This is a genomic window from uncultured Sphingosinicella sp. (assembly GCF_963974575.1).
In the GTDB taxonomy this organism is placed as follows: domain Bacteria; phylum Pseudomonadota; class Alphaproteobacteria; order Sphingomonadales; family Sphingomonadaceae; genus Sphingosinicella.
In genome coordinates this window covers 1-57,671 of the sequence record NZ_CAXBBQ010000010.1, presented here as the reverse complement: position 1 = coordinate 57,671, position 57,671 = coordinate 1, and the positions used below count along the sequence as shown (strand labels likewise).

Annotated in this window: 42 protein-coding genes; 18 read left to right on the top strand and 24 right to left on the bottom strand. The window is 63.6% G+C overall.

What is annotated here, in order from left to right:
* The first annotated feature begins 39 nt into the window (after positions 1 to 39).
* Positions 40 to 1,665, top strand: a complete 1,626-nt coding sequence (locus AAC014_RS16120) for an NAD(P)/FAD-dependent oxidoreductase (RefSeq protein WP_339710483.1) — start codon at positions 40 to 42, stop codon at positions 1,663 to 1,665.
* On the top strand, positions 1,655 to 2,833 hold the full coding sequence (locus tag AAC014_RS16115; protein ID WP_339710480.1) for an NAD(P)/FAD-dependent oxidoreductase: 1,179 nt from the start codon (positions 1,655 to 1,657) through the stop codon (positions 2,831 to 2,833). Before AAC014_RS16120 ends, AAC014_RS16115 begins: the two co-directional genes overlap by 11 nt.
* 100 nt (positions 2,834 to 2,933) lie before the next feature.
* Here AAC014_RS16115 and AAC014_RS16110 read toward each other — a convergent pair whose 3' ends face one another.
* Entirely contained in the window at positions 2,934 to 5,066 is a 2,133-nt protein-coding gene (locus AAC014_RS16110; protein ID WP_339710477.1) for a PQQ-dependent dehydrogenase, methanol/ethanol family, read from the bottom strand.
* Positions 5,067 to 5,094: 28 nt separating this feature from the next.
* Positions 5,095 to 7,413, bottom strand: a complete 2,319-nt coding sequence (locus tag AAC014_RS16105; protein WP_339710474.1) for a TonB-dependent receptor — start codon at positions 7,411 to 7,413, stop codon at positions 5,095 to 5,097.
* Positions 7,414 to 7,657: 244 nt separating this feature from the next.
* Between AAC014_RS16105 and AAC014_RS16100 the strand changes: the two genes are divergently transcribed.
* The 6 genes from AAC014_RS16100 (at position 7,658) to AAC014_RS16075 (ending at position 15,118) form a co-directional block, all read left to right on the top strand.
* Positions 7,658 to 9,145: an aldehyde dehydrogenase family protein gene (locus AAC014_RS16100; protein ID WP_339710472.1), complete on the top strand. Its 1,488-nt coding sequence runs from the start codon at positions 7,658 to 7,660 to the stop codon at positions 9,143 to 9,145.
* Positions 9,145 to 10,251 (top strand): AraC family transcriptional regulator, encoded by a 1,107-nt coding sequence (locus tag AAC014_RS16095; RefSeq protein WP_339710469.1) that lies wholly within the window; start codon positions 9,145 to 9,147, stop codon positions 10,249 to 10,251. Before AAC014_RS16100 ends, AAC014_RS16095 begins: the two co-directional genes overlap by 1 nt.
* Positions 10,251 to 11,339: a M14 family metallopeptidase gene (locus AAC014_RS16090; RefSeq protein ID WP_339710467.1), complete on the top strand. Its 1,089-nt coding sequence runs from the start codon at positions 10,251 to 10,253 to the stop codon at positions 11,337 to 11,339. Before AAC014_RS16095 ends, AAC014_RS16090 begins: the two co-directional genes overlap by 1 nt.
* A gap of 71 nt (positions 11,340 to 11,410) precedes the next feature.
* Positions 11,411 to 13,456 carry a carbon starvation CstA family protein gene (locus AAC014_RS16085; protein WP_339710465.1) on the top strand — a complete coding sequence of 682 codons (2,046 nt, stop codon included), beginning with the start codon at positions 11,411 to 11,413 and terminating at the stop codon, positions 13,454 to 13,456.
* Positions 13,453 to 13,638 (top strand): YbdD/YjiX family protein, encoded by a 186-nt coding sequence (locus AAC014_RS16080; protein ID WP_339710463.1) that lies wholly within the window; start codon positions 13,453 to 13,455, stop codon positions 13,636 to 13,638. The genes AAC014_RS16085 and AAC014_RS16080 overlap by 4 nt, the downstream gene beginning before the upstream one ends.
* Before the next feature lie 19 nt (positions 13,639 to 13,657).
* Positions 13,658 to 15,118 carry a TetR/AcrR family transcriptional regulator gene (locus AAC014_RS16075; protein WP_339710460.1) on the top strand — a complete coding sequence of 487 codons (1,461 nt, stop codon included), beginning with the start codon at positions 13,658 to 13,660 and terminating at the stop codon, positions 15,116 to 15,118.
* On the opposite strand, the gene AAC014_RS16070 is transcribed toward AAC014_RS16075, so the two are convergent.
* From AAC014_RS16070 to AAC014_RS16035, 8 genes are read right to left on the bottom strand one after another with little or no spacing between them, the layout of a single operon-like run.
* Complete coding sequence (locus tag AAC014_RS16070; protein ID WP_339710457.1) at positions 15,113 to 15,904, bottom strand: enoyl-CoA hydratase-related protein; 792 nt, start codon at positions 15,902 to 15,904, stop codon at positions 15,113 to 15,115. The genes AAC014_RS16075 and AAC014_RS16070 overlap by 6 nt on opposite strands.
* Positions 15,905 to 15,916: 12 nt before the next feature.
* On the bottom strand, positions 15,917 to 17,485 hold the full coding sequence (locus tag AAC014_RS16065; protein ID WP_339710454.1) for a serine hydrolase domain-containing protein: 1,569 nt from the start codon (positions 17,483 to 17,485) through the stop codon (positions 15,917 to 15,919).
* Between the two features lie 39 nt (positions 17,486 to 17,524).
* Positions 17,525 to 19,672 carry a TonB-dependent receptor gene (locus AAC014_RS16060; protein WP_339710451.1) on the bottom strand — a complete coding sequence of 716 codons (2,148 nt, stop codon included), beginning with the start codon at positions 19,670 to 19,672 and terminating at the stop codon, positions 17,525 to 17,527.
* A 34-nt stretch (positions 19,673 to 19,706) separates the two neighbouring features.
* On the bottom strand, positions 19,707 to 20,885 hold the full coding sequence (locus AAC014_RS16055; RefSeq protein ID WP_339710449.1) for a beta-ketoacyl synthase N-terminal-like domain-containing protein: 1,179 nt from the start codon (positions 20,883 to 20,885) through the stop codon (positions 19,707 to 19,709).
* A 24-nt stretch (positions 20,886 to 20,909) separates the two neighbouring features.
* The gene (locus AAC014_RS16050; RefSeq protein ID WP_339710447.1) at positions 20,910 to 22,730 is read right to left on the bottom strand and encodes a CocE/NonD family hydrolase; all 1,821 of its coding nucleotides are present in this window, start codon (positions 22,728 to 22,730) and stop codon (positions 20,910 to 20,912) included.
* Between the two features lies 1 nt (position 22,731).
* Complete coding sequence (locus tag AAC014_RS16045; protein ID WP_339710444.1) at positions 22,732 to 24,294, bottom strand: AMP-binding protein; 1,563 nt, start codon at positions 24,292 to 24,294, stop codon at positions 22,732 to 22,734.
* Entirely contained in the window at positions 24,291 to 25,640 is a 1,350-nt protein-coding gene (locus AAC014_RS16040; protein ID WP_339710441.1) for an aminotransferase class III-fold pyridoxal phosphate-dependent enzyme, read from the bottom strand. Before AAC014_RS16040 ends, AAC014_RS16045 begins: the two co-directional genes overlap by 4 nt.
* Positions 25,640 to 26,551 (bottom strand): bile acid:sodium symporter family protein, encoded by a 912-nt coding sequence (locus AAC014_RS16035; RefSeq protein ID WP_339710439.1) that lies wholly within the window; start codon positions 26,549 to 26,551, stop codon positions 25,640 to 25,642. Before AAC014_RS16035 ends, AAC014_RS16040 begins: the two co-directional genes overlap by 1 nt.
* Before the next feature lie 466 nt (positions 26,552 to 27,017).
* Between AAC014_RS16035 and AAC014_RS16030 the strand changes: the two genes are divergently transcribed.
* The 6 genes from AAC014_RS16030 to AAC014_RS16005 all read left to right on the top strand — a co-directional run bounded on the left by AAC014_RS16030 (position 27,018) and on the right by AAC014_RS16005 (position 35,963).
* Positions 27,018 to 29,297, top strand: coding sequence for a TonB-dependent receptor (locus tag AAC014_RS16030; RefSeq protein WP_339710437.1), 2,280 nt, complete (start codon positions 27,018 to 27,020; stop codon positions 29,295 to 29,297).
* A 26-nt stretch (positions 29,298 to 29,323) separates the two neighbouring features.
* Positions 29,324 to 30,952 carry a carboxylesterase family protein gene (locus AAC014_RS16025; protein WP_339710435.1) on the top strand — a complete coding sequence of 543 codons (1,629 nt, stop codon included), beginning with the start codon at positions 29,324 to 29,326 and terminating at the stop codon, positions 30,950 to 30,952.
* Complete coding sequence (locus AAC014_RS16020) at positions 30,949 to 32,514, top strand: AMP-binding protein (protein ID WP_339710433.1); 1,566 nt, start codon at positions 30,949 to 30,951, stop codon at positions 32,512 to 32,514. The genes AAC014_RS16025 and AAC014_RS16020 overlap by 4 nt, the downstream gene beginning before the upstream one ends.
* A gap of 48 nt (positions 32,515 to 32,562) precedes the next feature.
* Complete coding sequence (locus tag AAC014_RS16015) at positions 32,563 to 33,258, top strand: TetR/AcrR family transcriptional regulator (RefSeq protein WP_339710431.1); 696 nt, start codon at positions 32,563 to 32,565, stop codon at positions 33,256 to 33,258.
* A gap of 83 nt (positions 33,259 to 33,341) precedes the next feature.
* Entirely contained in the window at positions 33,342 to 34,235 is an 894-nt protein-coding gene (locus AAC014_RS16010; RefSeq protein ID WP_339710429.1) for an SDR family NAD(P)-dependent oxidoreductase, read from the top strand.
* 60 nt (positions 34,236 to 34,295) lie between these two features.
* A complete protein-coding gene (locus tag AAC014_RS16005) occupies positions 34,296 to 35,963 on the top strand; it encodes an MFS transporter (RefSeq protein WP_339710427.1) in 1,668 nt (555 codons plus the stop codon).
* 5 nt (positions 35,964 to 35,968) lie between these two features.
* Here the strand turns inward: AAC014_RS16005 and AAC014_RS16000 are convergent, their stop codons facing one another.
* Positions 35,969 to 36,451, bottom strand: coding sequence for a hypothetical protein (locus AAC014_RS16000; RefSeq protein WP_339710425.1), 483 nt, complete (start codon positions 36,449 to 36,451; stop codon positions 35,969 to 35,971).
* Here AAC014_RS16000 and AAC014_RS15995 point away from each other — a divergent pair.
* From AAC014_RS15995 to AAC014_RS15985, 3 genes are all read left to right on the top strand, one after another.
* Positions 36,428 to 37,096 carry an IclR family transcriptional regulator C-terminal domain-containing protein gene (locus AAC014_RS15995; protein ID WP_339710423.1) on the top strand — a complete coding sequence of 223 codons (669 nt, stop codon included), beginning with the start codon at positions 36,428 to 36,430 and terminating at the stop codon, positions 37,094 to 37,096. The two genes, AAC014_RS16000 and AAC014_RS15995, sit on opposite strands and share 24 nt — an antisense overlap.
* Positions 37,097 to 37,370: 274 nt before the next feature.
* Complete coding sequence (locus tag AAC014_RS15990; RefSeq protein ID WP_339710421.1) at positions 37,371 to 38,684, top strand: aspartate aminotransferase family protein; 1,314 nt, start codon at positions 37,371 to 37,373, stop codon at positions 38,682 to 38,684.
* Between the two features lie 50 nt (positions 38,685 to 38,734).
* Positions 38,735 to 39,490 carry an enoyl-CoA hydratase/isomerase family protein gene (locus AAC014_RS15985; RefSeq protein ID WP_339710419.1) on the top strand — a complete coding sequence of 252 codons (756 nt, stop codon included), beginning with the start codon at positions 38,735 to 38,737 and terminating at the stop codon, positions 39,488 to 39,490.
* Positions 39,491 to 39,635: 145 nt separating this feature from the next.
* Here the strand turns inward: AAC014_RS15985 and AAC014_RS15980 are convergent, their stop codons facing one another.
* From AAC014_RS15980 to AAC014_RS15940, 9 genes are all read right to left on the bottom strand, one after another.
* Positions 39,636 to 40,817 (bottom strand): CoA transferase, encoded by a 1,182-nt coding sequence (locus tag AAC014_RS15980; protein ID WP_339710417.1) that lies wholly within the window; start codon positions 40,815 to 40,817, stop codon positions 39,636 to 39,638.
* 75 nt (positions 40,818 to 40,892) lie between these two features.
* Positions 40,893 to 43,427, bottom strand: coding sequence for a TonB-dependent receptor (locus AAC014_RS15975; RefSeq protein WP_339710415.1), 2,535 nt, complete (start codon positions 43,425 to 43,427; stop codon positions 40,893 to 40,895).
* A 74-nt stretch (positions 43,428 to 43,501) separates the two neighbouring features.
* The gene (locus AAC014_RS15970; protein ID WP_339710413.1) at positions 43,502 to 44,674 is read right to left on the bottom strand and encodes an acyl-CoA dehydrogenase family protein; all 1,173 of its coding nucleotides are present in this window, start codon (positions 44,672 to 44,674) and stop codon (positions 43,502 to 43,504) included.
* Between the two features lie 10 nt (positions 44,675 to 44,684).
* Entirely contained in the window at positions 44,685 to 45,194 is a 510-nt protein-coding gene (locus AAC014_RS15965; protein ID WP_339710411.1) for a MaoC family dehydratase, read from the bottom strand.
* Entirely contained in the window at positions 45,187 to 46,002 is an 816-nt protein-coding gene (locus AAC014_RS15960) for a CoA ester lyase (protein WP_339710409.1), read from the bottom strand. Before AAC014_RS15960 ends, AAC014_RS15965 begins: the two co-directional genes overlap by 8 nt.
* A 3-nt stretch (positions 46,003 to 46,005) precedes the next feature.
* Entirely contained in the window at positions 46,006 to 46,812 is an 807-nt protein-coding gene (locus AAC014_RS15955; protein WP_339710407.1) for an alpha/beta hydrolase, read from the bottom strand.
* Positions 46,805 to 47,431, bottom strand: coding sequence for an isochorismatase family protein (locus AAC014_RS15950; RefSeq protein ID WP_339710404.1), 627 nt, complete (start codon positions 47,429 to 47,431; stop codon positions 46,805 to 46,807). Before AAC014_RS15950 ends, AAC014_RS15955 begins: the two co-directional genes overlap by 8 nt.
* A gap of 3 nt (positions 47,432 to 47,434) precedes the next feature.
* A complete protein-coding gene (locus tag AAC014_RS15945) occupies positions 47,435 to 49,357 on the bottom strand; it encodes a hydantoinase B/oxoprolinase family protein (RefSeq protein ID WP_339710402.1) in 1,923 nt (640 codons plus the stop codon).
* A gap of 16 nt (positions 49,358 to 49,373) precedes the next feature.
* Positions 49,374 to 51,431, bottom strand: a complete 2,058-nt coding sequence (locus tag AAC014_RS15940) for a hydantoinase/oxoprolinase family protein (RefSeq protein WP_339710400.1) — start codon at positions 51,429 to 51,431, stop codon at positions 49,374 to 49,376.
* 225 nt (positions 51,432 to 51,656) lie between these two features.
* Here AAC014_RS15940 and AAC014_RS15935 point away from each other — a divergent pair, with 225 nt between their 5' ends.
* Positions 51,657 to 52,394: a GntR family transcriptional regulator gene (locus tag AAC014_RS15935; RefSeq protein ID WP_339710398.1), complete on the top strand. Its 738-nt coding sequence runs from the start codon at positions 51,657 to 51,659 to the stop codon at positions 52,392 to 52,394.
* A gap of 3 nt (positions 52,395 to 52,397) precedes the next feature.
* Here AAC014_RS15935 and AAC014_RS15930 read toward each other — a convergent pair whose 3' ends face one another.
* From AAC014_RS15930 to AAC014_RS15915, 4 genes are all read right to left on the bottom strand, one after another.
* Positions 52,398 to 53,522, bottom strand: a complete 1,125-nt coding sequence (locus AAC014_RS15930; protein ID WP_339710396.1) for a CoA transferase — start codon at positions 53,520 to 53,522, stop codon at positions 52,398 to 52,400.
* 11 nt (positions 53,523 to 53,533) lie between these two features.
* Positions 53,534 to 54,688: a CoA transferase gene (locus AAC014_RS15925; RefSeq protein WP_339710393.1), complete on the bottom strand. Its 1,155-nt coding sequence runs from the start codon at positions 54,686 to 54,688 to the stop codon at positions 53,534 to 53,536.
* 70 nt (positions 54,689 to 54,758) lie between these two features.
* Positions 54,759 to 56,084, bottom strand: a complete 1,326-nt coding sequence (locus AAC014_RS15920; RefSeq protein WP_339710391.1) for an amidase — start codon at positions 56,082 to 56,084, stop codon at positions 54,759 to 54,761.
* Positions 56,081 to 57,397 (bottom strand): MFS transporter, encoded by a 1,317-nt coding sequence (locus tag AAC014_RS15915; protein WP_339710389.1) that lies wholly within the window; start codon positions 57,395 to 57,397, stop codon positions 56,081 to 56,083. Before AAC014_RS15915 ends, AAC014_RS15920 begins: the two co-directional genes overlap by 4 nt.
* Positions 57,398 to 57,671: the final 274 nt, after the last annotated feature.

Here is a 57,671-nt window from a genome sequence, read left to right as displayed (position 1 = left end):
GCTTGGCGCACGGCCGGCTTGCCGCTAAAGGCCTCGTCCATGCTACGCCTTTCCGGTCTCAACCTGCCGCTCGATCATGCGGACGACGCGATGGCGCCCGCGATCTGTGCACGGCTCGGCATAGCGCCTGAGCGGTTGCGCGGGTTCACGGTGTTTCGTCGCGGTAATGACGCGCGGCGCAAGAGTGCGATCCTCCTCGTCTACACGGTCGATGTGGACATCACGGACCAAGACGAGGTTCTGGCGCGCTTTCCCAAGGACCATGACATCCGGGCCACGCCGGATATGGACTACCGCTTTCCCGTGCGCGCGCCGGAGGGTTGGCGCGGGTTGCGGCCGGTCGTCATCGGCGCGGGGCCTTGCGGATTGTTTGCGGGGCTGATCCTTGCGCAGATGGGTTTCCGGCCGATCATCATCGATCGCGGCAAGATCGTGCGCGAGCGCACCAAGGATACGTGGGGTCTGTGGCGGCGATCGGAGTTGAACCCGGAATCAAACGTACAGTTCGGCGAAGGCGGGGCGGGCACGTTCTCGGATGGAAAACTCTACTGCCGCGTGAAAGACCCGCGCTTCCTTGGCCGCAAGGTGCTTGAGGAGTTCGTGAAAGCGGGCGCGCCCAACGACATATTGTTCGAGGCACACCCGCATATCGGTACGTTCCGGCTCGTCACCATGGTCGAAAGCCTGCGCGAGACCATCGAGGCGCTTGGCGGTGAATACCGCTGGCAGACGCGGGTGGAAGACCTGGAACTGGAGCGCGCGGCGGACGGCGACTTCGCGGTGCGCGGGCTTCATCTCCACAATGGCGATTTCCTCGAAGCCGATCACGTCGTCCTTGCTGTCGGACACAGCGCGCGCTCCACGTTCGAGATGCTGCACCGGCGCGGCGTGCATATCGAGGCGAAGCCGTTTTCGATCGGCGTACGCATCGAGCATCCGCAGGCATGGATCGACGAGGCACGCTACGGCATGTTCGCGCGGCATCCGATCCTCGGCGCGGCGGCCTACAGCCTCGCACACCACTGCGCGAACGAGCGCACGGTCTACAGCTTCTGCATGTGCCCTGGCGGGCGGGTGGTCGCCGCGACATCGGAAGAAGGCCGCGTCGTCACCAACGGCATGAGCCAGTATTCGCGTGCCGAGTTCAACGCCAACTCCGGCCTCGTCGTCGCCATCGATCCGGCGCGCGATTACCCGGACGGGCCGCTCGCAGGGATCGATTTTCAGCGCCGCTGGGAATCGCTCGCCTATGCCGCGGGCGGATCGAACTACAACGCGCCGGGTCAGACCGTGGGGGATTTTCTGGCCGGGCGGGCATCCACACAGCTCGGCGAGATCATTCCGTCTTACAAGCCGGGCGTCACCCCGACGGACCTCTCCACCTGCCTTCCCGAATTCGCGCTGGAAGCCATGCGCGAGGCGCTGCCCGTGTTCGGGCGCCAGCTCGCGCGCTACGACCACCCGGACGTGGTGATGACGGGCGTCGAGACACGCACCTCCTCGCCCGTGCGGATCACGCGCGGGAAGGACTTCCAGAGCCTGAATACGGCGCGGCTGTTCCCGGCCGGCGAAGGCGCAGGCTATGCGGGCGGCATTCTTTCCGCCGCGATCGACGGGATCAAGGCCGCCGAGGCGGTTGCGGCCAGCATCACCCGTGAACGCTGAAGGCTTCGACGCGATCATCCTCGGCGCGGGTGCCGCGGGGATGATGTGCGCGGCGACAGCGGGCGCACGCGGCAGGCGCGTGCTGCTCGCGGACCACGCCGATGAACCGGGCAAGAAGATCCTGATCTCCGGCGGCGGGCGCTGCAATTTCACGAACATTCATACAGTCGCTGATCGCTATCTTTCGGGCAATCCGCATTTCGCCAAGTCGGCGCTCGGGCGCTACACGCCGCAGGATTTTCTGGGGCTCGTCGAGCGCTACGGTATCGCGTGGCACGAGAAGACGCTTGGCCAGCTCTTCTGCGACGGGTCGGCACGGCAGATCGTCGACATGCTGATGGAGGAATGCGTAAAGGCAAGTGTGACGACGATTCTGGGTCACGCGGCAACCGAGATCGCACACCGCGACGGGCAGTTCGTTGTGTCGATCGGCGGGCGCGAATACACGGCGCCCGCGCTGGTGCTCGCCACCGGCGGCCCGTCGATCCCGAAGCTCGGCGCGACCGGCTTTGCCTATGATATCGCGCGGCAGTTCGGGCTTTCGGTCGTGCATCCGCGCCCGGCGCTGGTGCCGTTCACGCTGGGGGGCGATGAAGCGCTGTTCCGCTCCTTGTCCGGCGTCTCGGCGGAGGTCGAGGTGCGGTGGGAGAAGGTGCGCTTCCGCGAGGCTGCCCTGTTCACGCATCGCGGGCTTTCCGGCCCAGCCATGCTGCAAATTTCCTCGTATTGGCAACACCGGACGCCGATCGGCGTGAACTTTCTCCCCGATGCAGGCCCGGATTGGCTGATCCGCCAGAAGCAGGCGCAGCCGCGCGCCTTTCTGAAACGCGTTCTCGCCGCCCGGCTCCCTGCCCGTCTCGCAGACGCGCTTGCCGAGCGGCTCGGGCTTGAGGGCGACCTTGGCAACGTTTCGGACAAGGCGCTCCGCGCGGCCGAGGCGCGGCTTACGGACTGGAGCTTCATGCCGAGCGGCACCGAAGGCTTTGCGAAGGCCGAGGTGACGGCGGGCGGGATTTCCACGGAGGGACTTTCATCCCGCACGATGATGGCGACCCGCGTGCCCGGCCTCTACGCGATCGGTGAGGCCGTGGACGTTACCGGATGGCTCGGCGGCTACAACTTCCAGTGGGCGTGGGCGAGCGGCAGGGCTGCGGGAGAAGCGATTTAGAGCGCGCTGCGTGAAATCCGACGCAGGACGCGCGCTCTATCTCTTTGTTGTCGCATCGTTTCAGGCCGGAAAACCGGTTCCCACTTTTCCGCACGATGCTCTAGTGCAGCCCTGAGTGCTTCGACTGAGACGGTGCGGGCTCGGCAAGGAAGGCGTGGATGTCGCGGGCGTCCGCCTTGCTGAGGATGTCCGCGAAGCCTGCCATGCCTGCATCGACAAACGCACCTTCGAGGACGATCGCATCGAACGCGTCGTGCGTTTCGGGGGCCATTTTCCAGAGGTTCGGATAGCCGCCCATCCCGTCCTTGCCGCCGTGGCAGCGGCCGCAGTAGGCGCCGTAGAGAGCGCCGCCACGCTTCACGGCTTCGGCATCGCCGCGATACTGTGCAGGCGCCTCAGTGAAGGCGATCGTCTCGCGCAGCGGCGGCAATTCGGGCGGCTTGCCGCCGACCTTGAAGACGATCAGGCGCTCGCGGTTCTCGCGCTCGGCGGCCACCGCGCCGGGCGGATAGGCGACGTTGAGCGCGCCGCCGAAGCCCGCATTGACGGCGACGTACTGCTCGCCGTCGATCTCGTAGGACATGGGCGCGGCCATGATGCCCGTGCCGACGTTGATGCGGTGCAAGACCTTGCCGGAAACGCCGTCGTAGACGGTGAGATAGCCGTCCGCCGATCCCTGCATGACGAGGCCCGACGCCGTCGCCATCACGCCGCCGCTCCAGAACGGCAGCTCGCTGCTTGTCCACGCGATCTTGCCGGTTTTCGGGTTCCATGCGGTGAGCACCGCATCGAAGCGCGGTTTCGGCTGGCCGGGAAAGGCGTCCTCCGAATTGGCGCCGCCCTTACCGAACGCGCCGAACGCCGGGAACGAGGCGATCGAGCCCTGAATGCCGCTATAGGGCTTGTAGGGCTGTTCATACATCTGGAAGGTCATCGGCGCCTGCAGCACCGGAATGTAAACAAGGCCGGTCTTCTCGCTGTACGCCATCGGCGGCCAGTTGTGCCCGCCCGCTTCGGACGGCCAGACAAGCTTGGTTTCCTTCGAATAATCGGACTGCGCGGTGATGACCGGGCGTCCCGTCTTGAGGTCGACGCGTTCCGCCCATGTGACGGTCGTGAACTTTTCCGCCGAGAGCAGCTCGCCCGTCACGCGGTCGAGCACGTAGAAGAAGCCGTTCTTCGGCGCCTGCATGATGACCTTGCGCGGCTTCCCACCGAATTCGATGTCGGCGAGGATCATGTTCTGCGTCGCTGTATAGTCCCAGCTGTCTTCGGGCGTCGTCTGATAGTGCCAGACCTTGCGGCCGGTATCGGCATTCACCGCGACGATCGACGAGAGATACAGATTGTCGCCGCCGCCGGGGCTGCGTGACCAGAGCGGATGCGGCATCCCGTTGCCGGTGCCGAGATAGACGATGTTCGTGTCGGGATCGTAGACGATCGAATCCCACACCGTGCCGCCGCCGCCGAGATCCCAGCGCGATTTCGGGCTCCACGTCTTGCGCGCTTCGGTGACTTCAGGGTGCTCATCCGGCCCCGCGCCCGGCACGGTGAAGAAGCGCCACACGAGCTTACCGGTCTTGCGGTCGTAAGCGCTCGCATAGCCGCGCACGCCCATCTCCGCGCCGCCGTTGCCGATGACCACGGTCTTCCCCGAGACACGCGGCGCGCCGGTGATCGCATAGCTGCGCGTGCGGTCGGTGATCGTGTCTGTCTTCCAGAGTTCCTTGCCGCTCGCCGCATCGACAGCGGCGAGATAGCCGTCGAGCGTGGCGACATAGACGACGCCGTCCGCGACATCGACACCCCGGTTCACGGCATCGCAGCAGGTCCGCCGCGCGAACTGGCCGTCGACCTCTGGATCATACTGCCACTTCTGCGCGCCGGTCTTCGCATCGAGCGCGTAAACGACGCTCCAAGGCCCCGTGAAATACATGGTGCCGTCCACGACGATCGGCGTCGATTCGACGCCGCGATGCGTGCGCCCGCGCACGACGAAATCGTTGAACTCCCATGCGACACCAAGCTGGGCGGCGTTTTCGGCAGTGATCTTCGTGCCCGTGTAATAATAGGCCGTCGCGCGCTTCCAATCTGGCGCCGAAGCTTCGCCGCCCGATTTCTGGGAACCGCACGCAGCAGCGAGGGACAGGGCGGCGATCGCTGCTATCCGGACGACGGACCTCATCATCCCGGCCGAACGGAACCATGCGGACCCGGCACTCGTGGCAATCATCACCCTGTCCCCCCTCATACGCTCAACCTTAGAACTTCTGACGGACCTCAACCCCGATCGTACGCGGACGCAGGGTCGTTGCATAGTCATTACCCGCTCCGAGCTCCATATCGATGAGGGGCTGAACGTCGAAGAGGTTGTTGACGTAAAGCCGCAGCACCGTCGGGCCGTTGTCGGCGGAGAGTGACGCGTTCACGACCTGGTAGCTTTCACGGAATTCCGCGCGGTTGGGCACGAGGCCCACCACTGCGTCGGCGTAGGTAACCGCCTGCACGCGATCGAACATCTGGCGCGCCTTGCTCTGGTACTGATACTCGGCGCGGAGCTGCGCCCGCCAGTCGCTGCCGACGTCGAAGCCGTAGCTTGCGAACGCGCTCGCCATCCATTTCGGCACGGCAAGCACCTGGTCGTCGTCCTGCACGGCGGTGCCTGCCGCGGCATTGGTGATCTTCGCGCTGGTATAGGTCGCATTGCCGCCGATCTGGAAGCCGCCCGTTACATTGACGCGCCCTTCGATCTCGGCGCCCTTCACCTCGGCGCTGCCGGCGTTGCCGGTGAAGGCGAAGCCGCAGTTGATGAGGTTGAGCTGCTGCTGGATCTTCTTCCAGTCGGTGAAGAACAGCGCGCCATTCAGCGTCACGCGGCCGTCCGCGAACTGGTTCTTCGAGCCGAGCTCGTAGCTCCAGAGGTTATCGGAATCGAAGCTGTCGGGCGCGGCTGTGAGGCCGAGACGGTCAAGATCGGCCGCGCAGAGCACGGGGTTGATCTGGAAGCGGTTCGGGCCGCCGGGCCGGAAGCCCTTCGCCGCCGAGGCGAAGATCATGTTGTCCGGCGTCGCCTTGTAGGAAATGCCGACCTTGGGATTGACGCCCTTCTCGTTGCTCTTGCGCCCCTCGACGAGCGTCAGTCCGCCGTTGAAGGGGCCGTCGCCCAGGATATCGACGTCCTGCTTGATCTGGAACAGACGGACACCCGCAGTGACATCAAGCTGATCGGTGATCGAGAAGGTCGCTTCGCCGAACGCCGCGTACTGCTTCGTCGTCGTCGTTGTGTCGCCGACGTAGCCGGTGACGGTGCCGATGAACGGCTCCGCGCCGGGCGTGTTCACGATCTGGTACAGGTTATCGTCCTGCCAGGAATAATAGAGACCTGCGAGCCACTTCAGACGGTCGCCGGGGCCACCGGAGGACAGGCGCGCTTCCTGGCTGAACTGCTTGGTGCGGCTGGCGGAAAGATTGTGGCTGGTCAGCGGGAACATCGGGGGCACGAGCCCGCCGATGAAGAAGCTGTAATCACGCTCCCAGTTCAGCTTCCGGTCGAAATAGGAGGTCAGCGAGGTGAACCGCACGTTGCCGAGCGATTTTTCGACATTGAGGCTGTAGATGCCCGCCTTGTCCACCGTTCGCTGCGGCAAGCGGAACGACGAGGTGAGCTTCTCCGTATCCCCAAGGAAGAACTGCGCCGGGTTCTTCTGCTCGTAGCGCTGATAGAAGAGCGCGGGGCGGATCGACCAGGTCGCATCCGGCTCCCACTGGAACGACAGGCGGCCGACGAAGCTGTCCGCCTTATTGTGATCCGACACGCTGCGGCTCGTCAGCGCATCCTGCGCGAGCGGCGTGTAAATCGGCGAGGGCGCGCTCGAATAATTCGAGTTCTGCACGAGGCCAGGCGCGTTATCGATGTAGCCGCCGTCGCGGCGGTAGAGGAAGCCGGTGCGCATCGCGAGCGTATCGGCCACCAGCGGCAGGTTGAGCACGCCTTCCACGTTGTAGGACGGATCGCCGTGCGCCGTGGTAGCGGCGCCGACGGCGGCGCTTCCGGAAATCGCCGACGTATCCGGACGCGCGCTCACGTACTTGATGGCGCCGCCCATGGAGCTGCCGCCGTAAAGCGTGCCCTGGGGACCCTTCAGGATTTCGAGGCGCTCCATGTCGAAGAAGATCGGGTCGAAGGCGCCGCTGAAGGTGGTCGCAATCGTGACCAGCGAGATGTCGTCGAGATAGATGCCGACGGTGGGCGCAGAGGCGACGGTGCTGACGCCGCGGATGTTGTAGTTGCCAAGGCCGCGCTCGACGCCCGCGAACGACAGGCCCGACACATTGCGCATGACGTCCTTCACGTCGACGGCGCCATTCTCGCGCAGTTGGTCGCCGCTCAGCGCGCTCACCGAGATCGGCACATCCTGAAGACGCTCGCTGGTTTTGCGCGCGGTCACCACGATTTCACCGGCGTCGAGCACGGGCGCCGTTTCGGCCTCCTGCGCCTGGGCGGTGCCGAGCGCGATCGACGAGACGCCGAGTGCCAGCAGGCTGCGGCTGAAAGTGACGGAAAATGCGTTTTTCTTCATGTGTTTCCCCTCTTTTATCGTTCGCCGCCGGGCTTTCGCCTCTGGATAGCGGGCTGAGTTCGCACCATGCGGCGCGCGGGCAGCAACGTCTTTTCCATTCTCCCGAACTTTGTTTGCGCTGCCCCGAACCGGACAGGCACCGCAGATTTGGAGCCCGCTCATAGATTTTTCGCGGCGGCGCAAAAGCGCGTCGCGGCAACATCTTCCACCCTTCCGGAAACCCGCTTTCCAAAAGAGCCCGCTTATGACCACACCCATCGACTGGCACGCCCGCGCCGCCGCGCTCGCGCTCCCCACACGCCCGTTCATCGACGGCCGCTTCACCGACTCTGCGAGCGTCGAAGGCTTCGATTCGATCAATCCGGCCACAAACAGGCCCGTTTGCACGCTCCCCGTGGGTGCCGACGACGACGTGGACCGCGCCGTTGCCGCCGCCCGCCGTGCGTTCGAGGATGGCCGCTGGTCGAAGGCGCCGCCGCTTCACCGCAAGGCCGTGCTGCTGCGCATCGCCGAGCTGATCGAAGCAAACGCGGACGATCTCGCGCTGATGGACGCGCTGGAAATGGGCAAGGCGATCTCCGCCGCGCGCGGAGAAATCGCCTTCGCGACCGGTTTCTTCCGTTATTATGGCGAGGCGGTGGACAAGCTTTACGGCTCCGTCGCGCCTTCAGACAGCATCACGCTGTCGCTCGGGCTTCTGGAACCGCGCGGGGTTGTGGGTGCCATCGTGCCGTGGAACTTCCCGCTGATCAACGCGGCGCTGAAGGCCGCGCCCGCGCTTGCGGCGGGCAACAGCGTCGTCCTGAAACCCTCCGAAATCGCCTCAACCTCGGCGCTGAGGCTTGCCGAGATCGCTTCGGAGGCGGGGCTGCCGGACGGCGTGCTCAACGTGGTGCCGGGGCTTGGCCCGACGGTCGGGCAGGCGATGGGACGCCACGGCGACATCGATCTCATCAGCTTCACCGGCTCCACCACGACTGGCCGGCTGTTCATGGCTTACGCCGGGCAATCGAACGGCAAGCCGCTACTCCTCGAATGCGGGGGCAAGTCGCCGCAGGTGGTGTGCGCGGACATGGCGGACGACCTTGAAGCGGTCGCGGCGCGGGTGGCGCACGACGCCTTCTGGAACCAGGGCCAGTGGTGCGCGGCGAAAACGCGCCTGATCGTGGAAGACAGCTTCCACGACAGGCTCGTCGAGGCGGTGATCAAGGCGGCTGAGGCACGCGTGCCCGGCGATCCGCTCGACCCGGCAACCGGTTTCGGCACGATCGCGACGCGCGGCCAGCTCGAGAAAATCCGCGGCTTCATCAATCATGCCCGCACCGAGGGCGCGAGCGTGGCGTTCGACGGCGGCACGTGGGGCGAAACCTCGACTGCGCCCGCCGTGCTCACCGACGTGCGCCCCGACATGACCGTCGCGTGCGAAGAGGTGTTCGGCCCGGTGCTCTCAGTCCTGCGCTTCCGTGATTTTGACGAAGCGCTCGCCATCGCCAACGACACCGCCTACGGCCTTGCCGCCAGCCTCTGGACGCGCGACGCGCGGCGCACGCAGGCAGCGGCGCGCGGCCTCCGCGCTGGGCGCATCACGGTGCGCGCAAGCGCCGCGGCGGGCGAACACAGCGGCTTCGCGATGGGCGCGGAGCCGTGGGGTGCCTCTGGCTTCGGCATCGAAGGCGGCATGGACGGGCTGCGCTCCTACTGCCGGATCAAAGCCGTGGAGCTTGTCAACTGATGCTTGCCGAACACGCCTTGACGGAAACGGGCGGCTCTCTGGACACGCCGCAGGGCGAACCTATAGTCGGCGCGCTGCACTTTTCAGGGACGCGCGCGTTGGACAACCGCCTCGACATCGCTGAAGCCCTTTTCGATCCCACGCTCCAGTCCGTGGTCGATGCCCTGAAAGTGAGCATCGGAAGCCGCCCCGGCCCTGTCGGCAACGCCTTCCTCCTGCGGCCCCAGAGCGAGATCGTGAGCGGCTGGTACAACGGCGTGACGATCCGCCCGGGCTTCTCGCTGGTGCTTTCGGACCTCCGCTACGCCGAGGAATGCGTGTACCGACACGTCTGCGGCGAATATCTGAAGCTGCATTTCAAGCTGGACGGCACCAGCGTCATCGGCAGCGATCAGGAAGAAAACGTTCCGGTTCCCGCCGGGCTGATGTCGTTCCTAGTCCAGCCCACGCACAGCGTGAAGTACGAACGCATCGTGGGCGAAAGCCGCGAACGCTCGATCACGATGATCTGCAGCAAGGATTTCGTATCGGGGCTGCTTTCGCCCAACATGCCGGACCTGCCGGTTTCGATCGCGGACTTCCTGCGCGCCCGCGCCTCGCACTTTTCATACGACAGCCTGCCGATGCACCCGCAGATGCGGCCGATCGTCGAGGATTTGCTGAGCCCCCCGGATGCGGGCGCGCTCGGCAACTTGATGATCGAGGCGAAGGCTCTCGAACTGCTGTGCTTCGCGATCAAGCATATTCTCGGCAGCTCGCGGACGGCCGAAACGGTGCGTCCGCGCGACCGCCGAAAAGTCGAGGAGCTCTGCCAGATCCTCGACGAGGACACGCAGGCGGCGTTTTCCATCGCCGAGCTCTGCCGCCATCTCGCGTGGAACGAAACGCAGATGATGGAGTGCTTCAAGCAGGTGACGGGCACGACGATTTCGAACTACCGCCAGCGCGTGCGCATGGACCATGCGCTGCGTCAGCTCTGCGATACCGACGCCTCGATCACCGAAGTGGCGTTCAACGCCGGGTACGAGCACCCCAGCAACTTCGCCACGGCCTTCAAGCGTACCTTCGGCTTCTCGCCACGCCTCGCACGCACGCGCCTCAACTGATGAATTCCGCCGACAGCTTCAGCGCCGACTATCGCGGCGCGCGAACCAAATTCCGTGAAGAGGCCGCAGCCGCGGGTGCGGCACTCGAAACCGTCCAGCACCCCGAGCGCGGGCCGGACGGTGGCGAACTCTTCACCGATGTCGCCGCGTTCGGCGTGGAAGGCGCCGCGCGCGTGCTGGTGCTGATCTCGGGCACGCACGGCGTCGAAGGCTTCTGCGGTTCAGGCGCGCAGGTCGATCTGCTGCGGCGTGGCGAGATCGCGCGGCGGCCCGAAGGCGTCGGCATCCTGATGATCCACGCGGTCAACCCCTACGGCTTCGCGTGGCTGCGCCGCGTGACGCACGAGAACATCGACCTCAACCGCAACTGGATCGATTTTTCGCGGCCTCTGCCCGAAAACCCCGGCTATGACGTCCTGCATCCCGCGATCTGCCCGCCGGTGTGGGATGAGGCCGCACAGGCCGCGTCCGCAGCGGCCGCTTCTCGCTACGCTGAGGAAAACGGCGCGCTCGCCATGCGCGCGGCGATGATGGGCGGGCAATACAGCCATGCCGACGGGCTGTTCTATGGCGGCACGGCGCCGAGCTGGTCGCGCACTACGCAGAGCGCGATTCTGACGCATTATCTCTCGGGCGTCGGCAAGGTCGGCATCATCGATTACCACACCGGCCTCGGCCCGTGGGGCTTTGCCGAGCAGATCATCGTCTCCTCGCGGGAAAGCGAGGGCTTCCGCCGTGCCGCACGCTGGTACGGCGCGGCGCTCGCGTCCGTGGCGGATGGCCAGTCGGCCTCGGTGCGTATCGAAGGAGACGGGCTCAGCGCCGCCCCCGCGCAGCTGCCGAAGGCCGAGATCACCGGCATGGCGATCGAGGTCGGCACGCACCCCACCGATCACATCCTTGCAGCGCTCCAGGCGGATTGCTGGCTCCACGCGCACGGCGATCCCACCGCCCCCGCCGCGAAGCCGATCAAGGACACCATTCGGGGCGCATTCTACGGCGACGCGGACGACTGGAAGGGCATGGTCGCGGGCCAGTCGCTGCTCGCCGTGCGACAGGCACTCGCCGGGCTTTCCGAAGGACTCTGAGCCTTCCCCCTCTGGCGCGACGCGTGCAAAGATGAGATGCACGCGGAAACAGAACGTTGCGGGGAGGTAAGATGCGTCATTTGCCGTGGATCGTGTTTGCGGTGGTGGGCGCGTTCGCGCTTTCGGTGATTGCGACCCAGCGCGGCGAACCGATCAATGCATTGTGGATCGTGACGGCAGCGGTCTGCGTCTTCCTCGTCGCATACCGCTACTACGCACTCTACATCGCCAAGCACGTCATGCGGCTGGACCCCAGCCGACCGACGCCCGCACTGCGGCGCGCCGACGGGCTCGACTATGTGGCGACCGAAAAGACCGTTTTGTTCGGCCACCACTTCGCCGCGATTGCGGGCGCAGGACCACTCGTGGGGCCGGTGCTCGCCGCGCAGATGGGCTATCTTCCCGGCACGCTGTGGATTCTCGCGGGCGTCGTCGTCGCGGGCGCAGTGCAGGACTTCATGGTGCTGTTCATCTCGATGCGCCGCGACGGGCGCTCGCTCGGCGAACTCGTGCGCATGGAAATGGGCGCTGTTGCGGGAACGATCGCGCTGTTCGGCACGCTGATGATCATGATCATCCTGCTCGCCGTGCTGGCGCTGATCGTCGTGAAGGCGCTCGCCGAAAGCCCCTGGGGCATGTTCACCGTCGCCGCCACCGTACCGCTCGCGATGGCGATGGGCGCCTACGCGCGCTGGATACGACCGGGCAAGGTCGGCGAGGTGTCGCTGATCGGCTTCGTCGGGCTCATCCTCGCGATCATCTACGGCCAGCAAATCGCTGCTTCGCCCGTATGGGGCCCGATCTTCACCTTCACGCCGGTGCAGCTCTGCTGGCTGCTGATCGGCTACGGCGCGGTCGCCTCCGTGCTGCCGGTGTGGCTGCTGCTCGCGCCGCGCGACTATCTTTCCACCTTCCTCAAGATCGGCGCGATCGCCGCGCTCGCGCTCTGCATCGTCATCATGGCGCCGCCGCTCCGTATGCCCGCGCTCACGCAGTTCGTGGACGGCAGCGGGCCGGTGTGGGCGGGCACATTGTTCCCATTCCTGTTCATCACCATCGCGTGCGGCGCGGTTTCGGGCTTCCACGCGCTGATCGCGAGCGGCACGACGCCGAAGCTGATCGCCAGCGAAGCGCACGCACCGTTCATCGGCTATGGCGCGATGCTGATGGAGGCGTTCGTGGCCGTGATGGCGCTGGTCGGCGCCTCCATCCTCGATCCCGGCATCTATTTCGCGATGAATAGCCCCGCCGCCGTGCTGGGCCCGGACGCGGCAAGCGCCGCCGCCGCCGTAACGAACATGGGCTTCCCGATCACGGCGGACGCGCTGACGCAGGCCGCGAAGGACGTGGGCGAGGCAACGATCATCTCGCGCACCGGCGGCGCGCCGACGCTCGCCGTCGCGATGGCGGAAATCTTCAGCCACGTGATCGGCGGGCCGGGCATGAAAGCCTTCTGGTATCACTTCGCGATCCTGTTCGAGGCGCTGTTCATCCTCACCGCCGTCGATGCCGGAACGCGCGCCGGGCGCTTCATGCTGCAGGATCTGATCGGACTTGCCGCACCGCGATTCCGCGATACGAACGCGCTGGCCCCCGGCCTTGTCGCCACCGGGCTCTGCGTAGCCGGCTGGGGCTTCTTCCTCTATCAGGGCGTCACCGATCCGCTCGGCGGGGTCAACACGCTGTGGCCGGTGTTCGGCATTTCCAACCAGATGCTGGCGGCGATGGCGTTGATGTTCTGCACCGCCGTGCTGTTCCGCATGAAGCGGGAGCGCTATGCGTGGGTGACGGCGATCCCAACCGCATGGTTGCTGATCTGCACGGTGAGCGCGGGTTGGCTGAAGCTGTTCTCGCCCGACCCGAAGATCGGTTTTCTCTCACACGCGGCGAAGTTCTCCGAAGCCGCTGCGCGCGGCGAGGTGCTCGCGCCCGCGAAGTCGATGGCGGAGATGGACCGGATCATCTTCAACGACCGCATCGACGCCGCGCTTTGCGCAGTGTTCCTCGCGGTCGTGCTTTCGCTGCTGTTCTTCGCGGTGAAGACCTGCATTGCGGCACGGCGTAGCAGCGAGCCCACGGCGCGCGAAATTCCTGCCTCGGCGGTTCCGGCCGAATGAGCGGCTTCCTCGCCCGTCTGCGCGAAACCGCGCACCTGATGGTGGGCCTGCCCAGCTACGCCGCCTATCTGCGGCACATGGCCGAGCGGCATCCGGAGCGCACGCCGATGAGCGAGCCGGAATTCTTCCGCGACCGCCAGGAAGCGCGCTATGGTGGCAGGAACGGCGGACGCTGCTGCTAGGGCCGGGAAGAGACCACGAATGCAAACCCGCCGCACTGCCGGTGACCCGAACGGGAAATCCATCTCTGCCGACGCTTCAAAGCGCCTGCCCCGCACGCAAAAGGGCTGGCGCACGCGCGAGCGGCTGATCACGGCCGCCGCCACCGTGATCAATGCCGAGGGCTATCAATCCTCCACCGTGGAGAACATCGCGCGCGAGGCCGAAGTGCCGATCGGGCTCTATTACCGCTACTTCAAGGACAAGGCAGACATCGCCTTCGCGGTGCTGGGGAAAGCCGCCGAGGACTTTCGCGGGAGCCTCCTGTCTCTGGCAGCGCAGCGTTCGCTGTTTGGCCGCGAAATGGCGGTGCATGAGCTGCTGTACGAAACGCTGCGTGACAATTTTCGTGTGGTCAGCAGCTATTTCTCGGCGCGCAAGGAAGACGGCAAACTGGTCGCTTTCTTCCAGGACCAAACCACGCAGTTCATGGAGGACTTCTATGTCTTCCTCACAGAGCTGAATGTCGTTCCGCCGATCACGCGGCGAGACTTTGAAGTGCTGGGGCGTGCGCTCATCGGCTTTTCCGAAAACACGCTGCACCGCAATTTCGCCGGGCTGGATGCGGGCGTGGCGGTGCCGACGGAAGACCGCTCCATGATGGTGTGCATCATGTCGGAACTGCGCTACCGCGCGCTCACGTGCGAGGATCCGGCCGCCGCCGGATATACGCCGGTGTGGACCATGCGGCTGCGGCGCGGCAAACGACCCGCGTTCGCGCCGCGCGTGCTGGACAGGGCGTTCGACATTCCGATGGAAGCCGCATCAAGCGTGGCGCAGCCCTCTCCCCAGCGCGCCGACGCGCGCGCCACGTTCGCGCAGATCGAGGCGGGCACACTGGACGGCCTCAACATCCATGGCTCGGCAGCGCTGAAGCTGAGCGATATCGAAGCGGAATCGGGCATCACGCGCGGCGCGATCTATTATCACTTCAAGAACAAGGATGCGCTGGTTCGCAAAGTGTTGGTGGATTGGCTTAGCCCGCTTGAGGGCGATCTGGACGACGCCCACGACAGCGCCGACGCCCCGCCCTACGAACGCCTGCACGCCACGGTGAAGACCTTTGTAGAGGCGTTCTGCAACGCGCCCGGCGCGCTCCGCGCGATTCACGAGCTTGAGCCTGTGGACCCCACCGTCGCCGAGGCGTACCAGCGCTGCCGCTCCGTGTTCGCGCGCCGGCTCGCCAAGATCATACTGGATTGCGGCGAGGGGCCGGAGCCCACGGCCGAAGCGCTGGGCTTCGTCGTGCACGCCATGATCGCCATGATCGAGCGCCTCGCGCGCGACCGCTTCATCTTACCCGATGCCGCGTTGCAGGAAGCCCTGCCCGGTGCCGACGAGATGATCGCCGCGCTCGCCGCCATCCTGCATCGCATGGCCTGGAGCGTGGACCCGGCGGGCGAGCATGGCCTCCCCGCGCCGATTACCGCGAAGCCTCTATAACCCCTTGAACGCGGGCTTGCGCCGTTCCTGAAACGCGGCAACGCCTTCTCGCACATCCTCGGTCATTATCGCTTCCATCTGCAGGCGGCGTTCGAACACCAGATGTTCGCGCAGATCGTGTGCGAACGCGCTGCGCATTGCCCGCTTGGTGAGCGCCAGCACCTTGGTGGCCTTGCGCGCCAACGTCGCTGCGAGCGCTTCAGCCTCGGAATCCAGCGCATCCCGCGGCACGACGTTCCACACAAGGCCCCATGCTTCGGCCTGCCGCGCGGAGATCGGCTCATCGAGCATCGCAAGCGCCAGCGCGCGCCGCTCTCCGAGCAAACGCGGCAGGTGAAAGCTCACCCCGGAATCGGGCGCGAGCCCAAGCCGCGAGAACGCGCACATGAAGGTCGCGTTCTCGGCCGCAAAGATGTAGTCGCACGCCAGCGCGAGCCCGAATCCCGCGCCTGCCGCCACGCCATTCACTGCGCACACGGTCGGGAACGGTGCATCGGCCAACGCCTCAATAAGCGGATTGAGGCCCTCCGCGATGGGTGCCGTCAGCGCCTCGGCCGAGCGACCATCGAATTCGAAGCCCTCCCCGAGATCCTGCCCCGCGCAGAACCCGGCCCCCTCGGCGCGCAGGAGCACGGCACGCACGGCGGGATCGCCGGCGGCCTGCTCCAATGCTTCGCGCAGCGCGGCCTGCAGCACGGCGTCAAGGGCATTGCGTTGCCGGGGTCGATTGAGCGTCAGGCGCAAATAGCCATCGACCCGTTCGACCTGCAAGGACGGCTCGGACATCATGCGCTAACCTTAGCGCTTGTCGTGCTGGCGCGTGAAGACGGGATCGATGGCAAACCAGGGGGTGCTGTCGAAACCGATGCCGCGCAATCCGCCGATCGATCCGTCCGCCGCGAGTTCGATGTCGAAGGCCCAAACGGGTAGCGCAGGGTTGTCCCACATCACGGCATAACGCCCGCCGGAGAGATGGGTGAGCGCGCCCTCATAGCCGGTACGATCAAGACGTACGCGCGCGCCTTCAGTGACGTGAAACGCGCCCAACCGATTGGCATACGCGCCCACGAGCGCCGAGGCTGGCGCGATCGCGGGCAGGCGCTCGCTCACCTGCGGCAGAGAGGGCCCGGCGGTCAGGGCTTTGCGTAGAGGTTCCACGCGCGCCAGAATATCCGCATCCGGCAGCCCGATCAGCGGTCGGACCGCTTTGAACATCATCGCGGCGGGCACCGCGATGTTGCCGGCATTGGTGAGGGCGACAAAACCGATATCGTCTTCGGGCGACCACGCCATCCACGACGTCATGCCGTCGATAGCGCCCCCGTGGAGCGTGTAGATCGCGCCGTCATAGGTCATGCTTGCAAGGCCGAGGCCGTATCCGAGATTGGTGACGCGCCCGGGGTCTTCCAGCGCGCCGACCAGCTGGCGTATGTCCATCATCTCATCGTCGACGAACACATGGCGCAACTGCTGTAGCCGCGCGGTCGTTTCCGGGCGCAGAATTTGTGCGCCGTCCAGCGCGCCGCCATTCATCATCATGCGCACATAGCGGGCCATGTCGCGCGCAGTGGAGTTGATCGAACCGGCGGCCGATGCGCCCAGCACAGGATGGTACGGCACCGGCGTCGGCACACCGGCGACGTACGCGTGCGGCGTGGCGACGTTGCCGCGCGCCGTGATATCGAGCGTTGAGCTGGAGCGCGTCATCCGCAGCGGCTGCAGCACTTTCGTGCGTACCAGCTCTTCATACGACAGACCCGTCGTTGCCGAGGCGGCGGCGGCGGCCACGGCAAACATCGTGTTGTTGTAGGCGAAACCGGCACGGAATGTCCGTGCCGGCGGCATGTGTGCGACAGAAGCCACGAGTTCGTCCGCATTCGCGCCGAACATGTACCAAGCCGCCAACCCCGATTGCGTGGCGAGGCCGCTTCGATGACCGAGCGCATCCTCGAACGTCACATTGTCGTTTGCGTAAGCGTCCTGCATCCGAAAGCGCGGAAGAGTATTCACGATCGGACTGCGCAGGTCGATCGCGCCGCTGTCTTCGAGCGCCCCGAGCGTCACCGATGTGAAGCTCTTGCCGTTCGAGCCGATGGCGAACACCGTATCGGCATCGACAGCGCCGCCCTTGCCCTCCTCGCGCACGCCGTAGCCGCGCAAATGCAGCACGCGGTCGCGCCGCACGATGGCGATCGCCATGCCCGGCACGCGCCAGGTCCGCATCGCCTGTTCGACATAGGCATCGAACGCAGCGAAGCTGGGCGCTTCCTGTGCCGCGGGTTCCCCGGCATACGCGACCGGCGCAGCAAGCCCCAAGAGCAACGGCAATCCGGCAAGGAGCAGTACCAAAGTCTTTCTATGAACCACAATTCGCCTCCGTTACCGCGCGATCCTGTTTACGCATGATCAAAATGAAAAGCCCAGTTCGACACCAAGCGTTCTGGGAGCGACCAACATCGTGTAGTCCGTGCCGAGAAAATCGAACGACAATTCCGACGCGTCGTTGTCGAAGATGTTCTTGCCCCAGAATGTGAGCCGCCAGCGCCCTTTCGCGCCCTCGATGCCGACCTGTGCATTCACGATCGTGCGCTTTTCGTGAAGATAGTTCGGATTGTTGAGCGAGGAAACATAGGCACCGTCCCGATAGGAGATGTCGCCGCCAAGGAAGCCGGTCAGATTGTCGCTGATCGGCTGCTCGTAGCGACCGGCAAGGCTCACGGTCCAGCGCGGGGCGTTCTGCAACCGGTTTCCCGAACAGGCCACCGGATCGCCCTCCCCATCGACGCTGCACCCGAGGTAGGTTCCGTATTTCGCATCGGTATAGCCGATGCCGCCCATGATCGTGAGGTGATCAGTCGGCGCCGCGAACAGTTCGATTTCGAAGCCGTCGCTATCTGCCGACGCCGCGTTGTTCACGATGAAGGTCGTGCCGACGAGGCTCTGCTCCTGCTTGTCGGCATAATCGATGTGGAACGCCGCGATGTTGAGACGCACGCGGTCGTTCATCCACGAAGTCTTGAGGCCGATTTCGTAGCTGTCGACGAACTCGGCGGCGAACGATAGATCAGACGGCGTGGTGCCGATGACCGTGGCATTGAAGCCCCCGGCCTTGTAACCACGCGAATAGCTCGCATAGGCGAGGATATCCTCGGTTGGCTTGTAATTTATGTATGCGTTGCCAGACCATTCGCCCTCGTCGGTCGAATTCCTGAGCGCCGGGACTTCAATGGCGATGCCGAGCAGAGGCAACAGGAATGCGCCGGGCGAAAGCGTCTGCGCAAAGTCGAGATCCTTGTTTTCCGCCGTGTAGCGCAGCCCGCCGCCGATCGCGAGGCGTTCGCTGATATCCATCTCGACGTTGCCGAAGAGCGCCCATGAGTCGGAATTGACGTCCGCCGTCGTGAAGGCTGTTTCCGGCGAGCCTAGCACATCGGCGCCAAGGTTGGCGGTGGTGATCGAATCCAGCTCCTCGTGGAAATAATAGGCGCCCACAACGTAGGTGAATGATGCGCTGGCCGGGGATTGCAGGCGGATTTCCTGGCTGAACTGCTCCTGCTTTTCGGTACGCCCGGTGAAGGAGATATCAGCCACGCTGAAATCCTGGTCGAGCAGCCCCCTGGTTTCATGCCTGCGCAGCGCCGAGATCGACACGAGATTCGTCCATCCAAGGTCGGCATCCACGCGTACCATGCCGCCAAGCGATTCGCGGCTGCCGAACGATTTGAAATTGGTGCCGATACGGCGCTTCGATACCGGATACGGATCCGCCGCCGCGAGCGCGCCGCCGCGAATGTCCATCATGGAATCGGCATTGTCGTCTTCGTAGTAATCCACGGCCGCGCGAATGCGCACCGTTTCGCTGGGCTCGAAAACGAAACTGGCGCGGGTGTTGAGGGATGACTGGCCGTTATAGTCCGCACCCGTGGCGAAATCCTTCAGAAAGCCGTCGCGCTCCCTGATTTGGGCAGACAGGCTCGCCCGAAAGCCGTTCCCGCCGATCGGGCCGCTCAGCCGAAAACCGCCTTCGATCAGATCATATTCGCCTGCCGACACCTGCGCGGACGCCTCGAACGTATCGCTAGGCGCAAGCGTGGTCAGACTGATCGCGCCGCCGATCGTATTGCGGCCGAACAGCGTTCCTTGCGGACCGCGAAGCACTTCGATCCGCTGCAGATCGAAGATCGGAGTCACGAACGCGAACTGACGGCCGATGTAAACCTCATCGATATACATACCGATGCCGGTTTCAAATCCGGGATTGTTCGACGTGGTCGAAAGGCCGCGGATCGCGAACGTATCACCGCCCTGGCCGCCGCCGGAATTCACGACGTTGGGCAGGATGCCGGCAATGTCATCGACATTGGCGAGCTTCATGTCCTTGATCTGCTGCGCGCCGATCACGGAGATTGCGATCGGAACGTCCTGCACGCTTTCCTCGCGCTTGCGCGCGGTGACGACGATTTCTTCCGAAACGGTCTGCGCCACGGCCGGCAAGGACACAGTTGCTCCAGTGCAGCTTGCAGCGAGCAGACAGACTTTGAGTGTACGTGACATAAGGTTTCCCTCCCTTTTTCGCGAACCCGCGTTGCTATATCGCCGCGTACGCCGTGACGACGCAGGCGCCCCCCAAACCGAGATTGTGTTGAATCGCGCGCCTGGCGCCATCGACCTGACGCCCCTCTGCATTGCCTCGCAATTGCTCGACGAGTTCGAAGCATTGCGCGAGTCCTGTTGCACCCAGCGGGTGGCCCTTCGACAGGAGCCCGCCCGAAGGGTTCATCACCCAGGCGCCGCCATAGGTATTGTCTTCATCGCGCACGAGCTTTTCGGCTTCGCCTTCGCGCGCGAAACCAAGCGCCTCGTACATCACGAGTTCGTTGACGGTGAAGCAGTCGTGAAGCTCCACCACCTGCGCATCGCGCGGACCCCAACCGGCCTGTTCATAAGCCTTCTTTGCGGCGGCAGCGGCCATCTTCGGGCCGATGAGCGCCAGCATACTCCCCGTATCGAACACATCGTCATGATCGGTTTCGAGCGCCTGCCCGACGATCTCTACACGGGGCGTGAGCCCATGCCTGCGCGCGAACGCTTCCGTGCACAGCACCGCCGCCGCGCCGCCGCAGGTAGGCGGGCACGCCTGCAAGCGCGTGATCGGCGGACTGAGCGGCGGTGCGGCCATCACCTCTTCCAAGGTGATCGGCGTGCGGAACAGCGCCTTGGGATTGTGCGCCGCATGGCGGCGTGCCTTCACCGCGATCTGCGCGAACGTTTCGGGCGCCGCGCCGTAACGCTTCTGGTATTCCTTGCCCGCGTAGCCGTAGAATTCGGGCAGATACGCGCCGTCCGTCTGGCCGCCCGCAGCAGCGAGCTTTTCGAGATGCCGCCCGAGCGGCGCCGGGCGGTCGCCATAGGCCATCAGGATCGGCCCCGGTGCCATCTGATCGAACCCCACCGCCAGCGCGCATTCGGCCTGGCCCGAAAGGATCGCCTGCCGCGCCAGAAAAAGCGCGGTCGAACCCGTGGCGCAGGAATTGGTGACGTTGAAGATCGGCACGCCGGTGAGGCCAAGCGGATAGATCGCGCGCTGGCCCGCGACGGAGTCGCCGAACACGTAACCGGCATAGACGTGCTCGATATCCCGGTAGCCGATCCCGGCATCTGTGATCGCGGCAAGCGCGGCGTCTCTGCCGAGTTCGGTGTAATCGGGGCTCTTGCCGGGCTTGTAGAAGTCCGTCATGCCCACACCGGCGACCAACACTTTCATCATAACGGATCTCCCTCCTCGCCCCTTTCAGAGGCCTTGTGTTTCGCCCGCCGCCCCGCTTGACCAGGGGCGCAGTGGAATATCGATGAAACTTGCGTCGGCGCCGCCGACATCGACGCTCCAGATCGGGTCGCCCGTGGTCGGATAGCGCGCGAACGTGTCCCGATCCGCGCCGGCGAGCAGCAGCACCAGCCGATCCCCGGCAGCGATGCGCGCCGCGACCGGGAATGCATCGAAGACGATGCGCGCCATTTCGCCGGGCACCACCGGCTGGACATCCGCGCGCCGGAACGAGCGCTCCAGAGCGCCACCCTCTTCGCGCACGCGCCGATGCAGCACCCGGAGCATCCCTTCCGTGAGATAGACCAGGCGACCATCGGGACGCTGAACGGCGAGATAGGCGAACACCGCGCCATCTTCGTGCGTTGAACTGAGCGTCAAGGCGATGCGCGGCGCACCCGCGAGTTCGAAATCCTGCGTGAACGGCGCGGAGGTGAAACGTACCAGCGATGCATTCCGATCGGGCCAACCCGCGTAGTCGGGAATGACGCCGGTGTTGGCGGTCCAGCGATTGGCCGCACCCGTCGTCGCATTGAAATCGACCTTGTATGAGACCGTGATCTCCGATGCGCCGGCTTTGTCGCGCAGATCGTTTTCGCCGAGATAGAATCGACGCGGTTCGATGCCGACCGGCGGCCACACCAGGGTTTGCCGCCACACATCGGTGCCGAGGATCGCGTATCGGATCGTGCGTGTCGCCGCACTGGCCAGCGCCCGGTCGGCGAAATCCGCGAGCAGATCGAACTGACGCTGCACGGAAGGAACCGGCGGCTGCGGTTGCGGCTTGAACGGGTCGGCACCGGCGTAAGCGCCATGCGACGCGGCGGTGATGCGCACCTCCACCGGCACGCCTTTGGAGAGCGCGAACCTCTCCAGCGCCGATTGCGCGGTGCCCGCGTCGAGCCAACTGCCCCACACCTGTGCCGGCACGCGGGCATTGCGCACGGCGTCGGCGCGCGCGACCGTCCCCATGCCTGCGATGGAAAAATTTCGTCCGGGCAGCGGATCGTCGGCGTACGTGACGCCGAGCAGATCGATATCGAGCCGTGCATTGGCGAGGTGATCGCGCAGCGCCGTGCGCGCCTCAGCGTAGCTCTCATCGCCATCGACCGGTCCGATATGGATCATGCCCGCGCAGGCCGCCGCGTCGGCGATGCACGCCACGCTGCGATCCTTGCCCGCGACGGCCGCACCCCACAGATCGCGCATCATCGCGTTGGCGACCCCGCCCGGGAAGAACAGGTGGCGATAAGGATCGCTTTCGGCCGAGCGCACGATCGCCGCGCGGATCGCAGGTTCGCCCAGCGTCGCGCCGAGATCTGCGGCGTCGGCGCTGTACGAAAGCCCCATCAGCACGACCGCGCCATTGCTCCAGCGTTGCGAAGCGGCCCAGCGGCTGATCGCACCGACATCCGCGATCTCGGTGTCGCTGAGTTCCGCCTCGCGCATGCCGCTCGACACGCCGCTGCCGACGGAATCGAACACCACGAGCGCATAGCCGCGCTGCGTCCATTCATTGGCGAAGTGCATCTTCACTTCGCCGCGGCGGCCATAGCGGCTGCTCACCACCAGCGTCGGCACGCGTTCGTTCGCGGCGTGCCGGGGAAGATAGAGATCGACCGCAAGGCGGTCGCCGCCGGAGCCCTTGACGTATAGCGATTGCGCGCGCTGAGGCAGGTCAGCCGATGGATCATCGGCATGTCGAGCGACCGGCGCACACGCCGATATCGCAGCCAGAACGAGCACGCTGGCCACCATGCGCGCTGAAAGGAAGCGGGCGCCGCGCATCTCAGTTCACCGCGCGTTCGGCGCTGGCCCAATAGCGGGCGCGGAGCGCTTTCTTGTCAGGCTTGCCGAGCGGCGTCAGCGGCAATTCGGTGACGAATTCCACGCGCTTGGGCGCACACAGCGCGCCCTTGGCATCGCGCACGCACGCGATCAGAGCGGCCGCGTCGGCAAAGTCCCCGCGCTGCGGCACGACGACCGCCAACACCGCCTCGCCCCACTTCTCGTCAGGCGTCGCCACCACGGCTGCAATCGACACTTCGGGGTGGCGATTGAGAACCTCTTCGATGTCGCGCGGGATCACGTTGAAGCCGCCGGAGATGATCAGGTCTTTCTTGCGATCCTCGATAAAGAGGTAGCCGTTCTCGTCCATCCGCCCCATGTCGCCGGTGCGTAGCCAGCCCCCGCCCATCGCCTCTTCGGTTGCGTCGGGGCGGTTCCAATAGCCTTCCATCACCAGCGGACCGCGCGCGCAGATCTCCCCGATTTCGCCCGGCGGCACGGGATCGAGATTGTCGTCCATCAGCGCCACCGACGTTGCGGCGCTCGGAAACCCGCACGACATCAGCATGTGCGGGCGCGTGAGATCATGATCGGCCTTGCCGAGCACGCTGATGATGTTGGGGCACTCGATCTGCCCGTACACCTGCACGAAGATCTGACCGAAAGCCTCGATGGCCTTGGCGAGCTTCGCGGGCGACATCGGCGAGGCGCCGTAGACCAGCGTCTGCAGCGGCCCCGCGCCGCGCTCCCAGATCTCCGGCCGGTCGAGGAGCACATAGATCATCGTCGGCACGAGGAAGGTCGCCGTGATGCGATGCGTGTGCAGCTCGTCCACAAATCGCGCGGGATCGAATTTGGCGCGGAGCACGAGTTCGCCGCCGCGCAGCAGGGTGGGAAGAATGAACAGGAACGAGGCATGGCTGATCGGCGTCACCGCCAGAAAGCGCATCTCCTGCGGCAATTCGCATTCGCTCGTCTGAAGCAGCAGATTGGTCACCAGCGAGCGGTTCTTGTGCACGACGCCTTTCGGCCGGCCGGTGGTGCCGCCGGTGTAGACGACGAACGCGGGCGTATCGCCGCCTGTCACCGCCTGCAGCGGTGCAGGTTCAGCCGCTTCAGCCGCCGCTTCGATGCTCGGCGCGTAATCGAGGCCGCCGAACGACATCGTACGCATACCGGGGCACTGCGCCGCCACATCGCGGCCGTGCTGCGCGAAATGGCGATCATCGACGATGAAAAGATCGATGTTCGCGTCCTGCAGCGCGAACGCATGGTCTTCCACATTGGCCTTGGGATGGAGCGGCGTGTAGCGCAGGCCGAGCATCAGCCCGGCCGCGAGCGCGACAACCGCTTCAACGCGATTGGCGGAGAGCAGGGAAAACGCGCTGCCTTGTTTCATCCCCGCCGCGAGATAGGCACCGGCGTAGCGACGCATGTGCTCGCCCATCTCGCGATAGGTCATGGAACCGTGATCGTCGCTGAGGGCAACCCGATCGCCGAAGCGGCGCGCAGCGCGCACGAACAGCTCGCCGAGCGTGCTGGAGAGATGGATGTCGTCGTTCATGATATCTTGCCGTCGATGCTGCGTTCGAATGCGCCAAGGGCATCGTCGATAATCTCGACGAGCCTATCGATATCCGCGCGCGTCGAGATCAGCGGCGGGCATACCATAAACCACTCGCCGAACTGCCCCCCGCCCGTGCGCCGGTGCAACATGGCGAGCCCGCGCTCCATCATCAGATGCTCGATCCGCGCGGGTGCATTGAGTTCAAACGGATAAGACTCTCTGGTTTCCTGATCGGCGACGATCTCGATCGCGAGCTGCAGACCGCGCCCGCGAATATCGCCCAGCGAGCGCCGCCGCTTCTGCACGGTCCTCAGCTGGTCTTCGAGATAGGCGCCGGTCTCCGCGCTCTGCGCCACGAGATTGCTTTGCACCAGCTCATCCAGAACCGCGCAGCCGATCGCGCATCCCATCGGGTTTGCGACATAGGTGTGGCCGTGCGCGAAGCCGCCGACGGCGCGCAGTTCATCCACCAACGCCGAAGAGGTCACCAGCGCGCTGATCGGCGCATAGCCGGACCCCAGGCCCTTGCCCAAAGTGAGGATGTCCGGCGCTGCGCCCGGGACATAATGCGACGCGAGGAATTTGCCGCATCGCCCCGCACCGCTCATGATCTCGTCGTGGATGAGCAACACGCCGTGGCGATCGCAAATCTCGCGGATACGCCGATAGTAGCGATCCGGCGAAACCAGCGCACCGGTGGATGTGCCCCCGACGAGCTCGACGATGAAGGCGAGAACTGTCTCCGGCCCTTCGCGCCTGATCGCCTCGTCGAGCGCCTCCGCGCAATAATCGACATAGGCGTCCGCATCGAAGCCTTCCGGCGTGCGATAGGTGATCGGCGCCGGGATTTTCGGCATCGGCACCATCATCGCTCCGAACAATTGCTCCATCACCGGATCGCCGGTGACGCTGAGCGCGCCAAGCGTTGCACCGTGATAGGATGGCATCCGGCTGATCACCTTGTGGCGGCTCGCCTGCCCGCGCGCGAGGGCGAGCTGGCGCGCGAACTTCAGCGCCGCTTCGGTCGCTTCCGATCCGCCATTCAGGAAGTAGGCTGAATCGAAATTGCCTCCACACAGTTCGGCCAATCGGCCTACCAGTTCCTCATCGGGCCGGCTTTCCCAGATGCGGGCATACGCGAAGGTGATCTTTTCCATCTGCGCGCGCATGGCGGCGAGCACGCGGGGATGGCTGTGGCCAAGGCCGGTCACCACCGCGCCGGACGACCCATCGAGATAGAATTTGCCGTCCTTGTCGAAGATGTAAACGCCTTCGCCGCGCACTGCGATGGGGAATGAAGGCGCGCCCGGCGGCGAAATGAATCCTTGTGCCGACAGGCGCATCAGTTCGGTCCCTTGAATGAAGAAAGTTGAGCCTGGGGCTGGCGCACGGCACGGCGCGCCCAAAAGCGCTCGATACCGATGTAGGCCATGCCGACGGCAAAGCCCGTGGCGGAGTTGAGGATCAGCGGCAGCGCCATCGCAGGCTGCGCCAGCAACGAAGTGACGATGAAGATCGCCAGGCCTTCCTGCCGGATGGCATGTTCGCACACGATGGCGGTGCGTTCAGCCCGCGCCACCGAAAAGAGGCGCGCGAACAGGAAGCCAGTGCCGACCATCAGCAGATTGAGTGCCAGCACCGCGGGCCAAACGCGCGCCACGGCCTCTACGAAGGTCTCGCGCTGCTGCCACATCAGCAGCAGAAAGATCGCGATGATAACAACCGCCGCGACATGGCGCAGCGGCGCCTCGATCGCGTCGCGCACGCGGGGCAGATATGCCCGCACCAGCATACCGAGCGCCACCGGCAGCAGCGAGATGCGCGCCACAGGGACGATCGCCTCCAGCGGCGAAATGGAAACGCGTTCGATGCCGCCCATGAAAATGGCGTAGCCGATGGTGAGCCACAGCGGCGCGAGCACGCTGTAGGCGACCGACCCCGCCGCCGTCATCGAAACCGAGAGTGCGAGATCGCCGCGCCCCCAGAAGGTCAGCAGGTTCGAAAGCGTGCCGCCGGGGCAGGTCGCGACAAGATATATGCCGACTGCGAGCGCAGGCGCCGCACCACTCAGGTGCGCCACACCGACACCGAGCGCGGGCACGATCACCAGCAGACACGGCAGCGCCACCAACAGCGCCTTGGGATGGCGCACGATACGCGCGAAGTCGTCCAGCCTGAGCGCCAGCCCGAGCGAGAACATCATGATCGCCAGAGCAATCGGCAGAACGAAGTCGTAGACCATTAGCGAGAGCACCAAGCCATCACAGCGACCGCCAGGGGCCTGCGCCCTGCCCCGCCCGCCTCGGCAAACGCAAGGAAAGCGGCGGAAAACGTCGACCTATGCTGCCCATCGCCCCAATGCCCCCCCTTTGTGCATTTGTTATACCCATACCTCATCCTCACATTTATGCAAATGATATAAAGTGAGCGCTGGTTGGTCGGCGGGGATCAACCAAGCGCGCCGGATAGTAGGAGTCGGAGCGTACCCTACGCCGCTGCTGACAGGGACGACGCACCCAGAGGTCCACCAGCACTACCCGGCGCTTGCGGATGCGGGGCGCCTTCCCATGATCGCGGTCGAGATGGGGCGCACCGCATTTGCCATCATGGACGAAACTTTCATTCACACACTTCATAGTGAATATTGACTCGATCGTGAGTATTGCGGATAAATGACCTCAGATCGGCGATAACAAGCGCCGACGGGGAGGAGAGGTCTTATGAAAGCTGGACTTTTTGCGTCCGTCTCGGCGGCCGCGCTTTTTGCATCATCCGTAACGGCCATGGCCCAATCGACCGGCGCTGGAGCCTCGGCGGAGAGCACGGCAGCACGAGATGTCAGGCGCGACGAGGATATCATCGTCACAGCGACCCGCCGAACGGAAAGACTCCAGGATGTCCCGCTCAGCGTCACAGCGTTCGGACAGGAGGATCTCGACGATCTCGGCATCGTCGGGTATGAGGGCATTGCCCAGAATACGCCCGGCATCGTCGTCAATCGGCCGACTCAGAATTTCAACAATTTCACGAGCCGCGGCATCAACACCAATGGTTACAGTGCCGGACTGCAGAGCGCGGTGGCCATCTATGTTGACGAGCTGCCGATTTCCGCGAACGGAAACTCAACGATCCTCGACCCCAACCTTTACGATGTAGAGCGGGTCGAATTCCTGCGCGGCCCACAGGGCACGCTGTTTGGCTCGAATTCGCTCGCGGGCGCCATGCGTATTCTGACGCGTAGCCCCGATCTCGACGAATTCCAGGCGTCCGCCAGCGTCGACCTTGGCCTGACCGGATCGAGTTCGGTGCGCCAGCGCTACAACGCAATGCTCAATGTCCCGCTCATGACCGACCAGCTGGGCCTGCGTGTCACTGGCTACTATCGCAACGAGGACGGCTGGATCGACAACGTCGGCACGGGCATCAAGGATTCGAACAGCCTCGAAGCCTATGGCGGGCGCGCGATCCTGCTGATGCAGCCGAGCGATCGCATGAAGGTGAAGCTGCTCGTATCCTACGAGAACAGCAAACCGGCGGATTCGGCGCTGACCAACCCTACGCTTGGCCGTTTCACGCGGCGGTCCGACCGCCCCGATCTGTTTCAGGGCAAGCTCACGAACTACAATGTCACGGTCAATTACGAGTTCGATTTCGCCGAGCTGATCAGCTCGACGACGTTGTCGGATTATGACGCGTCCTTCTACGTCGATCTCGCCGGAACATTCGCGCAATCGATTCCCTTCGCGCTCGACGCTTATGGTTATGACGATCTGTTCGTCCAGGAAACCCGGCTGGTTTCGCGTACATCCGGGCCCATCCAATGGGTCGCGGGTTTCTTTTATTACGACAAGCGGCGCACAGTCGATTTCGCCTATCGCTCGACGCAGGAGTTTCTCGATGCGCGCGGCCTGACCGGCCTGCCCGACGAATATTATCAGCGTTTCAACAGCTATACGGATCAGACGGAGATGGCCGGATTCGGCGAAGCCTCCGTCCACTTTACCGACAATTTCTGGATTACGGGCGGGCTGCGCTACGGGCGAACCGAGGTCCAGTCCTTCACTCGCGGCGGCGGTTACAACAGCAATTACCTGACCTACGCCCTTTTCGGCGTTACCAACAGTCCGCTCACGGTAACACCCGTCAACGCCGCGACGGGATTGAAGGTCAGCGACGATCGCGTTTCCTACAAAGCAAGCGTTTCGTGGAAACCGATGCCTGACCTTACCACCTACGCGACAATTTCGACGGGATTCCGCACGCCGGTCGTGAACGCCCGCGCGGGCCTCGTCAGTGTGATCAATCCGAGCGACATCGTCATTCCCGACGGTGCGAAATCGGATGGCGTGACAAATTACGAGGTCGGCATCAAAGGCCGCTGGCTGGGCGGCGATCTTACCACCAACTTGGCAGCCTATTACATTGATTGGAAGGACATTCAGGTTCAAGCGAACCGCGTGTCGGATTCGATCCAGTTCGCGACCAACATCGGCGGCGCGGAAAGCTACGGCCTCGAGTTCGAGGTTGTTGCAAAGCCGGTCCAGGGCTTGAGCCTGGCCTTCAACGGCTCCTTCAACAGAGCCAAGGTAACCGAATTGTCGGCGATTGAAGCCGCGATTTCTGGTGCGGAGCCCGGTGTCCGACTTGCCTCGCCGCGCTTTCAGGGTTCGAGCACGCTGCGCTACGATTTCTCGATCGGCAATGACAGGAACGCGTTCGCATCAGTCAACGTCTCTCACACGGGCGCGTTTCCGAACCAGTTCCCCAACGTGCCGGGCAATCCCAACGCGGCAAGTCCCACTTACGATTACACCGAGGCGTGGACGAACGTGAATTTGTATGCGGGCGCGAAACTCGGGAGCCTCGATCTCACGGCGTATGTCGAGAACCTCTTTGACGACAGTTCGATCACTTATGTTCACCCCGAGGCTTTTCTCGATGGTCGCTATGCCCGGCTGCGGCCGCGTACGGTTGGTGTCCGCGCCAACTACCGCTTCTGATGCACCCGGAGCGGAGGAAAGGTTCGATGATCCGCCTGCACGTCGCGCTCATACTGACGGCTCTGGCCGCCGGTCCGGTCGTTGCCGCCGAACCGGTGGTGGACGCTCCGGCAGGCGTGCTTCAAGGGGCAAGTGATCGCGGCGTGCGGGTCTTTCGCGGGGTTCCATATGCGCAGCCGCCGCTGGGTGAACGCCGTTGGCGTCCGCCCGGCGCGCTGCCGCGTTGGGACGGCGTTCGCGATGCGTCGAAATTCGGCGCCGCGTGCATGCAGCCCAAACCGCGCGCCGCCAGCATCTACGCCTGGGCTCTGCCTGCGATGAGCGAGGACTGTCTGTCGCTCAGCATATGGGCACCGGATACGGCAAAGCAGGCCCCGGTCTTCGTATGGATTCACGGGGGCGCACTTACGACCGGGTCCGGAAGCGATCCGATTTACGACGGCACGGCGCTTGCGAAACGCGGATTGGTGGTGGTGTCGATCAACTACCGGCTCGGCGTGCTTGGTTATCTCGCGCTTCCGCAGCTCAGTGCGGAATCCCCGGACAGTGTTTCAGGCAACTATGGCCTGCTCGATCAGGTGGCGGCGCTCGAATGGGTGAAGCGCAACATTTCGGCCTTCGGCGGCGACCCTGCCAATGTCACGGTCGCAGGAGAATCCGCAGGCGCGCTTAGCGTCATGGCGCTCATGGCCGCCCCCGCCGCGCGTGGGTTGTTCCACAAGGCGATTGCACAAAGCGCCTATATGGTGTCCGCCCCCGCCCTGCGCGACCCGCTGAACGGCATGGTCCCCGCCGAGGACCAGGGCAGCAGCCTTGCTGTAAAACTCGGCTCAACCGATCCGGCCGCGTTGCGCGCAATGGATGCGACGACCCTGACCGAAAACGCAGCAGGCACCGGGTATTTTCCGTTCATCACGATCGACGGCAAAGTCCTGCCGCGCCAACTGGTCGATACGTTCGACCGGAACGAGCAGGCGCCGGTCCCGATCCTCGCAGGCTTCAACAGTGGCGAAATCCGCTCACTGCGTTTCCTCTTGCCGAAGCCGCCTGCGAATGCAGCCGCCTACGAGGCCGCGATCCGTGCGGGCTACGGCGATCTCGCCGACCTGTTCCTCGCCCGTTATCCGGCGAAGACGATCGAGGAAAGTATGCTCGCCGCAACACGTGACGCCATGTACGGCTGGACCGCCGAACGCCTCGTTTCAAACCAGGCGGCGCTCGGGCAAGGCGCATACTTCTATCTCTTCGATCACGCCTATCCCGCGACGCAGGAATGGAATCTCCACGCCTTCCATGCCGCGGAACTGCCTTATATTTTCGATACGGCCGGCAAGACGCCACCGCTCTGGCCAAAAATTCCGTCAAGCCTTTCGGAACGCAAGCTGAGCGATGCGATGGGAGACTATTGGGCAAGTTTCGCCGCGACCGGCAAACCGCGGGCGAAGGGCTGGCCGGATTGGCCATCCTATGCCGAAAATCGGGGTTTCCTGCATTTCGCGGATGTACCCCGCGCGGGCAACCATTTGTTTCCCGGCGTCTCGGCTCTGCACGAGGCGGTCGTGTGCCGCCGTCGCGCGGCGGGAGATATCGCGTGGAACTGGAATGTCGGGGTTGCAGCGCCACCCTTGCCGCCGAAAGCCAAGGGGTGCCAATGAACGACGGTTCGATGCAATATTATGGTCTGACGCTCGACAAGTTCCTCTCCCACGCCGCGAAATGGCATCCCAACGCTGAAGTGGTGTCGGCGGGACCGAATGGTGTCCGGCGCATTTCCTATAGGGCGCTGCACACGGGTGCGCGCCGCGTTTCGGGCGCATTGCACGCGCTGGGCATCCGCGCCGGCGATCGCGTGGCAACCCTCGCGTGGAACACGCAGGGGCATCTCGAGGCCTGGTACGGCATCATGGGCATGGGCGCGATCTGCCACACGCTCAACCCGCGTCTCACCGCGACACAACTCGGCGGGATGCTCGCCCAGTCGCAGGCCGCGCTGCTGCTCGTGAATGCCGATCTTCTGCCTCTGGCACGGGAGGCGGCCCGTAATCTGCCCGCGCTGCGCCGTATCCTTCTGATCGATACGGATGAGGGCGCGGAGGATGCCGATGCGCTCGCGCCGCTCGTCGCCGAGGCGCCGCACGATATCCCGTGGGGCGATTTTTCGGAGACGGCGCCGTCGGGGCTCTGCTTCACTTCGGGCAGCACCGGCGCGCCCAAGGGCGTCACCTATACGCACCGCGGCTGCTACCTGCACACGATGCGGCAGTTGCAGGCCGATGTGCTTGGCCCGACCTCGCGCGATGCGATCCTCGCCGTCGTGCCGATGTTTCATGCCAATGCGTGGGGGTTGCCGTTCGCGGCGCCTGCGGTGGGGGCAAAGCTGGTGCTTCCGGGACGCCACAGCGACGGCGCGCACCTGGCGCGACTCATTCGCGAAGAGGGCGTGACAGCCGCAGCGGGGGTGCCCACCGTCTGGCTCGGCCTTGTCGAGCATCTGGAGGCGGAAGGCGGAGATGTGCCGACGCTTGAACGCATCCTGGTGGGCGGGTCTCCCATGCCGTCGGCGCTCATGGAGCGTATCGAGCGCCGCCTGGGCGTCGAGATCCAAACGAGTTGGGGGATGACCGAGCTGTCTCCACTCGGGACGGCAGCGCTACCGGGCGATCCGCGTCGCCGCGCCTCGCTGTCGGGCCGCCCCGCGATCGGCATCGATCTGCTCATCACCGATGCCGAAGGATGCCCGCTTCCCGAACAGCGCGGAACGGAAGGCCATTTGCGCGTGCGCGGCGGCACGGTCGTAGAGCGCTATTTCGGGCAAGATGCGCCCGCCACCGATGCCGACGGCTGGTTCGACACGGGCGACCTCGCACGTATCGACGAAAGCGGAAATCTCACCATCACCGGCAGATCCAAGGATCTTATCAAGTCCGGCGGCGAGTGGATCAATCCCGCCGAGATCGAAGCCCTGGTCAGCGCGCTGCCGCGCGTGTCGCTCGCCGCCGTCATCGGGCGCTCCGATCCTAAGTGGGGTGAGCGGCCGATCCTTCTCGTCGAGACATGCGGCGATTCGATCAGCGACGAAGAATTGCTTGCGCCGCTGGCCGGGCGTATCGCGTCCTGGTGGGTTCCCGATGCAGTCATCCGCCTTGATGCAATGCCGCTCGCACCGACAGGCAAGATCGATAAGATGCAGTTGCGGGCCGAATATGGTCAGGCCTAGATTCGAACGGCAGCTACGCGACGTGACGATTTCGAAAGGGAAGTGATTTTGGCGTCCAAGGTAAAGCCTCAGACGAAACGGCCATCAAAGGCGGAGCAGCGCGCCGAAACGATGGAACAAATTCTCGACACTGCCGAACAACTGTTTTCCAAGCACGGCTTTTATGGCGTGACGCTGAAGGATGTGGCAAAGCGCGTGGGCGTTCATCATACGCTCCTCAACTATTATTTCGACGACAAGAAAACGCTATTCGATGCAGTATTCGCCCGCCGTGCTGTCGTTACGATTGAAAAGCGCACGAAGGCGCTCGACGACTACGAAAAAGCTGCGGCCGGAAAGCCGACTGTCGAGGGCGCGCTCCATGCGTTTCTCGATATCGACCTCGATCTCTACATCCAGGGCGGCGAAGGCTGGAAAAACTATGGCGCCTTCTGCGCTCAGGCGTCGAACAGCCCCGAAGGCGCCGAATTCATGGACAAGTATTTCGATCCTGTCGTGCTGCGGCTGATCGAAATCCTGAAAAAGGCGCTGCCCGACGCCGCCGAGGAAGACATCTTCTGGGGCTATCATTTCGTCACCGGGGCACTGATGCTTACGCTTGCGCGCACGGGGCGTATCGACAAGCTCTCGCACGGACTTTGCCACTCCAACGACTATGAAGCCGTCAAGCAGCGTATGGCGCGCTTCATGGCGGCTGGTTTTCGCGAAATATGCGATCAGCTAAAGGCCGAGCGGACAGGCTGAACGGCTAGGTCCCATGCCGGAACTGTCATGTCTTTTTGATTAACTCACGTGTGAGTTATTATATGATGAGCAAGGAGGAGAGCATGAATCTGGCCGGGCGGGTGGCGATCGTAACAGGTTCTGGCGGAGGGCTCGGCCGTGCACATGCACTGCTGCTCGCGCGCGCAGGTGCCCGCGTCGTCGTCAACGATGTTAACGAGGCTGCGGCGGAAAGTGTCGCTGCAGAGATCGTGTCCGCCGGCGGGAAGGCGCTGTCCGCACCGGCCTCTGTCACGGATGAGGCCGAAGTCGCGGCGATGGTAGACGCCGCCACCAATGCCTGGGGCGGCGTCGACATCCTGATCAACAATGCAGGCATCCTGCGCGACAAGAGTTTTGCGAAGATGGACATCGCCGATTTCCGGCTGGTCGTCGACGTGCACCTGATTGGCGCCGCGATCTGTTCGAAAGCGGTGTGGGAGCAGATGCGCGCGCGTCGTTATGGCCGGATTGTCATGACGACGTCCTCGTCGGGCCTCTATGGCAATTTCGGTCAGGCCAACTACGGCGCAGCGAAGATGGCACTTGTCGGGCTGATGCAGACGTTGGCGCTTGAAGGCGAGCCCTATGGCATCTGCGTCAATTGCCTCGCGCCCACGGCGGCAACACAGATGACCGGTGGTGTGCTCGCTCCCGAGGCACTCGCGCGGCTGGCTCCGGAGGCCGTAAGCCCCGGCGTGCTCGCGCTGGTGAGCGAGGATGCGCCGACGCGTGCAATTCTTTGCGCGGGCGCGGGACATTTTGCGCGCGCCAACATCACGCTCACCGAGGGCGTTTTCATTGGAACCGGGGATGACGCAGCAGAGCGCGTCGCCGCACAATGGGAGCAACTCTCGGATCGGCGCGGTGAGATCGTACCCGCCTACGGCTTCATGCAGGCGGAACGCGAACTGGAAAATGCCGGCTACACCGAACAGACGGTGTCCGTCGCGCGCTGATAACGAGCACGGCGGAGGGGCCGAGAAGAGCCCAGAGCCGATTTTGATGGGAGGAAGAATATGGCAACCGAGAGCGAAGCCTTGCCCGCCGAGGCGAAAGGTCAGAGCGACAAGCTCGTCATCACTGCGTCATCGCTGGGAACGGTGTTCGAATGGTATGATTTCTATCTCTACGGACTGCTCGCCACCGCCCTCTCCCGGCATTTTTTCTCGGGCGTCAATGAAACCACCGGTTTCATCCTCGCGCTGATGGCCTTCGCTGCAGGCTTTGCGGTGCGCCCCTTCGGCGCGCTGGTATTCGGCCGGGTCGGGGATGTCGTCGGACGCAAGAACACCTTCCTCGTCACCATGGCGATCATGGGCCTGTCGACGTTTGCGGTCGGCTTCCTGCCGGGTTACGACGCCATCGGAATTGCCGCCCCGATCATCCTGATGACACTCCGATTGCTTCAGGGTCTCGCGATCGGCGGCGAATACGGCGGTGCCGCTGTCTATATCGCCGAGCATGCGCCGCCGGGAAAGCGCGGTTTTTATACGAGCTTTATCCAGACGACGGCAATGATCGGCCTGATCCTCGCCTCCACATTCGTGGTCGGCCTGCGCAATTTCATGGATGCGGAAACCTTCAACGACTGGGGCTGGCGCCTCCCCTTCATCTTCTCGATCGTGCTGCTTGGCATCACCCTCTGGATACGGCTGCAGCTTGAAGAGAGCCCGGTGTTTCAACGGATGAAGAAAGCGGGAGCGACGTCGAAGGCGCCGCTCCGCGAAGCGTTCGGGGAATGGCGCAACCTCAGGCTCGTTCTCATCGCGCTGTTCGGCGCGGTCGCTGGTCAGGCGGTCATAGGTTTTGCCGCACATCTCTATCCGCTCTTCTATCTCGAAAAGATCGCGAGGGTGGACGGCGCCACCGCCAACTTCCTGGTCGCGACCGCGCTCCTGATGATTATCCCAAGCTTCGTCTTCTTCGGCTGGCTGAGCGACCGCATCGGACGCAAACCGATCATGATGACAGCGTGCGTGATTGCCGTTTTCTCGTATTTCCCGCTCTACAAGGCTCTGGTTACGGCAGCCAATCCGGCAATGGCGGCGGCTGTCGAAAGCGCACCCGTGCAGGTCGTCGCCGACGCAGACGAATGCTCGTTCCAGTTCGATCCGATCGGACGGAACAGTTTCGACACGACAAGCTGCGACATCGTGAAGACCTATCTCGCACGCGGCGGTATCAACTATTCAAACGTCAACGCCTCTCCCGGCACGATCGCGACGGTCCGGATCGGCGATGAAGCCTTTACCGCACCGAACCCTGCCTTGCTGAAGGGTGAAGCGAAAACCGCCGCCGTCGCAGCGTTTCAGACTGACGTGCAGGCTGCGTTGTCACGAGCAGGCTATCCGGATTCCGCCGACCCCGCCTCGGTCGACAAGCTGAAGGTCATCGGCATCCTCTGTATCTTCGGTGTCCTTGCCACGATGGTGTATGGTCCGCTCGCGGCGCTGCTGGTCGAACTCTTCCCGGCGCGCATCCGATACAGTTCGCTTTCCCTGCCCTACCATATCGGCAACGGCTGGATCGGCGGTTTCATGCCGACGATCGGCTTCGCGATGGTTGCGGCCACGGGCAACATCTATCAGGGTCTCTGGTATGCTGTTGTCATCGCGGCGATCACAGCGGTTGTCGGCATCCTGTTCCTGCCCGAAACCTACAAGCGCGATATCGAAGCCGATTGATCGCGTCAGGCCCTCGCCGCCGCCGCCAGAAATTGGCGGAAGGCGGCGATCGTTGTCGCAATCTCTCCGGGATCGATGCAGCGCGCGTCGTCGTCCTCGACATGATGAAAGCGGTGCAACCCGAAAACGCCGGCGACCGACGGATAGCCCGCAGCGACGATCGCCGCGAGTTCGCCCGCCGAAAGCGCGGCGGCGGAATAAGGACTTTCGAGGCCTGCAAGACCCGCGAAAATGCAGCGGGCAAGCGGCAGGTGCTGGGGGCTGACGGCAAGATAGCGCTGCGAGTCCGTGCCCGCCAGCGGCGCGAGTCCGAACAGCCCTTCGTGCCAGTCCCGCGCCGCGAGATTGGCGCCGAGGTGCAGCCAGAAATCTGTATCCTCGGGCTTTGGCGCCACCGCCTTCAGCGCTTCTTCCGCGCCCAGATTTTCATACTCGTGCCCGCTGTTGCAGAGGAACGCGAGATTATGATCGGGCAGCGCAGCGGGCATCCGGCGCGCGAGGTCGAGCCATGCCGCGATGCCACCCCCACGCTCAAGCGCAGCCGCACTTACCTGCCGACGATGAGGATTGCATTGCTTGGCAGCTGGGTCGCGACCGATCTTTTCGGCGGGCTGAACATCCTGCGTGTGATGGAAGATCTCCGCGACGCGACAGGCGAAACGGTCGTCCTTGCCGCCCGGAGCGACCTTCAAGTGCAATATGTTCATGTGGTCCATTCCAACGAAGCGCTGCAGTTCGCCGTTGCGCCCGGCACGCTGCGGCCGCTGGCCACCTCGGGATTCGGGCGACTACTGTTGAGCGCGGAGAAGACTGCGGACATCGAAGCGACCATCCGACGAATAGATGCGCGCCGGGCATCCCATGAAGCGAAAATAAATCAACGGGAGCTGATGGCTGACCTTGAGGCCGTGCGCGACCAAGGATTTGCAACGTCCGACAGTCGCGTCACACCCGGCGTCTGCACGATGGGCGTTCTGCTTCTGCCTACGCCTTTCGGCCGCAGGTTCGCCCTTGGCGTGGGAGGCCCTTCGGCCCGCATCAGCTCCAAAAGCATCGCCATCCTGGGTTTCCTGCGCGAGGCGGCGAAGATCTTCGAGACGGCCGTTAAGAAGGCGCGCACAACCGGCGCCTGATATCGTGTGCCCAGCGGCTACGCCCCAATTCTTTTTATAGGTGTGGATTTGCCTTCCACGCACAAGCTCAGACGCGATTAGAAAATCCTGTTCACCAGTCAGCGAGAGGTATTTGCGTTTAATCTCGCGAAGTTTGGCCGCTACATCTGCACTCGAAAAGGCAGGGGCAGGCATCGTGACAACTTCCACATCGATGTATCTGGTGCATGAGACTGCCTTCTGGATTTGCGACGAGGCAATCACCTCGAGCTCAAACGCAGCGGGATAACCGGCAATGGATAAGATGCTGAACAACTCGGAAGCCGATATCTGGCAAAAAGCGGATCGCCATCTGCTGAAATACATGGGAACAGGTGGAACGTTCACCTCATTCATTCCCACCCGGGCCGAGGGATCGTGGCTCTACGACGCCACGGGGCGCAAGGTGCTTGATTTCACCTCCGGGCAGATGAGCTCCGTGATCGGGCACGCTCATCCGGACCTCGTTGAGGCTGTGCAACAAGCCGCTGGTACGTTGGACCATCTGTTCAGCATGATGATCTCCAAGCCAGTCGTGGACTTGGCTGCCGCCTTGGCGGAACTGGTACCCGCTCTTCCGCGCGCGATGTTTCTGTCTACCGGCGGGGAGTCGGTCGAAGCAGCGATCCGGCTCGCGAAGGTGGTTACGGGCAAATGGGAAATCGTCGGCTTCGCCCAATCGTACCATGGATCGACCGGGGCTGCGGCGTCGGCAACGTATTCCCTGGGGCGAGGCGGCCAAGGGCCGCTCATGCCGGGATCTTTCGCCATCCCCGCGCCAAACCCCTATCGGCCACGTTTTGCCGGGGTGACGTGGCAGCAGGAACTCGACGACAGCTTCGACCTTCTGGATCGTCAGTCCACCGGCAATCTCGCCGCCTTCATTGCGGAGCCGGTTCTCAGTACAGGCGGTATCATCGACCTGCCGCTCGGGTATCTGGCGGCACTGAAGAAACATTGCGAACGACGGGGCATGCTCCTCATCCTCGACGAGGCGCAGACAAGCCTTGGTCGCACCGGAGAAATGTTTGCCTTCGAGCGCGACAACGTCGTGCCGGACGTGCTTCTGCTTTCGAAGACGCTCGGCGCCGGTATGGCCATGTCATCGGTTCAGACGTCGGATGCGCTCGCGGAAGAGGCCGAACGGCGCGGGTTCTTTTTCGTCACCACGCACGGCAATGACCCGCTTCCCGCCGCTGTCGCCTTGAAGGTTCTGGAGATTGTTAAGCGCGACCAGCTTGTCGAAAGATCGCGGGTTCTCGGAAGCCGTCTCCGACAAGGATTGCAGAGCCTGATGCAACGGCACCAATGCATCGGTGACGTTCGAGGCAGGGGTCTGTTGCTTGGGATGGAGTTCGTTCCGTTCAAGGGAAAAAGCGCGACTGACCTTGCCCGGGAAGTTACTGAGGTTGCGCTGGAGCGCGGTCTGTTTGCAAACATCACCGGTGCATATTCAGCAGGCATTCTCCGGTTTGCTCCACCAATCAACTCGACGGACGAAGAGATTGATTTCGGCGTGAGCGTTCTGGACGCTTCCATTTCCCAAGTCGCGGAGTCTGCGGGCAAATAAGCTCAGGGACAAAAAACGACATTGGGCGTACAAGGGGTCAGGAGACCTGCATGCACGAATATGCGGACGTAGGATTTGAGGTCGTCGGGAACGTTGCCGTTGTCGAGATGAGGCGACCGCCGCACAACTTCTTCGACCTCGAGCTGATGAACGCGCTCGCTCAGCTTTTCGAAGACATAGATGAAGACGCTTCACTTCGCGCGATCGTTCTGACGGCGCAGGGGACCGCGTTCTGCGCCGGCGCAGACTTCAGCACTCCGGGCGGCCCGTCCCGAGATATCTACCCCGCCGCCGCACGAATGTTTGCAACACGCAAGCCCATCGTTGCTGCAATACAGGGGCCTGCCGTCGGGGGCGGCTTCGGACTGGCACTCGTTGCGGATTTCAGGGTTGCAGCGCCGGAAGCACGATTTTCCGCGAACTTCGTGAAGCTTGGCATTCACCCGGGCTTTGGCCTGACGCATACCCTTCCCCGTTTAATCGGCGTGCAGAAAGCATCGCTCCTCATGTACACGGGTCGGCGTCTGAATGGGGAACAGGCGCTGGCTTGGGGGCTTGTCGATGAACTGGTTGATCAGTCGGAACTGCGCGAGGCTGCGCTGAAGCTGGCAGGCGAAATCGCCGAGGCCGCACCGCTCGCCGTCATCTCGACACGTGCAACGCTGCGCCAGGGTCTCGTCGATGCGTATCGCACGCAGGTTCAGCACGAAAGCGACGAGCAGACCAAGTTATTAGCCACCGCGGATGCTCGCGAAGGGATGGTCGCAGTCGCTGAACGGAGACCTGGTCGCTTCATCGGCGCCTGAGCTATCCGATGAAGCGAATCGTGCCTGTGCGGCGTTCCCTAGTCCCCGTGCGGTCCGCTCAAATGCGCACCGGTTGAGAGCGAAGTGGTTGTGTCGCTGGGTATCGAAGGCGGGATGGGCATTGGCCGCCGAGACTAGCCTCTCTTCAGATAACGCCTTCGTTCTGCAGGCTGTTCATCTGCTGCCGACTCATCCCCAGAACATCACCGTAAATCTCCTCATTGTGCTGGCCAAGCTCCGGCCCCGCCCAAGCGACCTCTCCCGGCGTTTCGGAGAGCTTGGGGAAGACATTCTGCATCCAGAGGTTCTGAAAGTGCGGATGCTGCACCTTGATGATGGCTTCGCGCGCCTTGAAATGCGGATCTTCCAGCATATCGGGCGCCTTGTAGATCTTCCCTGCCGGCACGCCGTGCGTCTCCAAGTGCGCCAGAAGATCGGCGCTGGACCATGATTTCGTCCAGGCGCTGATCATGTCGTCCAGTTCCACCTGATGCTCGCCGCGCGCATGATGCGTGGCGAAGCGCGGATCGCTTCCAAGCTCCGGATGCCCCATCGCTTCCGCCATGCGCTTCCAGACGCTGTCCTGATTTGCCGCGATCAGAATTTCGCCGTCCGACGTGGAGTAGACATTCGAAGGCGCGACCTTGGGCAGCGTCGCGCCCGTCCGTTCCCGCGTGAAGCCGGCCTCGGTATATTCGGGAATCGTCGATTCCATCATGGCGAGCACCGCCTCGTAAATTGCGGAATCGACCACCTGCCCCTGCCCCGTGCGATGCCGATTCTGCAAGGCCATCAACGCGCCAAGACAGGCGAACGTGGCGGCAAGCGAGTCTCCGATCGACAGGCCGACACGGCTTGGCGGCGTGGACGGATCGCCCGCAAGGTTTCGAATGCCGCCCATGGCCTCGCCGATCGATCCATATCCGGCACGTCGTGCGTAGGGGCCGGTTTGTCCGAAGCCCGTCACGCGGATCATGATCAGCCCCGGATTGATGGCCGAAAGCTGATCGTAGCCCAGATTCCACTTCTCCATCGTGCCGGTGCGGAAATTCTCAAGCAGGAAGTCCGACTTCTCCACAAGGCGCCGCACGATATCCTGACCGCGCTGATCGCGAAGGTTGAGCGTGATGCTCTTCTTGTTGCGCGCGACGACGGGCCACCAGACCGGCTTGTTCCGCCCCCACTCGCGCATCGGGTCGCCCGCGCCCGGCGCTTCGATCTTGATCACCTCGGCGCCGTGATCGGCCATCAACTGTCCGCAGAAGGGTCCGGCGATCAGTTGCCCCATTTCGACAAGCCGCAACCCCTGCAACGCTCCAGACGCCATCATTCACTCCTTCAGAGCTTCCGGATCAGCGTCAGCCGATCCGGAAGGCTTCCATTCTACGGCCAGTCGCCGGGGTCAGAACTTGTATGCCAGTTCCAGACCATAGCTGCGGCGTATACCCGCCGTCAGGAAGTCGCCGCCGAATTCCGGCGCGGGAATGACTTCCGCCACGTAATTCTTGTTGAACATGTTTTCGGCAAAGGCACTGACCGACCAACTGTCCGACTTCAAGCCGACGCGCAGGTTGAAGATGCCGTAGGGATCGCGCTGCGAGTTCTTGAAATTCGCGGCCAGCCCGAAGATCGTCGGCACGGTATTGTCCTGGACGGTGTGGAACCAAGTCTTGCCGGTAATACGGTAATCGGCGCGCACCAACAGCGACAGTGCGTCGCTGAGCGGGGCGTCGATCTGGCTGCCGATGTTGAGCGTGTAGTCCGCCGTGTAGGGAGACTTGTTGCCTTCCGTATACGGCCGCGCATCATTCCGCTTGATCTTGCTGTCGGTCACGTTGAACGAACCGAACAATGACCAGCCATCGATCAGGCGGAAGCTCGCCGAACCTTCGGCGCCGTACAGTTCCACCTTGTCGATGTTGGAGACGACGCGCAGCAGTCCGAACGGTCCCACGAAGAATTCGAAGAACTGCATATCCTTCACGGTCGTATGATAGCCGGCGAAGTCGAACGTCAGGCGTCCATCAAGCGCTTTGCCCTTGATACCCGCCTCGAACGCGCTCGATCGCTCCTTCCGGTAATCGTCGAAGATCGACAGGCCCGATGCGATGGTGGCGTTGAAGAAATTGTCGATAACGGCCTGCGAACCGCCGTTGTTGAAGCCGCCCGACTTGAAGCCGATGCCCCAGTTCGCAAACAGCGAAAGATCGGGGCTGACCTTGTAGCTGAGCGTGACCTTGGGCTGCAGCTGCTTGTAGGTCTGGCTCCGGTCGGCGAGAATGCCGCTTGGGTTGTAAACCGGATCGAGCCCGGGGTTCAGATAATAGTTCGCGGGCGTTGTCGCAGTGCCGTTCGGATTTCCCGTGAGCACGTTGCCGACCCAGCGTGTCAGCCTGCCCGTGGGCACGTTGTTACTCGTGCTGCGATCTTCAATATCATAGCGAAGCGCAACGCCGATCTTGAAGGCTTCAGTCACATCATAATCAACCGACCCAAAGGCCGCATAGACCTTGGTCTTGAAATTATCATCCACCAACGATTCGGTGCGGTTTGTCGGGTCGGTCGTATAACACTCGCGAACGACGCCCTGCCCGGTATCGAGGCCGAGGTTGATACAGGTCCGGCGGTCAAGTGACAGGAAATATCCGCCGAGCTGCCAGCGCAGTGAATCCGTTTCGCCGACAAGACGAAGCTCCGCGCTGAAATCTTCCTGATTGCGGCGCTGGTACTGTGTGCCGTCGCACGTTGTAGGCGAATACGGCTGCGCGCCGACAAACGCGCCCCCGAGATAGGTTTCATCGAATGGCGCCTGGTTTACAACAGGCACCGTTCCCGCCGCGGTCGCCTGACATGTTGATTCATTTCCGAAGAAACCGAATGCACCGCTCGTGCCATCGGCATAGAAATCATTCTTGATGTTGCTGTAGGCAACGTAGCCGATCAGATCGACCCCGCCGAGCGACTGCGTGAGGCGCGCCGACGCCTCTATGGTCTTCTGCGTGTTCAGCGGATCGATGTTCGGCGTGAAGATAAACTTGTGATCGTTTATGTCGATGTTGAAGGCCTTGTCGGCACCTTCCAGCGCCGGAATCTGGAACGCCGCATTGAACGCGATCGCACCGCTGCGGACCTTGCCGTAGCGCGCCTTCAGATCGATTTCCGTAGCGTCGCTCGGCGTAAAGACGAGGCGGCCGTTCACATTCCAGCGCTCATAATTGTCCATCGAGGCGGCTTTGGTACTGTTGCCCGGGTAGAGCGTCTTGTTGATATCGCTCGGTAGGAAGCTGTTGCGGAAATAGCCATCCCCGCGCCCGTAGTCGCCGTTGATGACGAAACCCACGGTGTCGCTGAGCGGCCCCGCGATCAGCGCGGCGGCTTCCACCGTATCGTTGTTGCCGTAGCTGACGCGTGCACTGCCTTCCAGTTCGGCGCCCGGCTTCTTGGTGGTGATGATAACCGCGCCTGCGGCGGCATTTCGCCCGTAAAGCGCGCCCTGCGGGCCCTTCAGCACTTCGATCTGCTGCACCGATCCCTGGTCCTGGTTCAGCGACGAAGTGTTCGATTTCTGGATACCGTCGACGACCAGCGCGACATTGCTTTCCGCATCGCGTGCACCGTTGATGCCGCGTATGTTGATTTGCGTATCGGCCGCCTCCACGTTTCCGGTGACAATGGTAACGCCGGGCGTCAGCTGCACGAAATCGGCCGCGACGCGGGCGCCCGTGTTCTCGATGGCTTCCGCTGTCAGCACCGAAACCGCCGCCGGAACGTCCTGCAATTTTTCGTCGAACCGGCGTGCCGTCACCACGATTTCGCCACCCACAGGTTCGGCGGTCTCGCTTGCCTGTTCCTGCGCGTAAGACGGCGCGGGAAGCGAAAGCACGATCGCAAAAGCGGTCGTGAGACACGTTGCAAGTCTAAGTTCGGATTTCGTCATGGTATCCCCCTTGTCCCTTTCCAATGCTGTTGCCCTGAACGCTCGCTTGCGGATTGATCCTGTTCTTGAAACCTCTACGCGGAATGCCGTTTGACCCATTGTTTGGAGATGATGATCCGCTGCATTTCATTCGTTCCCTCGCCGATACACATCAGCAGCGAATCCCGGTAATAACGTTCGATCTCGTATTCCTTCGAATAGCCGTAGCCCCCGAAGATCCGCATCGCCTCCTCGGAGTTCCGCACCGCGGCTTCGGACGCGAAGTACTTCGCCATTCCCGCTTCCATGTCGCAGCGCTCGCCGCGGTCGTAGGCTTCGGCGGCGTCCTGGGTGAGAAGTCGCGCAGCCTTCGCGCGCGTCACCATCTCACCGATCTTCAGCTGGATGGCCTGATGCTCGCAGATCGGTTTTCCCATCGTCTGGCGAACTGTCGCATAGTCCGTGGCGAGCCGCAGTGCGCCTTCGGCAAGCCCCACACCGCGCGAGGCGACATTGATGCGGCCGAGTTCGAGGCCGCCTGTCGCCTGAAAGAAGCCATTGCCCTCGACGCCGCCGATCAGGTTCGCGGCGGGGAGCCGGTAATTGTCGAAAATAAGCTCGGCACTGTCGATGGCATTGTAGCCGAGCTTCTTGATCTTCTTGCCGACCTCGAAACCGGCGATCTTCGGCGCGATGAAAAGGCTCATGCCTTTATAGCGCGGCTCCGCCTTCGGGTCGGTCTTCACGAGAAGCGCGAAGCAGCTTCCGTGGATGCCGTTCGATATCCATGTCTTCGTGCCGTTGATCACGTAATCGTCGCCGTCGCGCACCGCAGTCGTACGGATCGCCTGCAGGTCCGTCCCCGCGTTGGGCTCGGTGAGCGCGAGGCCGCCGCGTATTTCCCCGCTCGCGAACTTCGGCAGCCATTCCGCCTTCTGCTCCGCCGTCCCGAAACGCTCGACGGCAGCCGCCAGCATCAGATGCGAATTGAAAATACCGGTGATCGCCATCCAGTACGACGCGATCTTCGACACGACCTTCGAGTAGGTGGTCGCCGGAAGACCGAGGCCCCCGTAGTCCTGAGAGATTGTGGCACCAAACAGGCCCATTTCCGCCATCTGGGCGACCAGTTCTGCCGGCCACAGATCGTTGTGATCGTGGTGCATCACGACGGGGCGCACTTCCTTATCGATCCAGCGATCGATCGAATGCATCAGAACGGCCTCTTCTTCCGGGTCGATCGTGCGGGTGGCGTTTGCGGATGTCATGTATTTTCCCTCAATCGTCAGCCGGGCCGAAGCCCTGCTTCCACACGAGGATCGACCGTTCGAATGTGCAGATGATGTCGCCCTTCTGGTTCTTACCCGTCGTCTTCACGGTGACGATGCCCTGCTCCGGCCGCGAGCTTGACTCGCGCTTGCCCAGCACTTCGCTTTCGCCATACAGCGTATCGCCGCAGAACAACGGATGTGTGAGGCGGATATCCGTCCAGCCGAGATTGGCTACGGCCTTCTGCGATACGTCACTGACGCTCATGCCGACAAGAAGCGCGACCGTGAGCGGCGAACACACGAGCGGCTTTCCGAATTCCGTCTTCTTCGCATATTCATAATCGAAGTGCGCCGGATGCGTGTTCATCGTCAGCAGCGTGAACCACACGTTGTCCGCATCGGTGATCGTCCGGCCAGGCCGGTGCTCATAGATGTGCCCAACCTCGAACTCTTCGAAATAACGGCCGAAGGTTTCCCGGAATCGCCCCGGTGCAACTTCGATGACACCCTTACGCATTACGGCTTTCTCCAAATGCGGCGAGATGCTTCAGCCGGCGCATGAACGGCGCCTCCAGCATCCGGCCCTTGAACATGACAGCCTGCCCGCCAGCTTCGGCAAACGCCTGAAGCGCTGCGCGCGCTTCTTCGATCTCGGACGGCTGCGGGCGCAGCACGCCCTGAATGATCTCGACCTGCGCCGGGTGGATGGCGGCCTTCGCCGAGAACCCAAGGCTCTTTGCGCGGCGCACCTCTTCGGCAAGACCATCCGGATCGGCGATATGGATGAATGGCACGTCGATCGCGGGAACGCGCGCCCGCGCACAGGCGAGAATGAACTGCCCGCGTGCCGCCGCGAGCGGTTCCCATTCAAGCGCGACACCGAGTTCGGCGGAAAGATCGCCGCCGCCGAACATCATTGACACCACCGCGTCCGCCGCCGCGATCTCCGCTGCCGCAGCGAGGCCTTTCGCAGTTTCGATCAGCGGGATGATCGCGGACGCGCCGACGGCCTGCAGCGGCGCAAGCTCGCCCACACTTTCCACCATCGGCACCAGCAGCAGGGGCAGCGGCCCGGCATCCCTGAGCGCCAGCACGTCGCGCAGCCCGGCTTCGGTGCGCATCCCGTTTACGCGCACTGCAATGCGCTCTTTCGGCAGGTCGGCAAGCGCCGCGATCACCGCCGCCCGCGCCTCGGCCTTCGCAGCCGGCGGCACCGCATCTTCAAGATCAATACACACCAGCTCCGCACCTGTCGCCAGCGCCTTTTCAAAGCGCTCCGGCCGGTTTCCCGGAACGAACAAAAGGCAGGAGGCGGCGCGGTCCATCGATCAATGCTGCGCGAAGAATTCGAACAGGCGCTGCGAGAAGCGGCCGCGCTGGTCCTTACCGGCAAGAACATGCGCCGCGCCTTCCATCACGAATCCGGTCGCGTTCGGTAGCGCCTCCTCGATGGGTTTCGTCGTGCGCGGCCCGGTGATGGTGTCGAGCGGCGCGTGCATGATGAGTGCGGGGGTCTGCACCTGTTTCAGATCTTCGATGACATCGTAGTCGATGCTGGCGTCGATGAAGCGCGCGTGCGTTTCGATCTTGCCCTGCAATTCGCGCCACGGACCCTGCGGCCCAATGAGGCGATCCGCATTGGCATTGTAATAATCCGCGCTAAACGAATAGGCGCACACGAGCCGCTGAAATGTCGCCCAGCCGGCGTCGCGGTGGATATCCAAAAACAGCCGCAACTGATCCGCCAGCAGCGGGTCCATCGTTGCCCATGCGCCGGTGTTCACCAGCGTCCGTGCAAGATCGGGTCGCATGATGGCGATCTGCTGGCAAACGCACGCGCCGATGCCGACCATGCCGAGCAGGTGGACGTTTTTCAGCCCAAGCGCATCGAGCACAGCAATCGCGTCGTCGGCATAGACGCGCATGGAGATCGGCGTGTCGGGATTGTCCGTGGACTCCGCAAGCCCTCGATAATCCATCAGGATCACGCTGTAGCGGTCAGTGAGGCCGAACGGCAGGCCGGCGCTGTTGCCATGACAGAACGTGCCCCAGCCGCCCAGGCAGAGAACCGGATCGCCTTCACCGACGATTTCGTAATGAATCACTGCACCATCGGGACGCTTCAATTCAGGCATCGTTACGCTTTCCACTGATCGCTTCAATGACCTCTTCGAGGCCCAGAACGTCGGCGTAGCGCCGACCGACGTCGGCAAGGTTCGCCTGATGCGGGCCGATCTCCTGATCTCCGCAGCAGGGCTCCGGCACCATCACCCGGTAGCCGTATGAAAACGCGTCGATGATCGATGCGCGCACGCAGCCGCTCGTCGTGCAGCCCGTCACGATCACCGTGTCCACGCCCTGCCGCGTCAGGAACGTCTGCAGCGGCGTGCCGAAGAAGATCGACGGCGCGCCCTTGATGAAATGAAAGTCGGAAGGATCGGCGATGCGCGGATCGAGCTCCATTCCGGCATCACCGTAGAACATGTCCTTGTAGACCGAGCTGACCTTCCAGTGCGCCATGTCGCGCGGGCTGTTCCAGCCGACGCTGCATGTCGCGACCGGCACGTTGTTCGCGCGGGCGACCTTCAGCAGGCGCGCGGTGTTCTCTACCGCCTGATCGACATGGCCGGAGCGGCCCATAGGATAGGCGCTATCGGTGAACGCCCGCTGGAAATCGACGACCAGCACGGCGGGCTGGCGGCCAAACCCGATATTGCCCTGGTCGCCGTAGCCGGCTGCGGAAAACCCGTTCATGGTTCACTCCGCCGCAAGGCGCTGCGGCATCGGCACGGGTTCGCCGCGCTTGCTGAACCAAGCAGTGGCGATCGGCGAGGCGACGGGATCGACCGGCGGCTGGAGGCCCGTTTCCTCGAAGCAGCTGGCACGGAGTTCCGCGATTGAAGGCCCGAATTCGAACGCATTGACCGGCGGGCGGCTGCCCCGCATCTCCGCGCGAAGGGCCTCGGTCGCCTTATCGTCAACCACGCCGTCATCGGAAATGACCACGCCATAACGCCGCGCGCCTTCCGGGCTGACGAGTCCAGCCTCCACGTCGTAGGCGACGGCGGCTATATCGCGTTCTAGCGGATCGCCCCAGCCGCCACCTCCCCATGTGTCGAAGATCAGGCGGTCGCCGGGCTGCACGAAGATATGATCGATCTTCGACGGCAGGATTTTCTCCTCGCCGTCCGCGCGCACCAACAGCTTGCGGCTGCGCTTGCCCGGCTGTCCGCCCTTCACGCCCCACGGGTAGGTCAGCCAGCGGTCGTCGTGGATGGAGATTTCACCTTCCACATCGAACACATATTCCGTGCGCACGCCGTTGCCGCCGCGATGCTTGCCGGCACCGCCTGTATCCGGCAGCGATTCGAAGCGATCGATGCGGATCGGGAAATAGGCTTCGATATATTCGTTCGGAACGTTACGGAATTTCGGCCACAGCGAATGCCCGTCCGGGCCGTCGCCGCCCGGCTTGCCGGGGATGCCACCGAAGCCGATCTGGAACAGCAGGAACCAGTCGTGGCCCTTGTTGAAGCCCGAATACATGAAGTGTGGGCTGTCCGAGAATCCAGCGGCGACGAGGAAATCCGGATTCGCCGAGCCGAACAGGCCACTGATGATGTCGAAGATGCGCCCAAGCGCGTGTGTGCGTCCGTTGAGCGCCGCGGGTGCGATCGGATTGAGCAGCGTGCCCTTGGGGATGCGCACGTCGATGAGATCGATGTAGCCGTCGTTGAGGACGATCTGCGGATCGTACACGTTCACCATGAACTGCCCGCAGAACATCTTGAACATGCGCTCGTTGAGCAGGAAGTTTACGCAGCCCGCCGATTGCGGATCGGTGCGCGAGAAATCGAAGATCAATTTGTCGCCTTCGCGCCACATCTCGCAGCCGAGCTTGTAGGGCCCGTGGCCGGTGGCGTCGTCGCAGATCCAGTCCTCGAACACGACCTTCTTCTCGGGCATCGTCGAGACGATCAGCGCGCGCATCGCCTCACGGTTGCGCTTCAAAAGCTGGTCCTGCGCCGAACACAGTACGTCCGGCCCGAAGCGATCCGCCATCTCGATAAGACGCGCCGCGCCCGTGCGGCACGCCGAAAGGATCGCGAAGAAATCCGCCTCGTTCCAGTCCGGCGTGCGCGTGTTGCGCATCGCCATGCGCAGCAGGTCCTTCTGCAATTCGCCCTTGGAAACGATCTTCACCGGCGGGATGACGATGCCTTCCTGCAACAGATCGGAAGACGTCACCGGCATCGAGGCCGCCGTCATGCCGGAAATGTCCGACATGTGCCCGAACATCGCGGTCCAGCCGAGCAGACGCCCTTCGTAGAATACCGGCATGCAGAATAGCCAGTCGTTCAGATGGCTGATCGCACCCTGACAGGCGTAGGGATCGTTGGTGAGGAGGACGTCGCCTTCGGAAACCTCCCCGTCATAATTATCGACGAAGCCATCAACTGGCGATCCGAACTGCCCTGCGAGCATCATGCCTTCGCGATTGGTCAGCACCGGGAAGCCGTCGCGCTGTTCGCGGATGATCGGCGAGATCGCGGTGCGGAACAATATCGCGTCCATCTGCACACGGGCATTCTGGAGCGCGTTCTCGATGACATCGAGCGTGACCGGATCGACATCGACCGTCGGCCAGGGCGTGGTGTTGGTTTCGATGAGCCTTGCCATCTTGTGCCTCCAGTTCTCAGCGGTCGTCGCGGATGAGCAGATTGCCGACGGTATCGACCGTCGCGTGGCTGCCGGGCAGGATGAGCGTGGTGGAATCGAGCTCGGTAACAATGGCCGGGCCGTTCACGCGGTCCCCGGCGAGCAGTTTGCGCCTGTCGTAGATCATCGCGTCGTGCCACGCACCACTGTCGAAGACGCGCGTGCTGTGCACGGCAGCGCGCGCCGGATCGCCATCGCCTTCCGCCAGCGTGTTCTGGCCTACGTCCGCGCCCGGCCCCTGTGCGATGACGCGCAGGTTGACCAGCTCCTTCGCCTTGTCGAGACTGAAGCTGAACATCTGCTCGTGCAGGTGATCGAACCGCTCGGAGGCCTTGGCGAGGCCATGCTCAGCAAATTCGGCAGGCGGCAGTGAGACTGTGATGTCTGCCGATTGGCCCGCATAGCGAAGGTCCACCTGATACACGATCTCCTGTGCATCTTCGGGAATACCTTCGACATCGAGCGTGGCACGCACGCGCTCCTCAAGCTCATCGAGAAGCCCCTGCAGCTCGGCCACATCGATCCCGTCGACCGGGCGGATCATGGTGCGTGCTGCCTCGTCGCGCAGGCGCGTCGTCGCGTCGCCCACTGCGCACAGCACGCCGGGACCACGCGGCACGATGACAGGCCACGCCCCCAACAGGCGGCCGAGCGCGTTCGCATGCAGCGGCCCCGCGCCGCCGAACGCCATCAGCGAGAAGTTGCGCGGGTCGTACCCCTGCTCCACCGAAACAAGCCGCAGCGCGCCGAACATGTTCTCGTTTACGATGCGGACGATCCCTTCCGCCGCCGTCTCCAGCGTGAGGCCGAGCGCGTCGGCGATTTTCTGCACGGCCTGCTGCGCGAGGTCGCGGCGGATCGTCATGTCGCCGCCAAGCCGCGCATCCGCAGGCAGATAGCCGAGCACGACGTTGGCATCGGTTACAGTCGGCTCCGTGCCGCCCTTGTCGTAGGCTGCCGGACCCGGGACTGCGCCTGCCGACTGAGGGCCGACACGGAGCGCCTTGGTAAGCTCCGGCACGGTCGCGATGGAGCCTCCGCCGGCGCCCACTGTGCGTACGTCCACCGAGGACGCGCGAACGATCACGTCATGCACCACCGTCTCGCGGCGCACCTGCGCCTCGCCGCCTTCAACGAGGCAGACGTCCGTCGACGTGCCGCCCATGTCGAAGGTGATAATGTTCGGGAAACCCGCCTGCTTGGCGACCCAGATCGCGCCGGCGACGCCGCCCGCGGGGCCGGACATCAGCAGGTTGACCGGGAAGTCGGCTGCAGACGCCGCCGTGGCGAGGCCGCCATCCGAACGCAGGATCGAGAGCTTCACCTCGCCGGTTGTGCGCGCCTCCAGGTTATTTTTGAGATTGGAGACGTAGCGCGACACCACGGGCTTCACGAACGCGTTGGCCACCGTGGTGATGGCGCGTTCATATTCCTGCATTTCCGGCAGCGTGTCGGAAGACACGGAAATCGAAATGTCCGGAAGCTCCTCGCGGACGATCGCCTCCACGCGCTTCTCGTGCGCGGCATTCACATAAGAGTTCATCAGCGAGATGGTGATCGAGCCGACGCCGCTGCCCTTGAAGCGCTGAATGTCCGCGCGCAGGCGCGCCTCGTCGAGCGGACGAACGATCTCGCCGCTGGCGCTGATCCGTTCGGAGACTTCCAGCGTGTGCTTCAGGGCCGCCATCGGCTTGCCCTTCACGAAGTTGATCCACCCCGAAAGCGCGCCGGGCACGAAGCCACGCGCCAGATGCAGAACCTGCCGATAGCCTTCGGTGACAATGAGTCCCACGGACGCACCATTGCCGGTCAGCACCGCATTCGTCGCGACTGTGGTGCCGTGCATTACGTGCGTGATGTCCGCCATATCGAGGCTGTTTTCGCGGCAGGCTTTCTCGATCCCGGAAATCACCGCTTCCGAAGGATCGGACGGCGTCGACGGCACCTTCGCCGTGTAGGTCCGGCTGGCCCCTTCATCGAGCAAGAAAATATCCGTGAACGTCCCGCCGACGTCCACTCCAACCCGAAGCCCCATGCCACTCCCTCCACTCGCGAAACGGATTTCATCGTGCCGGCACCCCTCCCCAGGGTTTGGCGGCACATGTCGCTCAACCCGTAAGCTGACAAAGGGCGGCAGGCAGGTCAATGGAAAAGTTCGAACTTTTCGTTTGGTTAGTTTGATTTGTTGAATTCTTGTGATTTTCGAGCCAAGTACGAACCGCTGACGCGGGCCGTGCTGGCGGCAACAAAGGAGAACAGAGTGACCAAGGTGAGCGCCGGACGGCGCCCGAGGTATGAAGGGGTTTATGCCGATCTGCGCGAACGCATCGATTCGGGCGAATTCGCCGTTGGCTCACCCTTTCCCACCGAAGTGCAATTGTGCGCCGAACTCGGGGCAAGCCGCTACGCCGTGCGCGGCGCTCTCCAGCAGCTTGAGGAGGAAGGCCTGCTCAGCCGCCGCCGCGGCGCGGGGACCACAGTGCTGCGCCACACCCCCATCCAGACGTTCCGCCACGCCATCGGTTCCCGTGCGGACCTTCTACACTACGCACACGCCACGCACATGCAGTGGGAAGAGCAGGAACGTCTCAGCGCGGACGGGCAGCTTGCCCGCCAGCTTGGCTGCGACGAGATGCGCGAATGGCACACCATGCAGGGCGTGCGCTACGATGACCACCACATGCCGCTTTGTATCGTACGTGTATACGTGGATGTTACGCGGGCGACGCTGCCAGACGAAGACGGATTTTCGGACGAACCGGTCTACGAATGGCTGCACCGTGTTCACGGTATAAAGCCGTCGGGCCTGTCGCAGGATATACGCGCAAAAATGCTGACACCTGCCGAAGCGGGCATGCTCGGCGAACCCATTGGCGTTTCTGCGCTCCAGATCATCCGGCGCTATTTCGATGCCGCCAACAGCATCTACCTGATTTCGGTGAATACGTTCCGTTCGCGCGATTTCGTTTACAACATGCGGCTGGAACTGAAGGACTGAACCTCAGCTTCGCGCCCATCCCCTGGCACGGATCGCAGCGCCGTCCGCGTCCAGCGTCGGCGCGCGCAAATGCACCTCGCCAGGCTCGTCCGCGAACTTGACCGGCGTTCCGACGACGCGCCCGCCGATTCCGTCATCGACGAGCATCTCGCGGGCCGCCGCGTGCGGGTGATCGAAACCCTCGGCCATGTTCAACACCGGCGCCCAGCTGACCTCCACGGTCGGCAGGAACGCGCACCAGTCATCGAAGTCGCGCGCGCTGAAAATTTGTCGCAGTTCGCCGATCAGCTGTTGCTGGACAGGCCCGGGCTCAGCCTCCGCGAACGGGATCAACTCCTCCCGGCCGAGCGCCGTGAGCAGCGATCTCGCGAACTTCATTTCGCGGCCCGTGAGTGCGATGAAACGGCCATCGCGCGTCTCGTAGAGATTGTAAAAGCTGGAGCCGCCGACGGACCTGTGCGTCCGCGTCGTCGGCGGCGAACCGCCCGCCAGCACAGGTCCTGAAAGATGCGCGGTCCAAGCCATCAGCGCGTCGTACATCGAGGCATCGACGATGTCCCCGCGTCCCGTCGCGGTGCGCCGATAAAGTGCCATCAGCACCCCGACGAGCCCCGTCAGGGCGCTTCCCATATCGGCAGAAGGAAGCCCAGGGACCACCGGACGTTCATCGCCATTGTCGTTGATCGCCAGAAAGCCGGTGTAGGCCTGCGCGCCCATGTCGTGGCTTGCCTTGTGGGAGAGCGGGCCGGATTGCCCGAACGCAGACAGCGAACAATAGACGAGGCGCGGATTGCGCGCGCGCAGCGTCTGCGCATCGATGCCCAGTTTCGCCGCGACGCCCGGCCGGAACCCTTCGATGAAGACATCGGCCTCGTCCGCCAGGCGCAGCAGCACCGCCACGTCCTCGGCCTTCTTGAGGTCCAGAACAATACTGCGCTTTCCGCGATGGACGTTCTTGAACCAGATCGAAAGTCCTTCGGCATCATAGGGGCCGAACGCACGGCTCGGCTCGCCCCCCGGTGGCTCGATGCGGATGACGTCCGCGCCGTGATCGGCCATGATCTGCGTCATCACCGGCCCCGGCAGGAACATGCTGAGATCGACGACCTTAATACCTTCAAGCTTCACAGATTCCCCCTTCAGGCAGCGTCGGCGGAAAAGCGACCGCGCAGCGCCGGACCATCCGCATCCAGCCCAGGCGCAGCGCGCTGCGGAAGACGCGCGCCGTCGAAACGTAGTGGGTTCGCGAACATCCTGAGCGTCCGGCCGGCTGGATGCGGCACGTCCTGCACCATGCCGACCTCGGCCACGAACGGATTATCGATGGCCCCATCCAGTGATTCCACGGGTGCCGCGGGAATCTGGCCTTGCAGAATTTGCATCCATTCCGCGCGCGTTCGGGTCATGAACACGGCATCGAGCACGTCTGTGAGCACATCGCGGTTCTCGCGGCGGCTGGCCAGATCGGCGAAGCGTGGGTCCGCGCCAAGCTCCGGCCGGCCGATCAGCCTCACAAGGATTTCCCAGAACTTCTGGTTCATGCAGCAGATGTAAAGCCAGCCGTCCGCCGTCTTGTAGAGCTGCACGGGCACGGTCGAAGGATGCGCCGAACGCGGCGTCTGCCGCGTGATGACACCTTCGTTCAGATACCAAGTGCCCTGATAGGCGAGCTGGTGGAGTGCCGCGTCGAACAGCGAGACGTCCACATCCATGCCGATGCCGCTGCGCTCCGCGCCCCTGATAGCGCTGACGAGGCCGAATGCCATCATCATGCCGGTCATGTAGTCGACCATCGAAAGCCCGACGCGCGTGGGCGGGCTGCCGGGGTCTCCGGTCAGCGCCATGAAGCCCGCCTCCGCCTGCATCAGAAAGTCATAGCCCGGCCAGTCGGCGCGCGATCCGGTGCGGCCATAGGCGGAAATGTGGCCGCAGACGATGCGCGGGTTCACTGCCGAAAGCGCGGCATGGTCAAGGCCAAGCTTTGCAGGCAGGCTGCCGCGCAGATTGTTCACCACCGCGTGCGAGTCAGCCACCAGCCGGTGCAGCAGCGCCCGGTCGGTGTCGGCCTTCAGATCGAGGATGAGACTGCGCTTATTGAGGTTGAAGCACTGGTAATAGAGGCTGTCGGCCTCGCCCAGAGTCAGCGGCCCGGTCTTGCGCGCATAGTCGCCGTCCGCGCCTTCCACCTTCACCACGTCGGCGCCGAGATCGGCAAGGAACATGGTCGCATATGGCGCGGCGCCATATTGCTCAAAACTAATGATTTTCAGGCCGTCGAGTGGCAACGCAGTCATGAGCCCTCCCCTTTTCGCGGGCGGAGACTGCCGAAAAGGCCGGAAACAATCAATATAAATGTTCGAACTTTTAAGTGGGATTGATCGGAGAGCGCCGATGATGATGCTCGGTCGCCGCCTCGAAGGCCGCCGCCACACGGAATAGCATCGCCTCTGCTCTCCACGGCGCAGTGAGTTGCATCCCGATCGGGAGATTTCGCCGATCGAAACCGCACGGCACGCTCAGCGACGGCAGCCCGGCTGCGCCAAGATCATAGGTGTTGCGCGCCACAAGTCGCGTCGTCGCGACCATGTCCGTAGCCTCGGCCCAAAGCGGCGCGGTGACGGGCGTCGTCGGCGTAAGCAGCACATCGATCCCGGCTGCGAATGTATCGCGAAGCGCCCGCTGAAACTGCTGAAGAAGGCGGATGCAGTGCGCGTAATCGGCGCCGCTCACTTGATGCCCCAGCTCTATGCGCCGCCGGACTTCCGCGCCGATCCGGTCCGCATGTTCGGGGTACACATCGCGGCGCGCATCGGCGACATCGGCGAGCACGAAGCGGAACGCGCCGCCGCTGCGCAGTGTCTCCGCCTCGCCCAACGGCACGTCGACGAGCGTGCAGCCCAGCCGTTCCAGCACGGCAGCGGCGGCATCCACGGCGCGGGCCACATCGTCCTGCAAATCCTCGTAGAAAAACGCACGCGGCAACCCGACGCGCAGGCCCTTCACGCCCGCGTCCATTCCTTCCAGTAGCGGCGCCGGGTCCTTGAAAGATAAGGCATCGCGCGCATCATAAGCCGCAATGGCCGCATACAGTCTTGCAGCATCCGCCACGGTGGCCCCAAACGGCCCGACCACATCGCAGATCGTGCTGACATCGAGCACTCCATGGTTCGAAACGCGCCCCAATGTCGGCCGTAGTCCCACCACACCGCACAGCGCGGCGGGCACACGCACCGAGCCGCCCGTGTCCGTGCCGATCGCCGCGGGCACGATCCCCGCCCCTACCGCTGCGGCCGATCCGCTGCTCGATCCGCCCGTGATGCGCGCGGCGTCCCACGGGTTGCGGCAGTTGCCGAAAGCAGCGTTTTCCCCGGTCGCGCCGAAGCAGAACTCGCTGAGGTGCGATTTCCCGAGCAGCGTCGCACCCGCATCGCGCAGGCGGCGCACCACTTCGGCATCCCCGGCCGCCGGCGCCGCATCCCGATAGACTGCCGATCCGTGCATCGTCGGCTGCCCCCGCCAGTCGATGCAGTCCTTCACCAGCACCGGCACACCGCCAAGCGGGCCTACGCCGGCCTTCACCTCCCGGTTGAGCCACAGCACGGCATTGATCGACGCATTGACCCGGTCGGCTGCGTCCATCGCCCGCGCAATGGCCGCCTCAGCGTGATGTGCCTCACCCTGCATCTTCATCCTCCACCCTTCAGCTTTGGTCGAACCAACAACGCGACGCTTCCGCCGATCAACAACACGACACTCGCAAATGCGAAGGTCCCGCCATAGCTGCCCACGATCTCATAGAGCAGGGCAAAGCTCGCCGGCCCGACCATGACGCCTGCGAAGACATAGACGAGAGAGCTGCCCATCACGCTCCCGACGTCGGCAGGCGCAGCGTGGCGGAGTACCTCCGCCATCGCGACGCCGTTCCAGCCGTTCAAGCAAAATCCGAGGAAGCTCAGCACCCCGACCTGCACATACGCCGGAAACGCGGCCATCCAGGGCATGGCCAGCAGCGCAGCCCCACTACCGAGGCCCACGACCGCCAGCACGCCGAACCCGGACCCAAGCCGGTCCGCCACCACGCCCCAGCACACCCGGCCCAGCACGCCAAAGGCCTGCACGCCCGCCGCAGCCGATGCTGCCGGGATCAGCTTCCACCCGCAATCCGCCGTCAACATCAACACCGTGAAGGTGGAGAGCGTCAACTGAACCGAGGAGTAGAGAAAGCCGATGATAGTCAGAACGCGCAGGTCACCGCGCCTCCATATCAGTCGCTGCTCTTTCAGCAGACCGCGCAGTAGCGGCACCTTGTTTTGCGGCGGTGTATGCGGCACCTTATGGCCCGCCAGAATGACGAGCAGGGCGCTCGGCAATAACGCCAACAGGAGAAACGCCTTACGCCAGCCTATCACCGCATCGAGCAAGGGTAGCGAAATGCTGATCAGCACCACCCCAAGCGGTGCCGCCGCCTGCTTGATCGAAAATACGACGTTCCGCCGAGCAGGGGGCGTAACGACGCTCAAGATCTGAGACGAGGCCGGATTCTGGAAACCATAGGCAAAGCCGATGAGCAGAGAGGCGATCACGCCGACGGAGATATTGGCCGTTGCCAGCCCGACCAGACCAAGCGCGAACATACCCAATCCGAATTGTTCGGTGCGCACGGCGCCCCAACTCCGGATCAGCGCGCCCGACAGCACGGACCCAAACGCGCCGGCCGTGAAAAGCAAGCTCACCTGATAACCCACAACATAAGCGTCCACGCCAAAATCCGCAGCAACGCGCGGCGCGATGGGAGGCAGCACCAGCGCCGTGCTGGTTGCCAGCAACTGCACGAGCACAGTGAGAATCAGCGCCTTGCCCAAGCTGTCGGCAACCGAACGCGAATTTTGTTCGAACAACTTTTGACCCATGCCCTCGCATAAAGCGAGTTTGCCGTAAAGGCCAAGAAGATTTGCCGACAAAGACTGACCGGTCCCCACCAGGTGGCCCTGGGGATTGGTCATCTGGATCCAGCGTTAGTTTCCGACTTGCCGGCCCCTGAGCTTTCCCTGCATGGCGCGTCGAATCAGCTGAAAAGTCTGATACGCTCGGTGGCCAGAGTGCGGCGTACACTCCAAGAGGGTGCTACCACAACAGTTCCTTCCGACAACGCGAACTCCCAATCTGATCCGCCCCAGTGAATGGAAAACAGATGATGTTTCGACTTGGCGAGGTCGATCAGCCTGGCGGCCATCGGCAGGCCCGTGATTGTCGGATTCGAAGCGACGGGCAACTATC

Coding starts and splice junctions, on each gene's coding strand:
- AAC014_RS15990 (WP_339710421.1), top strand. CDS start 37,371: ATGGATAAGATGCTGAACAACTCGGAAGCCGATATCTGGCAAAAAGCG.
- AAC014_RS15985 (WP_339710419.1), top strand. CDS start 38,735: ATGCACGAATATGCGGACGTAGGATTTGAGGTCGTCGGGAACGTTGCC.
- AAC014_RS15965 (WP_339710411.1), bottom strand. CDS start 45,194: ATGCGTAAGGGTGTCATCGAAGTTGCACCGGGGCGATTCCGGGAAACC.
- AAC014_RS15955 (WP_339710407.1), bottom strand. CDS start 46,812: ATGCCTGAATTGAAGCGTCCCGATGGTGCAGTGATTCATTACGAAATC.
- AAC014_RS16070 (WP_339710457.1), bottom strand. CDS start 15,904: ATGTCCGAGCCGTCCTTGCAGGTCGAACGGGTCGATGGCTATTTGCGC.
- AAC014_RS15960 (WP_339710409.1), bottom strand. CDS start 46,002: ATGGACCGCGCCGCCTCCTGCCTTTTGTTCGTTCCGGGAAACCGGCCG.
- AAC014_RS16060 (WP_339710451.1), bottom strand. CDS start 19,672: ATGTCACGTACACTCAAAGTCTGTCTGCTCGCTGCAAGCTGCACTGGA.
- AAC014_RS16030 (WP_339710437.1), top strand. CDS start 27,018: ATGAAAGCTGGACTTTTTGCGTCCGTCTCGGCGGCCGCGCTTTTTGCA.
- AAC014_RS16020 (WP_339710433.1), top strand. CDS start 30,949: ATGAACGACGGTTCGATGCAATATTATGGTCTGACGCTCGACAAGTTC.
- AAC014_RS15940 (WP_339710400.1), bottom strand. CDS start 51,431: ATGGGGCTTCGGGTTGGAGTGGACGTCGGCGGGACGTTCACGGATATT.
- AAC014_RS15915 (WP_339710389.1), bottom strand. CDS start 57,397: ATGACCAATCCCCAGGGCCACCTGGTGGGGACCGGTCAGTCTTTGTCG.
- AAC014_RS16110 (WP_339710477.1), bottom strand. CDS start 5,066: ATGATTGCCACGAGTGCCGGGTCCGCATGGTTCCGTTCGGCCGGGATG.
- AAC014_RS16095 (WP_339710469.1), top strand. CDS start 9,145: ATGCTTGCCGAACACGCCTTGACGGAAACGGGCGGCTCTCTGGACACG.
- AAC014_RS16045 (WP_339710444.1), bottom strand. CDS start 24,294: ATGAACGACGACATCCATCTCTCCAGCACGCTCGGCGAGCTGTTCGTG.
- AAC014_RS16010 (WP_339710429.1), top strand. CDS start 33,342: ATGAATCTGGCCGGGCGGGTGGCGATCGTAACAGGTTCTGGCGGAGGG.
- AAC014_RS15920 (WP_339710391.1), bottom strand. CDS start 56,084: ATGAAGATGCAGGGTGAGGCACATCACGCTGAGGCGGCCATTGCGCGG.
- AAC014_RS15980 (WP_339710417.1), bottom strand. CDS start 40,817: ATGGCGTCTGGAGCGTTGCAGGGGTTGCGGCTTGTCGAAATGGGGCAA.
- AAC014_RS15970 (WP_339710413.1), bottom strand. CDS start 44,674: ATGACATCCGCAAACGCCACCCGCACGATCGACCCGGAAGAAGAGGCC.
- AAC014_RS16025 (WP_339710435.1), top strand. CDS start 29,324: ATGATCCGCCTGCACGTCGCGCTCATACTGACGGCTCTGGCCGCCGGT.
- AAC014_RS16105 (WP_339710474.1), bottom strand. CDS start 7,413: ATGAAGAAAAACGCATTTTCCGTCACTTTCAGCCGCAGCCTGCTGGCA.
- AAC014_RS16040 (WP_339710441.1), bottom strand. CDS start 25,640: ATGCGCCTGTCGGCACAAGGATTCATTTCGCCGCCGGGCGCGCCTTCA.
- AAC014_RS16050 (WP_339710447.1), bottom strand. CDS start 22,730: ATGCGCGGCGCCCGCTTCCTTTCAGCGCGCATGGTGGCCAGCGTGCTC.
- AAC014_RS15925 (WP_339710393.1), bottom strand. CDS start 54,688: ATGACTGCGTTGCCACTCGACGGCCTGAAAATCATTAGTTTTGAGCAA.
- AAC014_RS16085 (WP_339710465.1), top strand. CDS start 11,411: ATGCGTCATTTGCCGTGGATCGTGTTTGCGGTGGTGGGCGCGTTCGCG.
- AAC014_RS16100 (WP_339710472.1), top strand. CDS start 7,658: ATGACCACACCCATCGACTGGCACGCCCGCGCCGCCGCGCTCGCGCTC.
- AAC014_RS15945 (WP_339710402.1), bottom strand. CDS start 49,357: ATGGCAAGGCTCATCGAAACCAACACCACGCCCTGGCCGACGGTCGAT.
- AAC014_RS15975 (WP_339710415.1), bottom strand. CDS start 43,427: ATGACGAAATCCGAACTTAGACTTGCAACGTGTCTCACGACCGCTTTT.
- AAC014_RS16055 (WP_339710449.1), bottom strand. CDS start 20,885: ATGATGAAAGTGTTGGTCGCCGGTGTGGGCATGACGGACTTCTACAAG.
- AAC014_RS16075 (WP_339710460.1), top strand. CDS start 13,658: ATGCAAACCCGCCGCACTGCCGGTGACCCGAACGGGAAATCCATCTCT.
- AAC014_RS16005 (WP_339710427.1), top strand. CDS start 34,296: ATGGCAACCGAGAGCGAAGCCTTGCCCGCCGAGGCGAAAGGTCAGAGC.
- AAC014_RS16090 (WP_339710467.1), top strand. CDS start 10,251: ATGAATTCCGCCGACAGCTTCAGCGCCGACTATCGCGGCGCGCGAACC.
- AAC014_RS15950 (WP_339710404.1), bottom strand. CDS start 47,431: ATGAACGGGTTTTCCGCAGCCGGCTACGGCGACCAGGGCAATATCGGG.
- AAC014_RS16120 (WP_339710483.1), top strand. CDS start 40: ATGCTACGCCTTTCCGGTCTCAACCTGCCGCTCGATCATGCGGACGAC.
- AAC014_RS16080 (WP_339710463.1), top strand. CDS start 13,453: ATGAGCGGCTTCCTCGCCCGTCTGCGCGAAACCGCGCACCTGATGGTG.
- AAC014_RS16000 (WP_339710425.1), bottom strand. CDS start 36,451: ATGCCCGCTGCGCTGCCCGATCATAATCTCGCGTTCCTCTGCAACAGC.
- AAC014_RS15995 (WP_339710423.1), top strand. CDS start 36,428: ATGATCGGGCAGCGCAGCGGGCATCCGGCGCGCGAGGTCGAGCCATGC.